Source organism: Pseudomonas sp. 5Vm1k (assembly GCF_056161485.1).
On sequence record NZ_JBSPCZ010000004.1, the window covers coordinates 461,374 to 511,258 of the forward strand.

General features: G+C 55.3%; 44 protein-coding genes, 1 tRNA gene and 1 pseudogene (1 of these 46 cut by a window edge). 27 read left to right on the forward strand and 19 right to left on the reverse strand.

Annotation, left to right across the window (positions count from 1 at the left end; all coding sequences use genetic code 11):
• The 14 genes from ACWIKB_RS11190 to ACWIKB_RS11255 all read left to right on the forward strand — a co-directional run.
• Positions 1-129 carry the final stretch of a major capsid protein gene (locus ACWIKB_RS11190; protein ID WP_475266789.1) on the forward strand. Its footprint begins 912 nt before the window's first position, so 129 of the gene's 1,041 nt are visible here — the last part of the coding sequence; its start codon lies off the left edge, out of view; the stop codon is at positions 127-129.
• 85 nt (positions 130-214) lie between these two features.
• The gene (locus ACWIKB_RS11195) at positions 215-793 is read left to right on the forward strand and encodes a hypothetical protein (RefSeq protein ID WP_475266791.1); all 579 of its coding nucleotides are present in this window, start codon (positions 215-217) and stop codon (positions 791-793) included.
• Between the two features lie 18 nt (positions 794-811).
• Positions 812-3,199, forward strand: a complete 2,388-nt coding sequence (locus ACWIKB_RS11200; protein WP_475266793.1) for a phage nozzle protein — start codon at positions 812-814, stop codon at positions 3,197-3,199.
• A gap of 64 nt (positions 3,200-3,263) precedes the next feature.
• Positions 3,264-3,701: a phage protein Gp13 family protein gene (locus tag ACWIKB_RS11205; RefSeq protein WP_475266794.1), complete on the forward strand. Its 438-nt coding sequence runs from the start codon at positions 3,264-3,266 to the stop codon at positions 3,699-3,701.
• A gap of 12 nt (positions 3,702-3,713) precedes the next feature.
• Complete coding sequence (locus ACWIKB_RS11210) at positions 3,714-4,280, forward strand: virion core protein, T7 gp14 family (RefSeq protein WP_475266795.1); 567 nt, start codon at positions 3,714-3,716, stop codon at positions 4,278-4,280.
• On the forward strand, positions 4,280-6,484 hold the full coding sequence (locus tag ACWIKB_RS11215) for a hypothetical protein (protein ID WP_475266796.1): 2,205 nt from the start codon (positions 4,280-4,282) through the stop codon (positions 6,482-6,484). Before ACWIKB_RS11210 ends, ACWIKB_RS11215 begins: the two co-directional genes overlap by 1 nt.
• A gap of 18 nt (positions 6,485-6,502) precedes the next feature.
• Positions 6,503-10,759 carry a transglycosylase SLT domain-containing protein gene (locus ACWIKB_RS11220; protein ID WP_475266798.1) on the forward strand — a complete coding sequence of 1,419 codons (4,257 nt, stop codon included), beginning with the start codon at positions 6,503-6,505 and terminating at the stop codon, positions 10,757-10,759.
• Between the two features lie 82 nt (positions 10,760-10,841).
• Positions 10,842-12,755: a phage tail fiber domain-containing protein gene (locus ACWIKB_RS11225; protein WP_475266799.1), complete on the forward strand. Its 1,914-nt coding sequence runs from the start codon at positions 10,842-10,844 to the stop codon at positions 12,753-12,755.
• 10 nt (positions 12,756-12,765) lie between these two features.
• On the forward strand, positions 12,766-13,113 hold the full coding sequence (locus tag ACWIKB_RS11230) for a hypothetical protein (protein WP_475266800.1): 348 nt from the start codon (positions 12,766-12,768) through the stop codon (positions 13,111-13,113).
• Positions 13,110-13,313 (forward strand): phage holin family protein, encoded by a 204-nt coding sequence (locus ACWIKB_RS11235; protein ID WP_475266802.1) that lies wholly within the window; start codon positions 13,110-13,112, stop codon positions 13,311-13,313. The genes ACWIKB_RS11230 and ACWIKB_RS11235 overlap by 4 nt, the downstream gene beginning before the upstream one ends.
• The gene (locus ACWIKB_RS11240) at positions 13,313-13,570 is read left to right on the forward strand and encodes a hypothetical protein (protein WP_475266803.1); all 258 of its coding nucleotides are present in this window, start codon (positions 13,313-13,315) and stop codon (positions 13,568-13,570) included. The genes ACWIKB_RS11235 and ACWIKB_RS11240 overlap by 1 nt, the downstream gene beginning before the upstream one ends.
• A 10-nt stretch (positions 13,571-13,580) precedes the next feature.
• A complete protein-coding gene (locus ACWIKB_RS11245) occupies positions 13,581-14,045 on the forward strand; it encodes a lysis system i-spanin subunit Rz (protein ID WP_475266804.1) in 465 nt (154 codons plus the stop codon).
• Positions 14,046-15,779 carry a phage terminase large subunit gene (gene terL / locus ACWIKB_RS11250; protein ID WP_475266806.1) on the forward strand — a complete coding sequence of 578 codons (1,734 nt, stop codon included), beginning with the start codon at positions 14,046-14,048 and terminating at the stop codon, positions 15,777-15,779.
• 215 nt (positions 15,780-15,994) lie between these two features.
• Positions 15,995-16,168, forward strand: a complete 174-nt coding sequence (locus ACWIKB_RS11255) for a gp19.5 family protein (protein ID WP_475266807.1) — start codon at positions 15,995-15,997, stop codon at positions 16,166-16,168.
• Between the two features lie 26 nt (positions 16,169-16,194).
• Here ACWIKB_RS11255 and ACWIKB_RS11260 read toward each other — a convergent pair whose 3' ends face one another.
• The 3 genes and pseudogenes from ACWIKB_RS11260 to ACWIKB_RS11270 all read right to left on the reverse strand — a co-directional run bounded on the left by ACWIKB_RS11260 (position 16,195) and on the right by ACWIKB_RS11270 (position 18,394).
• Positions 16,195-16,611, reverse strand: a complete 417-nt coding sequence (locus ACWIKB_RS11260; RefSeq protein ID WP_475266809.1) for a hypothetical protein — start codon at positions 16,609-16,611, stop codon at positions 16,195-16,197.
• Positions 16,583-17,723: pseudogene (locus ACWIKB_RS11265) on the reverse strand (polymorphic toxin type 44 domain-containing protein). Before ACWIKB_RS11265 ends, ACWIKB_RS11260 begins: the two are co-directional and overlap by 29 nt.
• A 119-nt stretch (positions 17,724-17,842) precedes the next feature.
• Entirely contained in the window at positions 17,843-18,394 is a 552-nt protein-coding gene (locus ACWIKB_RS11270; protein WP_475266810.1) for a hypothetical protein, read from the reverse strand.
• A 343-nt stretch (positions 18,395-18,737) separates the two neighbouring features.
• Between ACWIKB_RS11270 and pgsA the strand changes: the two genes are divergently transcribed.
• From pgsA to ACWIKB_RS11285, 3 genes are all read left to right on the forward strand, one after another.
• A complete protein-coding gene (pgsA, locus tag ACWIKB_RS11275; protein ID WP_054046593.1) occupies positions 18,738-19,298 on the forward strand; it encodes a CDP-diacylglycerol--glycerol-3-phosphate 3-phosphatidyltransferase in 561 nt (186 codons plus the stop codon).
• Between the two features lie 63 nt (positions 19,299-19,361).
• Positions 19,362-19,437 (forward strand) — tRNA-Gly (locus ACWIKB_RS11280).
• 223 nt (positions 19,438-19,660) lie between these two features.
• On the forward strand, positions 19,661-19,981 hold the full coding sequence (locus ACWIKB_RS11285; RefSeq protein ID WP_475266811.1) for an Arm DNA-binding domain-containing protein: 321 nt from the start codon (positions 19,661-19,663) through the stop codon (positions 19,979-19,981).
• On the opposite strand, the gene ACWIKB_RS11290 is transcribed toward ACWIKB_RS11285, so the two are convergent.
• Complete coding sequence (locus ACWIKB_RS11290) at positions 19,968-20,318, reverse strand: YciI family protein (RefSeq protein ID WP_475266812.1); 351 nt, start codon at positions 20,316-20,318, stop codon at positions 19,968-19,970. The two genes, ACWIKB_RS11285 and ACWIKB_RS11290, sit on opposite strands and share 14 nt — an antisense overlap.
• A 588-nt stretch (positions 20,319-20,906) precedes the next feature.
• Here ACWIKB_RS11290 and ACWIKB_RS11295 point away from each other — a divergent pair.
• From ACWIKB_RS11295 to ACWIKB_RS11315, 5 genes are all read left to right on the forward strand, one after another.
• Positions 20,907-21,293 (forward strand): ectoine synthase, encoded by a 387-nt coding sequence (locus ACWIKB_RS11295; protein ID WP_475266813.1) that lies wholly within the window; start codon positions 20,907-20,909, stop codon positions 21,291-21,293.
• A 109-nt stretch (positions 21,294-21,402) separates the two neighbouring features.
• A complete protein-coding gene (locus ACWIKB_RS11300) occupies positions 21,403-22,704 on the forward strand; it encodes an MFS transporter (protein WP_475266814.1) in 1,302 nt (433 codons plus the stop codon).
• A complete protein-coding gene (locus tag ACWIKB_RS11305) occupies positions 22,701-24,230 on the forward strand; it encodes a class I adenylate-forming enzyme family protein (protein WP_475266815.1) in 1,530 nt (509 codons plus the stop codon). Before ACWIKB_RS11300 ends, ACWIKB_RS11305 begins: the two co-directional genes overlap by 4 nt.
• Positions 24,231-24,262: 32 nt before the next feature.
• On the forward strand, positions 24,263-25,243 hold the full coding sequence (locus tag ACWIKB_RS11310; RefSeq protein ID WP_475266816.1) for a class I SAM-dependent methyltransferase: 981 nt from the start codon (positions 24,263-24,265) through the stop codon (positions 25,241-25,243).
• 26 nt (positions 25,244-25,269) lie between these two features.
• Entirely contained in the window at positions 25,270-26,451 is a 1,182-nt protein-coding gene (locus tag ACWIKB_RS11315) for an acyl-CoA dehydrogenase family protein (protein WP_475266817.1), read from the forward strand.
• 255 nt (positions 26,452-26,706) lie between these two features.
• Here ACWIKB_RS11315 and ACWIKB_RS11320 read toward each other — a convergent pair whose 3' ends face one another.
• The 8 genes from ACWIKB_RS11320 to ACWIKB_RS11355 form a co-directional block, all read right to left on the reverse strand.
• Positions 26,707-27,405 carry an outer membrane protein gene (locus tag ACWIKB_RS11320; protein WP_475266818.1) on the reverse strand — a complete coding sequence of 233 codons (699 nt, stop codon included), beginning with the start codon at positions 27,403-27,405 and terminating at the stop codon, positions 26,707-26,709.
• Between the two features lie 87 nt (positions 27,406-27,492).
• A complete protein-coding gene (locus ACWIKB_RS11325; protein WP_475266819.1) occupies positions 27,493-27,966 on the reverse strand; it encodes an SRPBCC family protein in 474 nt (157 codons plus the stop codon).
• A 59-nt stretch (positions 27,967-28,025) separates the two neighbouring features.
• Positions 28,026-31,442 carry a beta-ketoacyl synthase N-terminal-like domain-containing protein gene (locus tag ACWIKB_RS11330; RefSeq protein WP_475266820.1) on the reverse strand — a complete coding sequence of 1,139 codons (3,417 nt, stop codon included), beginning with the start codon at positions 31,440-31,442 and terminating at the stop codon, positions 28,026-28,028.
• A 75-nt stretch (positions 31,443-31,517) separates the two neighbouring features.
• Positions 31,518-32,603, reverse strand: coding sequence for an acyl carrier protein (locus ACWIKB_RS11335; RefSeq protein ID WP_475266822.1), 1,086 nt, complete (start codon positions 32,601-32,603; stop codon positions 31,518-31,520).
• A 118-nt stretch (positions 32,604-32,721) separates the two neighbouring features.
• The gene (locus tag ACWIKB_RS11340) at positions 32,722-34,482 is read right to left on the reverse strand and encodes an FAD-dependent monooxygenase (protein ID WP_475266823.1); all 1,761 of its coding nucleotides are present in this window, start codon (positions 34,480-34,482) and stop codon (positions 32,722-32,724) included.
• A 3-nt stretch (positions 34,483-34,485) separates the two neighbouring features.
• Positions 34,486-35,097, reverse strand: a complete 612-nt coding sequence (locus ACWIKB_RS11345) for an HAD-IB family hydrolase (protein WP_475266824.1) — start codon at positions 35,095-35,097, stop codon at positions 34,486-34,488.
• Positions 35,084-36,607 carry a class I adenylate-forming enzyme family protein gene (locus ACWIKB_RS11350; protein ID WP_475266825.1) on the reverse strand — a complete coding sequence of 508 codons (1,524 nt, stop codon included), beginning with the start codon at positions 36,605-36,607 and terminating at the stop codon, positions 35,084-35,086. The genes ACWIKB_RS11345 and ACWIKB_RS11350 overlap by 14 nt, the downstream gene beginning before the upstream one ends.
• 81 nt (positions 36,608-36,688) lie before the next feature.
• Positions 36,689-37,702, reverse strand: a complete 1,014-nt coding sequence (locus tag ACWIKB_RS11355; RefSeq protein ID WP_475266826.1) for an SDR family oxidoreductase — start codon at positions 37,700-37,702, stop codon at positions 36,689-36,691.
• A 242-nt stretch (positions 37,703-37,944) separates the two neighbouring features.
• On the opposite strand from ACWIKB_RS11355, the gene ACWIKB_RS11360 reads away from it, so the two are divergent.
• Both ACWIKB_RS11360 and ACWIKB_RS11365 read left to right on the forward strand, forming a co-directional pair.
• A complete protein-coding gene (locus ACWIKB_RS11360; protein WP_475266828.1) occupies positions 37,945-38,181 on the forward strand; it encodes a hypothetical protein in 237 nt (78 codons plus the stop codon).
• 133 nt (positions 38,182-38,314) lie between these two features.
• Positions 38,315-38,911 (forward strand): TetR/AcrR family transcriptional regulator, encoded by a 597-nt coding sequence (locus ACWIKB_RS11365; protein WP_475266829.1) that lies wholly within the window; start codon positions 38,315-38,317, stop codon positions 38,909-38,911.
• A 201-nt stretch (positions 38,912-39,112) separates the two neighbouring features.
• Here ACWIKB_RS11365 and ACWIKB_RS11370 read toward each other — a convergent pair whose 3' ends face one another.
• Both ACWIKB_RS11370 and ACWIKB_RS11375 read right to left on the reverse strand, forming a co-directional pair.
• Positions 39,113-39,256: a hypothetical protein gene (locus ACWIKB_RS11370; protein WP_475266830.1), complete on the reverse strand. Its 144-nt coding sequence runs from the start codon at positions 39,254-39,256 to the stop codon at positions 39,113-39,115.
• 167 nt (positions 39,257-39,423) lie between these two features.
• Entirely contained in the window at positions 39,424-41,037 is a 1,614-nt protein-coding gene (locus ACWIKB_RS11375) for a carbohydrate porin (RefSeq protein ID WP_475266831.1), read from the reverse strand.
• Between the two features lie 206 nt (positions 41,038-41,243).
• Here ACWIKB_RS11375 and ACWIKB_RS11380 point away from each other — a divergent pair, with 206 nt between their 5' ends.
• The 3 genes from ACWIKB_RS11380 to ACWIKB_RS11390 all read left to right on the forward strand — a co-directional run bounded on the left by ACWIKB_RS11380 (position 41,244) and on the right by ACWIKB_RS11390 (position 45,129).
• Positions 41,244-42,536 (forward strand): oligosaccharide MFS transporter, encoded by a 1,293-nt coding sequence (locus ACWIKB_RS11380; RefSeq protein WP_475266832.1) that lies wholly within the window; start codon positions 41,244-41,246, stop codon positions 42,534-42,536.
• Positions 42,537-42,549: 13 nt separating this feature from the next.
• Positions 42,550-44,025 carry a glycoside hydrolase family 32 protein gene (locus ACWIKB_RS11385; protein ID WP_475266834.1) on the forward strand — a complete coding sequence of 492 codons (1,476 nt, stop codon included), beginning with the start codon at positions 42,550-42,552 and terminating at the stop codon, positions 44,023-44,025.
• Between the two features lie 105 nt (positions 44,026-44,130).
• Positions 44,131-45,129, forward strand: coding sequence for a LacI family DNA-binding transcriptional regulator (locus ACWIKB_RS11390; RefSeq protein ID WP_475266836.1), 999 nt, complete (start codon positions 44,131-44,133; stop codon positions 45,127-45,129).
• A 147-nt stretch (positions 45,130-45,276) separates the two neighbouring features.
• On the opposite strand, the gene ACWIKB_RS11395 is transcribed toward ACWIKB_RS11390, so the two are convergent.
• The 5 genes from ACWIKB_RS11395 to hutU form a co-directional block, all read right to left on the reverse strand.
• Positions 45,277-46,068, reverse strand: a complete 792-nt coding sequence (locus tag ACWIKB_RS11395) for an ABC transporter ATP-binding protein (protein ID WP_475266838.1) — start codon at positions 46,066-46,068, stop codon at positions 45,277-45,279.
• Between the two features lie 18 nt (positions 46,069-46,086).
• Positions 46,087-46,824, reverse strand: coding sequence for an ABC transporter permease (locus ACWIKB_RS11400; protein ID WP_475266840.1), 738 nt, complete (start codon positions 46,822-46,824; stop codon positions 46,087-46,089).
• 21 nt (positions 46,825-46,845) lie between these two features.
• A complete protein-coding gene (locus ACWIKB_RS11405; protein WP_475266842.1) occupies positions 46,846-47,562 on the reverse strand; it encodes an ABC transporter permease in 717 nt (238 codons plus the stop codon).
• A gap of 66 nt (positions 47,563-47,628) precedes the next feature.
• Positions 47,629-48,486, reverse strand: a complete 858-nt coding sequence (locus ACWIKB_RS11410) for a transporter substrate-binding domain-containing protein (RefSeq protein WP_475266844.1) — start codon at positions 48,484-48,486, stop codon at positions 47,629-47,631.
• Between the two features lie 201 nt (positions 48,487-48,687).
• Positions 48,688-49,885: urocanate hydratase (gene hutU, locus ACWIKB_RS11415; RefSeq protein ID WP_475266846.1), on the reverse strand; the 1,198-nt coding region annotated here is incomplete at its 5' end.

Here is a 49,885-nt window from a genome sequence, read left to right on the forward strand (position 1 = left end):
CTGGAGCGTGCCCGCCGTCCTGAGTACCAAGCGGACCAGATCATCGGCAAGTACGCGATGGGTCACGGCGGTCTGCGCCCTGAAGCAGCGGGTGCCTTGGTCTTCGGTGTGATTCCGAAGTCTAAATAAGACTTAGCCCTCATTAAACCCCTCATCCATTTCTCTATGGGTCGAGGGGTTTTTTGTTTCCTAACTTCTAACTTCAGGAGGCCCAATGGCAACCTTTGAATCCAGTATTGAATCCGATGAGGAACTACAGGCTGTTAATGACATGCTTGCCTCTATTGGTGAATCACCTGTTAGTTCCCTCGAAGGGGACCCTAATGCTGATGTTGCTAACTGCCGACGTCTGCTCAATCAAGTTAATCGTGAAGTTCAGTCAAAAGGGTGGACCTTTAATATAGAGGAGGACGCCTCTTTAGTTCCCGATGCCTTTTCGGGGTTGATCAACTATCAATCGGATTACCTGAAAATCACCACGGGCACCTATTTGAATCGTGGCGGCTTTGTTTTCGATCGCACTGCGAAATCCGACGTATTCAAGCAGCCGATAACTGTAACGCTCGTAAGGCTTCGTGAATACCAAGAGATGCCTGAATGTTTTCGCGCTTATATCGTGGCGAAGGCATCACGCCGTTTCAATATCCGATTCTTCGGTGCTGGTGAAATTGAAGGCTCCCTCCAGGAACAAGAGGCTAACGCATGGGCGGACTGCCAAGAATACGAACTCGATTATGGCAACTTCAACATGCTGGATGGTGACGCATGGACTGGAGGCCGTATCTCCCGCTAATTAGACAAGGAGGGCCTAATGAGTCTTACGTCGCAATCAGTTAAAAACCTCAAAGGAGGTATTTCACAACAACCGGATATTCTGCGTTTCAGTAATCAGGGCGAACTCCAAATAAATGGATGGTCGTCGGAAACAGAAGGCTTACAGAAGCGTTCCCCCACAACGTTCGTTAAGCGCCTCGGCGGTGTCGGTATGTACGGGGCGAAGCCACTGGTCCACCTCGTCAATCGTGACTCCGTTGAGCAGTACTACATGGTGTTTACAGGCCAAGGCGTGGCCGTTGTGGACCTAAAAGGGAACAGCTACGCCGTGCGTGGTTACAACGGATATGCCAACTGCGCGAATCCACGAACGGACCTGCGCCTAATCACGGTGGCCGACTACACGTTTGTGACGAATCGCAACACGCGGACCGCCATGAAGGGCACCTTGACCCAAGCGAGTTATCCCGGCGTCACCAAGCGCTGCATTATCAACGTCCGTGGAGGCCAGTATGGCCGGACCCTTCGCATCCTCGTGAACGGCGGAGTTTTCGCTGAGCTGAAGATGCCTGTGGGGGACGCCGTGGTGACTACCCCGCCTCAGGTTGAACAGACTGACGCCGGTTACATCGCTCGGACCATGGCGGCTCAGTTGAATGCCAACTTGGGGGCATCGGGATGGTCAGCGATAGCGGGTCAGGGCTGGATTTGTTTGACGGCTCCCTATCCGGGAGCGTTAGCAACCATTGCGACCGAAGACGGCTACGCCAACCAACTGCTCAATTCCTTCATCTATCAGGTCCAGACCTTCAGCAAGCTCCCAGCGCAATGCGTCGATGGTTACCTTGTGGAAATAACAGGGGAAGCCTCCCGAACTGGTGACAACTACTGGGTCCGCTATGACGCTGCCGGTCAGGTATGGCGGGAGACAGTGAAGCCGGGAATCATCACGGGTCTGGAACCGACCTCAATGCCTCATGCGCTGGTGCGAGCGGCAGACGGGCAATTTGACTGGCTGCCTCAGACTTGGGGCGACAGGACATGTGGCGACGATGGCACGAACCCTATGCCGTCCTTCGTGGGCGATACCATCAACGACATTTTCTTCTTCAGGAATCGTCTCGGTTTTCTGTCTGGGGAAAACGTGGTCATGTCGCGGACCTCGAAGTATTTCAACTTCTTCCCGGCCTCGGTCAGTGCGATCAGCGATGACGACCCTATCGACGTGGCCATCAGTCACAACCGCGTGAGCATTCTGAAGTACGCCGTACCTTTCTCCGAACAGTTGCTTCTATGGTCCGATCAGGCTCAGTTCGTGCTGTCCTCACAGGGCATCCTTTCGAGCAAGACGATTCAGTTGGACCTGACCACAGAGTTCGATGTGAGCGATGGTGCACGGCCCTTTGGGATTGGCCGGGGCGTTTACTTTGCGGCGCCTCGGGCCAGCTATACGAGCCTCAAGCGCTACTATGCCGTGCAGGACGTGAGCGACGTGAAATCCGCTGAGGACGTATCTGCGCACGTACCGAGTTACTTGCAGAACACCATCTATCACATTCACGGTTCGGGCACGGAGAACTTCGTTTCGCTGCTTTCTGACCATGCCGAAAATCAGGTCTACATCTACAAATTCCTGTACCTGAAAGAAGAGCTGGTACAGCAGTCGTGGTCCCATTGGGAGTTCGGCCTGAATAACCGAATCCTCGCGGCGGACTGCATTGGGTCCTACATGTACCTGCTCAATGAGCGGGTGGGTGTCGGCGTGTGCCTGGAGCGCATCGAGTTCACAGCGGACACCGTGGATTACGTGCAGGAGCCTTATCGTGCCTACATGGACATGAAGAAGCTGATGGCCCCATCGAGCTACAACGAGGACCTCAATGAATCTTATGTGAGCTTGAGTGCTGTATATGGTGGCGTTCCTGACTCGGCCTCTGTGTTCTACACGCTGGACCCGCAAGGGGTCTTGGAGCGCCACGAGTCCGCTAACTGGAACGTTGACGACCGCATCAAGTTCGTCGGCAATCGGATGGGCACCACCTTCGTGATTGGCCGTGAATACGGATTCCAATACGAGTTCTCGAAGTTCCTCATCAAGCAAACCGCTGACGATGGCACCACCTCGACCGAAGACATTGGGCGCCTTCAGCTTCGGCGTGCGTGGGTTAACTACGACACGTCCGGGGCCTTTGAAGTCAACGTCAACAATGGCTCCACCGAGTACGTGTATGTGATGGCAGGTGGTCGACTGGGTACAGAGGTTGTGATGGGTGACCTGACACTTGGTACAGGCCAGTACAAGTTCCCGGTGACGGGCAACGCAAAGATGCAACGGGTCACCGTATCGTCCTTCTCTCCGGTTCCTTTGAACATCATCGGGTGTGGTTGGGAAGGTAACTACATGCGGCGTTCGAGCGGCGTGTGAGGCAGTTGGTGGGGGTTTAAAAGTCCTCACTATAACTATGGCTCACACGGAGGATTTAAACGCTATGCATCTAATCAAGGCCACGGATGCCCACTTGAAGGCTGCTGCTGACGACCTTTGCGCGTCTGATCTTCAAGAATTCCATTGTATGAAAACCGGTCGAAACCTACACGACGTTCTGACGGCTGCTCTGGATGAGAACGCACAGGCCATCGTCGTGGGTTCCTTGGTTCTGGCAGTGGGCGGGCACACAAGTCTGGGCATTTGGTTCGTCACCACCAACGTCGTCCACATGCTAACCAAGGCCGAGCGCTTTCAGTTTTACCGACTTCTCAAAGAGAACCTGGAGCAGGTCAAACGGCGTTCGCCAAGCCCCAAGACCAACTGGGTTTCGGTCGACAACCACGCGCATATCCGCCTGCTGACAAAGCTGGGTGCCTCCTTCAATGAGGGCATCTTTATGTCGCCTGCCGGATTTGCCTTTAAACAATTCTGGCTATAGGAGGAATCGCCTATGTGCGAACCCGTAAGCATCGGCATGGCAATCGTCGCCGTCGCTGGTGCAGCTATGAGTGCATCTGAAGGGGCCAAGGCCAAGGGTCAGATGACGGACAACGAGCGTAAGCAACAAAACGAGATCGTCAAGCAAGCGAACTTCGCTGAAAACGATCAGAAGCTTGCCACCGTAGATAAACAGGACGAAGCACGCCGCCAGCTCACGGAGGTGAACCTTCAGGCTATGCGAAACCAAGGGACTATCAACACGGCCATTGGCGAGTCTGGTCTTGCTGGCCACTCAATGGACCGCCTTAAGAACTCAGTCGCCAACGATGCGTCTGCCGAGAAGATGAACATCACGGATAACTACACGCGGGACTATCAAGCCATCTTCGCGAATCGCGTCGGTTCCGTAGAGAACTCCAAAGCCGCTGTGCGCGGTGCGGGCGGCAATAAATACAAGGTGAACAACATCGCGAACGCTCTGAACATCGTGTCGGCTGGTGGGAGTGCCTATGGGGCTTCTGGTGGCAAGTTCGGTAAGGGCGCCTCAACGACAGCGACAGGAGGTAAAGCACCATAATGGCAAACGAAATTGCGCAGGCACTCGGGCAGTCCGCCCAAACAACTGGAGGCCGTCAAGGCTTCCGTGCGGGGCAGGGCGCTGGCTATCAGGCTGCTCGAATCGCACGGCCCGTGATTGATAATTCCCTTGGCGACTCCATGCGGAACTTCATCAAGGCGGGTGGCGATGTATTCATGGCGAACGAGGCGGCTAATAAGTCTCGTGCGGATGAACGCTCCAACGAGATTATTCGCAAGCTGACCCCGGAACAGCGCCGCGAAGCCATTGGCAACGGGACTCTTCTCTATATGGATGACCCTGATGCCATGCAGCAGTTGCGGCTGAAATCGGGACGTAACGCCGCCTATGAGGTGGACAACGAGGTCCAGACGGAAATCCAGAAGGGCTCCTTCAGGTCTCGTAAGGAGCTTGATGAGTGGCGTCAAACGCGCATGGAACAGAAGGCTAAGAACTATGCGGAAATGGCGGGCATTGATCCGAATGACACGCTGTACCAGCAAGGTTTCAACGCGGACATCACCAAACGCAACGCTGCCGTCTACGACCTGCACTCACAGTACCTCTCGAAGAACCTTGAGACTCAGGCGGTCCTTGAGACACAAGCTGACCTTCAGCCAATGCTTGATGACCCTAAGACGCTGGGCAATCCCGCTTCGGCGGACCACTTCACGAGTTACTTCAACAACGGATTGAAGACCGGCATCTTTCCGAGTGACGGCCATGCAGTTCAAGCGCTCCAACGCGTGGCGTCTGCTGCTGTGGACAAAGAGGGCGGTGTGACCCTGCTGGACAATCTTGGAGACAAGACGCTCAACGTCTACGGCGGGCAGCGCCGGGTTGCGGACTTGCTGGGTCCCGAGATGATGGACAATCTTAAGATGAAAGCCGCGACATCGGCATACACGCGAGACTCCAAGCGCAACGAGACATTTGAACTCGGCCTGGCTAACGCCGTGAACGATGCTGACCCCGCCAGTGGCTGGCAGAAGCTTAATAAGCTCGAACAGGGCAACGACTGGATTCAGACCGGCGAACAGATGACGCCTCAGCGCCAGAAGCTCATCCAAGCGAAGGCCCAGATGATTGCCAAAGTGTCGCAGCAGTCTCAAGCGGGCCTCGTAAAGTTGCAGCAATCGGCTCAAGCAGATAACCGGCAAGCCGTGATTGACGCTGCGTACACCCGTCGCATGGCCAAGGAGAACGTCTCGGTATCTCCCAAGTTCCTGCCTGTAAACGACAGCACTGGGGAGTTCAAAGAGAGCGACATGGCGACCTATGCAGCGAACAAGCTGAATCAGATCAACGCCATGGAAATCCCTGATGCGAGCAAGTCAGAAATGAAAGCGGCTTTGCTGCGAGCTGACTACGACAAGGGACCTTTCCAGGAGAACTTCAAGGCGCTCCTCACAGATGCATCGAGGGAGTGGCAGGGGGCTTTGCTTAATCCTGAGCCAACCCAAGAAATGCCACGCCTAAAGGAGCTGCAAGCGGCCTACCAACAAGACCCCTCGACCATCGCTCAATTGTTCCCGGATCAAGCGGGTCTCCTTGAGAAACTCCGTTATTCGGCTGAATCCGGAATTGACCCGCAAATTCTGATCGATGCAGAGAAGTCCAAAAAGAACCTCAGCAAGGACGAATCCAAATACCGGGACGAGCAATGGGCCTCGGTGAAGAATGACGGCAGCTTCAAGGAATTGAAGTTTATCCCCGGCCAGTTCGAAGGGCAGGCTCGTCAGGTCTTCGATGCGGTGACTCTACGTTCTGGCGACTCCAACGAAGCAGCACGGGCAGTCTCCGACTACCTCTCAAAAACTGCCGTCTCGTTCACTGAATCAACCGGCTGGACAGGCTCCGACAGTTTCCACGGCATGGTTAGCAAGCGCGACCTCATGACTGACGTGAACGACGTCAATTCGTGGGAGACCGGCAAGTCCATCATCAACGAAACCATGCAGGGATTGAAGAAGGACGCCGACTGGGGTTCTGGAGGCCTAACGGTCACTTCGACCCAAGGCAACATCATCATCCAGTCCCTCACGGGGCGCCGGCTACGACTCAGCAAGGAAGCCCTCGGGAACCTCGCACGGGATCGCGCAGCACAGCAGCAGCAAGCGCTCTTCGACAAGAACGTGAAGTCCGCCCAAAAGAGCCAAGAAATTCACGAGCGGTACATCCTCGGAGGAACCCGCAAACAATGACTTAGACAGGAGAAATGAATGACTGATTACGCATCGGTGAAAGCCAAAGGTACGCCTTACGACAGCCTGATTCGACAGGAAGCGGACCGCCAAGGCGTTCCTTACGACTTCATGCACAAGCTGATCTTTAATGAATCCAGCTTCAACAACACCGCCAAGTCCCATACAGGTCCCTTGGGGCTCGGGCAGTTCACGGAGCTGACAGGAAAGGCTTATGGCCTGATGTCCCCGGCGGACCGCATGGACCCTGTGAAGTCCATACCAGCGATTGCCCGCCACCTCAAAGACCTCAGCGGTGCCTACAAGGGTGACTTGCTCAAAACCGCACTGGCCTACAACCAAGGGCAGGGTCGTTTGGGTTCCCCGCAGTTGTCCGCCCTGGACTCGGGCGACTTCAGCAAGATTAGCCCTGAGGGTCAGAACTACATGCGCAAGTTGCTGGACGTTTCCGGTGACTCGCCATCCCGTCAGTGGTTCGATGCGCAGGAGGTGACCAACCCCGGCATTAACCCAAAGGCTCAAGCCGTCACCTTTGAGGATGCTACTCAGGGCGTGGCGGCAAGCTCGAAGGTCCGTGTAGGTGAGAACCTGCCCCAACTGGGGAACATGAACCTTGAGGGCGGTACTGCCCCTCAGACTCAGCAGGATTACATCACGCTGTCGAATCATATCGGGAAGCCGGACAAGGGGACCTTCGAGGGTTCAGGTGCTGCTACGGCTGCCACGCTGGCAACGTCGTCGGTCGCTTCGATCTTCCGATACGCGACTCAGGAAGACCATGATCCACTGGAGTGGGTGAACCCCACAGATAACTCCCAGTGGACTGCTGAGGACTACGACATGATCCGAAAGGAAGGCGTTGATCCTCAGTACTTCAGCTTTGTGCAGGACTACGCCAAGGGCAAGCGGGCCAATCTTCCGAACGCCATTGCGATGGCCAAAGAGAATATGGAGTACGAGCGCCGTATCTATGCAACCGGCACTGGTGCTCAAATCGTTGGTGGATTTGCTGGCGCGGGCCTCGATCCAATGACCTACGTACCTCTCCCAGGAACAACAGGTCTTCGCCTCGTTTCCCGTGTTGCTCAGGGTGCAATGTACTCAGGCGCTGTCGCTGTGGCATCCGAGGGGCTCCGTGAAAACATGACGGGCATTGAAGGGCATTACGGCACAGCGCTGGTAGGTGGTGCTCTTTTCGGTGCGGGCGCTACGGCCCTTTTTGATAAGGCCCTGAGAGCGACTCCTAAAGCTTCTGCACGGCCTGAGATGGCGGACGGTGAGCTTGAGTCGATCCTTGCGCGACACGGTGAGTCCGCCTTACCAAACCGCAACGTTGATGTGGACCTTGATCTACTGGCTTCTGCCAGACCCGCCAAAGCTCCCGCTGAAATGGGCGATGCTGAAATGGAAGCCATCCTTGCCAAGCATGGAGAGCGCGGACCGCAGAATGACGGTCGCTCGTTATCCGATGAGGACTACAGCGACATCCTGTCTCGCCATGGTGATTCCTTCGATCCTAACGACTTCGCAGGTCCGAGCATCCGCTTGGAGGCCCGTGAAACTGCTCGTCAGTTGGGTGAGGAAGATCCGTCCCGTTTCCCATGGATGGCCGGAGAGGAACCAAAGGAGGCCTTCGGCGTTAACTACGTAGACCATCCTAATGAGCCGGGCGCTGTGCGATTGCAGGACGGTTCAATCCTCTCCGCCACTAATCCGTTGAATCCAAAGCTGCTGGCTGAGGCTGCTGAGGTCATGCCGGATCGAGCAGCCAAGGGCATGTCGATGGGCGGCTTTACGGAGATTGGCTACACACTCAATCGCTCCGAGAGCCCCGAAGTACTGGCAATTGGTAGCCAACTGTTCCGCTCGCCTACAGGGACCGTCAGTGGTTCTAACGGGAAGTTTGGAGCTACGGCTTCGGACATCATCGAGCGCATCCAAGGACAAGACCATGTGACCTACAACAAAATGTCGGAAGAGGTCTTGGAGGCAATTAAGGACCCGAGCTACGCGATGACCGATGGTGGCCGTCAGGCTCATATCGAGCGGGCATTCCGCCGTGTTGCCGAGGCAATTGAGGAGGTTTCAGGTAACAAGCTGACTCAACTCACAACAGGCGAGCGCAAGCTGATGGACACGGTCAAGCGTCACTACGACACCAAGGGTGACTATCTGGCCGCACCGGCTCAGTTCGGTAATCGCAAGGCCCGCCCGGTATTGCCGGAGACTCGTCACGCAGGCTCCTATATCCCCAACATCTATTCGACCGCCGCGAAGAACCTTCACCTACAGAAGTTCGGCGGTCAGGATGGGCTACAGGACGCCGTGAAAGAATCTTGGCTTGCCAGCTATGCAGCTCGGCCACATGTCAAAGCTCGCGTGGACAACTTCCTGAAAGATGCCGTGGATGCAGAGCTGAAGGCACGGATGCCTAAGCCTGTCGGGAAGAAGCCAGCGGCGCCAGTCGATGCCGTGAAGCTCCGTGAAGACATCTTGAATGAGCTGGTCGAGGATTATGCCACTCGAAAAGCATTCGGGGTCGCGAAGTCTGACGACTTTGATGCTTCGAACTTACTCGCCCTGGGTGACCATGGAAGTATCCCCGGATCGATGGGGCTGGCTTCTAATAACTTCCTTGAAGGACGCCATTTGTTCGACTCGGACATGGCCGTCCCGCTGTCAGATGGATCGCAGTTTGCCGTCAATGACCTTCGAGAGTTCGACCTGTCTCGCATCACTCCCAGCTACGACCACCGCGTAAACGGTGACATCGGAATCATGGGCGCAACAGGCAGGACCACAGCGGAACTCCTTCATGATATCTCTCGGGTTAAGACCTCAGCGGCAACCGAGCGTAAGGCTCTTGAGGAGTCCGTGAAGATTCTGACAGGCCGTGCCCGTCGTGTTCCTGAAGGCGCCTTAGCGACAGCTTCTCGTGCCCTGACTGACATGAGCTTTTTCGCGAAGAACGCCTACATGGGGGTGCAGAGCATCACTGAGGTTGCCGGTATGGTGACCAAGGGGCACACACGGATGCTATTGAAGGGCGTCCCGATCCTGAAGGACATGACGACGTGGGGTTCCAAGATCAAAGCGGACGACCTCGCTGACATGCATTCGATGGTCTTCGGGCGTGAACTGGACAACCACATTCGGCCATCCCGTCAGGACATCATTCAGCGCCTTCGCGACCATGCTGACACCAACCCGGTGCTCGCTCAGGTCATGGGGACAGTCAAGTACGGAACGCAGGAGCTGTCAGCTCGCTCGCCATTCACCAAGTTCCTAACAGAATCCTCGAACTACATCGCAGACGCAGGCCGTCAGGGTGTCCTCTCGGACTTTGTGAATCACGTAGTGAATGGCCGTACCTCGAAGCTCTTTGACCCCGAGCGCCTGAAGTCGATGTCTATCACCCCCGAGCAGTTTGGGGGAATGAAAGACCTCATCAAGTCTCACGTGAAGAAACAACCCGATGGTTCCTACAAGGTCACCGACAAGGCTGCCTTCCAGCGCGATCCCCGGACAATGGACTTGTGGCGGATGGGTGACAAAATTGCCGATGAGACCATTCTGCGACCTCACAAGCTTTCTTCGGTTGATACCGAGGCATACGGTGCGGGCGTGAAGATGGCAATGCAGTTCAAGAACTTCACGATGCGCTCCGTCAACTCCAGACTTGTCCGTGGGTTCCACGATGCGACCAAGAACGGCCGCGCTATTGATCAGACGATGCAGGCGGTCCTTTCGACTGGGCTGGCTGTATCGGGCTACGTGGCAATGAAATACAGCCAAGCAGCAGGGATGCCCAAGGATCAGCGTGAGAAGTTCCTACAGCAATCACTCGATCCCAACATGCTGGCCTATGCGGCTATGTCCCGTAGTTCCCACATAGGTGCTCCGCTGGGTTTGGCGAACATTGTCGCGGCTCCTCTGGGATTCGATCAGGCCGCAATGGTCCGCTCTTCGATTCTCCCGCGTGGCCCGAAGGCGCAACGTCCGCAAGGTGCCATGAAGTACAGCGCCACGAAGGATGATCGCACCACCGCCTTACTGGGACGCGTGGCTGAGCAAGTGCCCGCTTATGGCGTTCTCGCAAGTGCAGGACAGGTTGGCTACAACGCCTTCGGAGCGTCTGGTACTGATTCGCGCCGTGCAGACCAAGAGTACATGACAGGCGTTTTCAATGGCCTGCGTGGACTGGTGCCCAATGATCCTGTCAGTCAGAAGCTTTTGCTCATGATGATGGAAGGGCAGGGCGTGGAAATCCGATAACAGAAAACCCCTCACTATAAGCAGGACAGAAACCTTTCGGGGTCGCTGTGTCCTGCTTTCTTTTATTTGAAAGGAGGTATTAATGGCCGCACCTAAAACCGTCCTCACATATCCCCTTAATGGGGCCTTGAAGGACTTCCCAATTCCCTTTGAGTATCTCGCCAGAAAGTTCGTAGTTGTGACCTTGATCGGCGCCACCCGCAAGGTACTGACGCTCAATGCGGACTACCGCTTTTCGACTCGTAAGATGATCACGACGAATGTCGCTCAGGGGCCTGCTCAAGGGTTTGACCTTATCGAGATTCGACGTGTGACATCCGCTACGGAACGTCTCGTTGATTTCAGTGATGGTTCGATTCTTCGAGCTTACGACCTGAACACCGCGCAGGTTCAATCACTGCATATTGCCGAGGAGGCAAGGGACCTTACTGCTGACACTATTGGCGTAAACAATGAGGGAAACCTTGACGCCCGAGGGCGCCGAATTGTCAATCTCGCAGACGCTGTCAATCCGGGGGATGCGGTAACCCTGCGACAGAACCAGCAATGGGCAGGGTCTGCATTGAACCAAGCTCAAATCGCAGCTGCGAAGGCTGCTGAGTCTGCTCAATCGGCTACTAATAGCCAGAACTACTCGACCTTATCCTACAACTCAGCGGTCGCTTCTCAGACTTCTCGAATCGCTTCGGAAGCTGCTCGTGACTTGGCGCTGCAATATCAAAACGGCGCTCAGACCTACGCAACTAACTCGCAAAGTTCGGCTGCTACAGCGGCTCAGTGGGCCACACAAACTGAGGACGTAGCGGTATCCGGTGGCCTCTATTCGAGCTATCACTATTCCCGCAAGTCTGCCGGGTCTGCCAGTGCATCTGCCGGGTCTGCTGCATCTGCTGCTAATACAGTGGCTCTCGCAACGGCTCAGGCTGACCGTGCCCGCAGAGAAGCTGACCGCGCCGCCGCTGAGGCTGATGCACTCGGTAACATGAATGACCTCGCTGAGAACGTTCAGTCTTCGACGACCGGCCCCGGTAACTGGAAGGTGGTCTTTAAGGGCATCGTCGAGGCTGTCGGGAAGGTTTTCGGGAAGAGATTCGAGGCGAAGCCATACGACGAAGGCCTTGGTTTCGTAAGTCAAAAATCTACTGAGGCACCTTTCTTCGTCAAAGGGGCGACATTAGGTGCTGAAAGCGCATACCGGCCAATTATCAAAAATCGAGTAAGCGTTAACGGTGGTGCCGATGAAGCCTTGTCCTTTGGGATTCTCTCGGAAACAACGGGAGCTCAGAACGCGGTCATTCATTGGGATGGCGATGGGGTTAATCCCACTCCACTGCTCTCATTGGCTCGTAATGGTTCTCAAGCGATATTTCCCGGAGCCGTTACAGCGGGTGCCACGCTCCGCTCTAATAACGGTGTAGTGGCTGTCCAGGCATCAAGCCCAGCGGCGAACACGCACACTTGGCATTATCACTCGGATGGTTCAACCCGTGGCATCCTTTATATGGACAATGCCTGTAACTATCACGTCCAGTTAGCAGGCCGCGAACATGCCGTAATGTATGCGGCTGGTAATACAGGTTTTAACGGACATGTTACAGCCCCTTCAGCAGGCGTCTCCGGCCGCATGACTGCGAACGATTTTGTGGCGGTGGGCAACGTTTATACAGCCAGCGGAAACGCCTATCTCGCAACAGACGGCAATCTCTACGGCGGAGCTTGGGGCGGTTGGCTATCGAACTGGGTGAACAACAATTTCATCTCGCTGGGCAACTTCCGTGCTCGTTCCGCTGAATACTTTTCGGCAAACCAGATCGGCTCCTACTGTTTCCTGCAAAACGTCTCGGGCACCAACGTGGGACAGAACGGATTGCTTGGCGGTGCACAGCTACGCCTTTCATCCCATAACAACGTATCCGGCACTGCCCCCGAGGGGACATGGCGCCAATGCGGCTGGGCGAATAACCAAGGCGTGTCCGTTTGGATACGTGTCGCTTAAGGAGGACTCAATGCAATTTCCAACAACTTGGGATAACGGCCTGACGCTGCTATCCCTTGCGGAGGCCCGATGGGCTAACCGCGAACACACCATGATTAACGTGACCGCAACCTTTGAGGCTCTCGGTGACGTTCCCTTCTCGGCAAGTGCTGCTGACGTAGAAGTGCATGGCCGTGACATCTTCCACCATCTCGCTGCTGGCTCTGTGGCGCCCTGGGAGAGACCCGATGTAACTCCTGAGGACCTGCAAGTCGAGCTGGATAAGCTCATGCCGGATGTCCTCTTAGGCCTCGCTACGCCTGAGGAAATGTCCTTGGCTAAGTCCTTGCGGGTAAAGATTAAGGAGATGACTGAATGATTGAAATGAACTTCAACGAAGGGGTGATTCGAGCAACCCCTGTCGTTGCGGCGGCTGGTGCTGATGTAGCAAGTCGCTTTGCAGGCCTAACGATGTCGGACTGGTTCTATGCCGCTGCCATCATCTATTCCCTGACCCAAACTGCGCTGCTGGTCTACAAGACTGTTAAGGCGGTGCAGTCCAATAAGAAGGAGGGCTAATGTCTGAATCCGTTCTTGAAAAACTATTGGAGGCCATCGACACCGAAACTGGCAGGAACCTATTGAAGGATCTTAAAAACCCGGAGCTTCGCGGGCCTCAGCTGTACAACGCAATCGGCAAGTATCTTGATCGCCACAAATTCACCCTCGCCAAATTACGGCCTGACGCCTCACTTCTTGGGGATCTTGCAGCGGCCCTTGATGAGGTCCCCGAGCTAACCGATGACGAGCTGTACGGTCCGGTAACTCAGCACTAAGGAGAACTTAATGACACCCCTTACCAAGGGTCTCTTGGGGTTTCTGTGTGCCTGTCTGATAGCTCTTGGAATTTACTTCAAGGGTTATCACGACTCGGATACCAAGCATCTCCACGAGGCTACACAGGCCGCTTTGGCCTACAGGATGAAACAGGAGGAGGAACGTGAAGCATCCCAAAAGGCTCTGGCTGAAATTTCTCAGCAATGGCAGGCGCATCTTGAAAATAAGACGGCTGTGGCTCAGAGCACTATTGATCGGCTGCGCGCTGACGGTATCAGCCTGCGGGTCAAACTTGCCGACGCCACTGTGCGTTCAATCACAAGTCCAGGTGGACCCGTCACTGATGGTTACGCCGAACTACACCCAAGTACTTCTCGATTCCTTGTCGAGCAAGCCCAACGTGCAGACCAGCAAGTAACTGCACTTCAAAAAATCATCCGCGAGCTGAAAGGAGAAACACAAGGAGGTAAATAATTGAATCAGGGAGATAAAGACATAGCGTTAATGAAAAGGTCCTTTGTGGCCTTTCTTTTTGTCCTCTGGCGGGCGCTGAACCTGCCTAAGCCTACCAAGTGCCAAATCGACATGAGCCGCAAGCTTTCCTCAGGGGATCAGCGGCGTTTCATTCTTCAAGCGTTCCGGGGCATTGGTAAATCCTTTATCACCTGCGCCTTCGTTGTCTGGAAACTTTGGAACAACCCAGACCTCAAGTTTCTCATCGTGTCCGCCTCTAAAGAGCGCGCTGATGCGAACAGTATTTTCATCAAGCGCATCATCGACCTGCTGCCTTTTCTGCATCACATGAAGCCTCAGAACGGCCAGCGTGACAGTTCGCTTGCGTTCGATGTTGGCCCCGCCAAGCCTGACCACTCTCCCTCGGTTAAGTCGGTAGGTATCACGGGCCAGCTCACAGGTAGTCGTGCAGACATCCTTATCGCGGATGACGTGGAGGTCCCGAACAACTCGGCCACTCAAGCGGCGCGTGAACACCTCGGGGAGCTCGTTAAGGAATTCGATGCGATCCTCAAACCCAACGGGACCATCATTTATCTGGGTACACCTCAGACCGAAATGACCCTGTATCGGGAGCTGGAGAACCGTGGCTATGTGACAACCATCTGGCCCGCACGGTATCCCAAAGATCAGAAGGACCGGGAGAGCTATGGGCACCGACTTGCTCCCATGCTTGCTGGTGAACTGGATGCTGATGAGGCTCTGCATTGGCAGCCGACAGACCCTGTACGATTCGACGATGCTGACCTGCGTGAGCGGGAGTTGTCGTATGGGAAGGGCGGCTTTGCGCTGCAATTCATGCTCAACCCCAACCTTTCCGATGCCGAGAAGTACCCGCTTAAGCTACGTGACTTCATCGTGGGGCGCTTCAGCCTCGACACCGCACCTACGACTTTGCAGTGGCTGCCTAACGGCAACAACGAAGCCAAAGGGCTCCCTAACGTGGGCCTCAAAGGTGACAGGTTTCACCGCTATGAAACGGTTGGTCAGGCATCAGCGCCATACACCGCCAAGATTCTGGTCATTGACCCAAGCGGTCGCGGTAAGGACGAAACCGGCTACGCAGTCCTATACATGCTCAACGGCTACATCTTCCTGATGGACTGGGGCGGTTTCCGTGGAGGCTACGACGACAAGACCTTGCAGGCTCTCGCGGACATCGGCAAGAAGTTCAAGGTGAACGAGGTCGTTATCGAGGGCAACTTCGGTGATGGCATGTACGTGAAGCTCTTCAGCCCCGTCATGACTCGCACGCACCGCTGTGCAGTCACTGAGGTCAAGTCGAAGGGGCAGAAGGAGGTCCGCATTTGTGCAGTGCTGGAACCGGTGCTGGGCAGTCACAAGCTGGTGGTCTCCGAAGATGTCGTTGCGCGGGACTATGAGACGGCGCTGAACATCGACGGCACGACTGACATTAAGTACAGCGGCTTCTACCAGCTCACACGCATCACGAAGGAGCGGGGCTCATTGGCTCACGATGACCGTCTGGATGCCCTGGCAATCGGTGTGCAGTTCTTCACGGACGCCATGGAGAAGGACTCTGAGGTTGGCGCCTCTGAGATGCTGGAAGAGTTCTTGATGGCCCAGATGGAAAACCCACTGATCGGCTTTGACGAGCACCGGCAGATGATGATGGGTGAGGTCATGATGCAGTACGAAGACGACGGCACTACCACCAATTATATGGGTTGGTAACTGAAAGGGGACCTTAACGGGTTCCCTATTTTTTCAAAATGGCCACCTCTAAGAGGCCCGGTTTGTAAGGCCTCCAAAACCCCTCACTATAAGCAGAGGGGACTTAAGGTTTCTTAAGGGATATCCCCCCCCCCTGATTAGAGGAGTCCTTTAGAGGCTCTGTGAGAGGGTGGTTATCAACACCACCAAACCTACAGCTCAAGGAGGGCTATGCGATGACTACACGGTGGAAGACCTGTGTTGCTGTACTCCGCACTCTGGCTACCCACCGTGTCACCTACCGATTTCTTGGTTTACTCCTTGTCACTCTGGGAGTTGCTCAAGGTGGTCCTTTGGTCGAAGGCCTTGGGGATGTCGTCTGCGTTCTATTTGGTAGCTGTGATGGGTGACCTTGCTGTGGCGCTGGCAGGGCGCCTTAGGGTCGGAAAGGGTCCAGTGCACCCTCACATTGTTTCAAGCGAGCAATAACGTCAGAGGAAGTCGTGCCGGTGTCGATTCTGCCTGTTTCATCAAGGTTGATTTCTGTCGTTGCCCCCCATTTTGGCGTTATGTCGATGCACCTCTGAAACCCCTTGTCCGACCACCAATCGAACATCATGAAGAAATCCCTATCAGGGAAGATGTGGCCGATATCTGCGGTCCCCTCGCCGGGGAGCAGGCCCCCTTTGTCGATACGGTGCTGGGTGTTCCAGATATATCGCAGTTCCTCCTTTCCATCCTTGGGGTAATTGACAACTACTCTTGGCAACGTCACATACCAAAACACAAGTAATGTGAGCAGCAGAAGGAGCACTACTTTTCCCTTACTTAGCTTGCGTGCAATCGTGGACACGAACGCCTTCCCCCCAATCTTCTGGTTTAACTGCAAGAACTTTATCCATGATCATTTGGGCGACAATGCCTCCCGTCGGAAGCTCGGCGTATAGTTGGATTCCGATGCCAATCGATACTCGGTCCGCGACGTCGTCGTAAGCCTTCATCCCATCGACACCCTCGGTAGCATGCGGGCCTCGCCGTGTCTTCCAATCAAGTACCTTTCTGACGGAGTCGGATGCAATCTGCTCAACACCGGCACCGTCGGACAACGCGCTTTCAGAAAGGCCGGCCGCTCGCCCCACGTAGCCATAGTGGATGTTTGACCAAATATCATAGAAATAGTCGTACATACCTTGCTTGTGGTAATACCCACCAAACTTTGCGTGGATCTTCGGTTTGTGGTCCCAGTCGCGGCCCTGACCTACTCGTTCAGTCCAAAGCCCCATAGCGGTCGCCACGTTTGCAGCACCTATAGCTTGAGGGCTTGTTGTTCCAATTTGAGCGAACCAAGGCAGCTCCATTTTCTTGCGGGTCTCCTCCGCAACGTCATAGCTGAGCAGCTCCTTCATCTTCAAGACTGAAGGATGGTGGATGTTGCTACTCATTTCCTCCGCGATGTATCTCGCCAACTTCTCCATCATGTTTGGGTGAGTACAACCTTCAGGCCCGTCGTTCGGCACCGTGTCTGGCTGTTTAGAGGCAGCGTTGGGATCTACCAAAGCGTTCGCTGCTGTTGCTTTCTCGATGAGCTTAGGGTCGGCCAACAAGGTCGCCATCTTCTCGTCATCCACAGACCCATCGGGCCGGATTGCGCCAAGGGTCATAAAGTTGATGATGGTTGCACCACCAGCGTCCCCCATGACAAAGCCGCCACCGACATTGCCTGATCCTGTGATGATCGTCCCGCCGTGACTGGTAGGGCTCCCTAAGTGGGCCATGGGACGGCCATTCACTTGTATAGAAGGAAAGCCTGTAGTGATGACTGCACCACACCCACAGGTATCGCCAACTCGGGCAGAGCCCATAAAGTTGATGTTGGTATCAGCGGATGCAGAGGCAATAGGGGGTAGTGCCGTGGCCTGGCAATGGGCAGACGTGTTTGTCACCCAATCGAGCAGAAGAAATCATTCATCGTCCTTGCGTCTTTCATCCATGGTCATGAACCAGTCTTATGCTGGCTCGTGGAAGGCTACCGGAAAGAGAAGGGCGGGTCTGTAGGAAAAGTCCTATAAGAATAAAAGCTAAGCTTAAAGTGCCCCGTTATAGGTTATTGGCTCCCTCCCGATGCCAATATCTTCTCTGACAGTATTGAGCAGCAGAAGAGCTTTCTCGCGTACCTCAGCCCATTCATATGCAACGGTTCCATGGCTGATGCTGAGTAGGTGGTCGATGAGGCTATCTTGAGCATCCATGACTGACTGCGGTGCAAGCATGGCGAGGTATCCATATACCTTCAGTCGCTGCTCGTTAAACTCGTCGAAGCGTGCCCCGGCTTCGGCAGCTACTAACCTTCCGTCCTCGTGAGAGTCGAGGGCCGCGAGGAGCCTCGCAACTATTTCAATAACTGCTCGGTAAATCAGTATCTTGTCATTCTGGAAACGGAGGGTGTTTTCTTTGAGAATGTCGAGGTCTCGTTTGGTTGCCTCAAGCTGAGTCGCGAGTTGGTGTGTTTCGGTCAACATTATCCTGCTTGCCCAAAGTTTCCCCAGCCAAGAGGAGAGGGCCAAGATGATTAGCCCGCCGCCTCCGATTGATACGATTGCGGCGCCGATCAGCTTGAATACGTCTTCCCAGATCATGATTAACAACCTCAGCCTCAAAGCCTGAGTATGGTCCAGATTGTGCCGAGCTTCAGGGCCTTCGAGAATCTGACAGAAAAATCTGAATGACCACCTCAATCAGGGTCAGTCCTCGCGTCCCCCCGTAGGCCCTCGCGCCTGAGCCTTATCGCGCGTCCGCATGGGTCCTTACCGTGCCCGCGCAGGCCTCTGGATGTGGCGCTCTGAGATGCCACAAAGTGTTAGAACTCTGTTAGAACAGTGTTAGACATGCTCGAAGAGAAGCCCGTAGAATGGGCCAACACGCCTCATCGCATGTCCTTTTCAAGTAGAATGCCAACTCACCTCGTAGCCAGTTGTGCCGATGAATATCCCTAATCTGATTACCGTTCTACGCGTCCTGCTCATCCCGATCTTCATTTTACTGTTCTACCTGCCGTACCAATGGAGCTACCTGGCCTCCAGTTCGGTCTTCGCATTCGCCGCTGCCACTGACTGGCTCGATGGATACCTGGCTCGCCGTCTGGAACAAAGCACACCGTTCGGGGCTTTCCTCGATCCGGTGGCCGACAAGTTGATGGTCGCCGTCGCGTTGGTGCTGCTGGTGCAAGAACACGGCAACCTGTGGCTCACGCTGCCGGCGGCGGTCATTATTGGCCGCGAGATTGTCGTCTCGGCGCTGCGAGAATGGATGGCCGAACTCGGCGCCCGTGCTCACGTCGCTGTGTCGAATCTGGGCAAATGGAAAACCGCCGCGCAAATGCTGGCGTTGGTGATCCTGCTGGCCAACCCGTCGGACTTCACGTTCTGGGTCCTGGTGGGTTACGCCTTGTTGCTGGTGTCGGCAGGCCTGACATTGTGGTCCATGGTCCAATATCTGCGGGCTGCCTGGCCACATCTGAAGACCGACGTAGAAAAGAAATAAAACTTTTTTGAATCAAAGGGTTGACGGGGCTTCTGGATTCTATAGAATGCGCCACACCAAGACGCGGGAATAGCTCAGTTGGTAGAGCACGACCTTGCCAAGGTCGGGGTCGCGAGTTCGAGTCTCGTTTCCCGCTCCAAGCATTAAAAAATGGATCTCTGAAAAGAGGTCCATTTTTTTTCGTCCGAAGAAAAGTCTTTCTTTGATTCTTGCCGCATTCCCCTGAAAACACTCAGATCCAGCCCCAATGGGCGTTTTTTCCAGTAAATCAATCCGGTGCTCGGCAGGTCGGTTTTTCGTGGTGCCAGTCTCACTGCAAACCGTACAAATCTCCTCCATTCATACGAGACGCAGATTGTGCGATGGCTCTCAACAAGACCGCAGTCCGACACGCCGAACCTGGAGCCAAGGACTACACCCTCCCTGACTACAACGGCCTCGTTCTTTTCGTGAATACGAAAGGCGCCAAGTGCTGGCACTCCCGCTTTTCCTGGGCGGATAAGCAGCCCCGTATTTCTCTCGGTACCTATCCTGAAATTAGCCTACGAGATGCTCGCGCTTTGCGTGATGTTGCGAGGGCATTGGTCGCTAGAGGCATCGATCCGCGTGCCCATCGGCGACTGCAGCGTAATGCTATGCGTCTGGCCATGGAGGACACCCAAGAAGTGGTCATTCAGCATTGACGTGATTTAAAAAACGTTGAGTTTGAGGATGCGCCGGCGGTTGCCCGCTGGATTGATCAACCAGCATGCCAAAGAGAGGATCCCACTCTTCGATCGTCAGCCCGCAGATCAAGTCTTCTCGGGAGAAAGGATCGCCCTTGACCATCACTTCGACTTCCTGGCGATTCTCCGCCCGCATGATCAGGAACCCTGTACGCAGTGGCGTTCCCTTGAGTGGGCCGGAAGCCAGTAGTCGGCCCTGAGCGATCAGTTCTTTGAGATACACAACATGCTCAAGGACATGTTTGTTCCATAGGTCGCCGGCTGGGTGTTCCATCCGGACAATGTATATCGACATATCTTCTGCTCCTTTGGATGCTGTGCTACCCGCTAACCACCGGGCGTCATGCACAGTACTCCCGCGAGCGAGGTTTCAGTCGCCGTAGATATCGTGGGTGCGCCCGCAGGATTTGTCTTACTTTTTCGCGGCAAAGACAGAGTGATCTCAGCGAGTTTAAGCAGGCACGCGGATCTCGACTTTGCCATCCTTTGCACTGAGCGGGTCAAAAAAACGCGTTGACACTCATAAATTGTTACACGTAGGATCCAGGCTCTTCAGGAGCAACAATCGGGTCAAGGAATGACTGGTCTGCCGTAATGGCCTGCGTGCAACCTGCACGTCCTGCGATAAAACTTTCTGCATTTCTTGTAGGAAAGTATCCCTGTTTATCTGGTTGTGTTTTGCCCCTGAGCAGGGTGCATGGCTTCATTCGATCTCGGGAAAGACAGCGCTGTCCCGAAAATAGGGTGCTTTAAACGACCTGCCGAGCATTTGCCCTGCGCCAGCTTGCCTTTGTGTTGCCTGTTTGACGTTGACCGATACAGCCACTCCGTTTGCCTCGCACTTCTGAGTGCGATAAGTCCAAATATTCACAAGGAACTGAATATGTTTGTTCGTAGTATCTCCGACGTTGAAAGAACCGATTTTTTTGTCGAGTGGGGTTCAGGTACCAGCCACCGCCTGCTAACAGAACAGGATGGAGTCGGCTTCACCATCTGCCACACCGTGGTTCGAGCCGGTACGGAATCGCTACTTCATTATCGCAATCATCTCGAGGCCTGCTATTGCATTGGTGGCGAGGGCGAAATCGAAGACATGGACGGCACTATCCATGCAATTCGTCCGGGAGATATGTATGTACTGGACAAACATGATCGTCACTATCTGCGCGGCGGCAAGTTCACGGATCTGATCCTGGTCAGCGTTTTCAATCCTCCCCTCGCAGGCACCGAGCGTCACTCCATAAATAATCAGAGTGCCTCTTCGTATTGAGTTGCGCAGTGGACTGCCTCTTCGACGGGGCCAGTCGTTTCTAACCAACGAGTAACGAGACGACAGGGCTTCTATCAGACCTGTCGAATGATTGTGTGGAGTTGATGATATGAGATTGTTCAGGCCGTTACTTCAACGGCCCGTGGCCTTGCTGTGGGGCGGGTTGGCATTATCCTCAATCGGTGACGAACTTTTCGCCATAGCCATCGCCTGGATGGCGGTACAGATCGCTGGGACCGACGCGAGCTGGCTCAGCGCATTGCGCGGAGCTGCGGCGTTGACCGGCGCTTTGCTGGGCGGGATATGGGCGGAGCGTTGGGATCACCGCCGTACCATGATCGGCGCCGACCTGGCACGGGCCGGGCTGGCATTGATTCCGGTGATCGCCTGGGGGCTCGGCATCATGAGCCTCTGGATGCTGGCGGTGCCGCTCATGCTCATGATGATCGTCAACTCGCTCTTCGAGCCGGCGTTGCGTGCCAGTCTGCCGCGCATTGTCGCAGCGCCGGACCAGTTGCAATCGGTCAACGCGCTGTTCGACGCCATCATTCGGGTTGCCCGAGTGATTGGGCCGATGCTGGCAGCGGCGATTACGTTGCTGATCCCGATCGAACATCTTTTTACCCTGAACAGCATCACCTTCCTGATCTCGGCGTGGGCAATCATGAAGCTGAGCAAAGCGTTGCCACGCCAGCCTGTGAAAGTCACCAGCCGGCGCGCCGGTTTTACGGCCGGTTGGCGAAGCCTGGTGGGACGCTGGCGTATGCAAGCGGTGTATGTGTGTGCGGGCCTGGGCAATGTTGCCTGGAGCGTGGGGATTTCAATCGGCATGGCGCTGGCGGTCGTCAAATACGATATCCAGGGTTTTGGCGTGCAAGGTTTCGCAGCCTACGGCCTGATCATGGGTGCCTATGGCGTGGGGAACCTGATCTCCATTTTTGTCGTGGGCAACCTGCAAATCCGCCGCTTGTATCACGGCTTTACGTTCGGCTCGGTGGTCAATGGCCTAGGCATCGCAGCCATTGGCGCAGCCGTTCTGTACCTGCCACCGGAGCAGGTTCTGGCGGGGATGATGGTCGGCGCTGGTCTGGCGGCACTCGGCGGGCCACTGATCGACATCTCATTCATTCTGCTCATTCAAACCCGGTTCAAGCAAAGCGAGATCGCCGGGTTGGCCAGGCTGCGCTTTGCCGCGTTAGGCGCCTCAATTCTGATTGCCGGTGCCTGTGGTGCGGCGCTGTACGCTCATTTTGAAACGGGCCTGGTGATCGTTGGCGCTGGGATTTTCGAAGTGATCGCCGGCGCAATCGTGCTGCTGGTTCCCAAGGATAACGACGCCGTACAGGCCAACAATGAAGAAGACCGTGTGTTGTCGTCTTCACCTTTGGAAGGCAGCGAGGTGGCCAGATGAAACAGTTCCATGACTATGTAAAAGACCACGCCGAGCGAACGCCGGACAAACTCGCGCTAACCGTCAGTGGACGAGAAATCAGCTACGGCGCGTTGGACGAACTCGCCTCTATGGTTGCACAGCGGTTAGTTGCCACGGGGATGAGGGCAGGCGACCGGGTCGCACTTCATGCGCCAACGTCCATCGAAACCATAGCCTGTGCGCTGGGCGTCCTGAAAGCCGGGTTTGTGTTGGTGTTGATGCACTACGGTATTGCCGCCGAAAAACTGATCCATCAACTTGACGATATCAAGGCAACGACCTTGATCGTACCGGCAGGGGCAAGCCTCGATGAGTTGTCCAAGAAGGTGCATTTGCAGTTCGTCATGCACATGGGTGAATGGCGCACCCGCCGATACGCCGGGTTGAATGAGGTCTATCCAGCGTGCAACGGCGGACTTGATGGCAATGAAGTGCGCGTTATCTTTCACACCAGCGGTTCGACGAAAGACTCCAAAGGCGTAGCAGTCAGTAACACCAATATGGTGGCGGCCTACACAGCCGTTTCCGGTTATCTGGGAGGCTTTGAGAATGCGGCCATATTGAACTTCTCGCCCCTGCATTTTGATTATGGTTTTTACAACATCATGATGCCGTTACTTGGCGGTGGGCACTCGGTTACTGAGAGCGCTCTGCCTGAGCGGCCGGAGCACTTGCTTGACTTGATTCTGCGCTACGGAATAACCGGGATGCATATTCTGCCGCCTGCCGTTCACTACCTTTTGCAGGCCGCCCCCGAAGCGTTTCAAGCTGAAAAAATCAAATCCCTGAAGTACATCGCCAGCAGCGGCCAGGCGTTGCCGCCCAAGCATATACAGCAATTGCGAACGCTCCTTGCGGACGTTGTCGTTTACTCCATGTATGGCCTGACGGAGTGCAAACGAGTCGCGTATTTGCCACCGGATCAACTCGATCAACGCCCCGGATCGGTGGGCAAGACGATTCCCGGGGTCAGGGCGTTTCTGGTTGATCAGGCCGGACAACTGATCACCGAGCCTGATTGCGTGGGAGAACTGGTTGTCGCGGGCGACCTGGTGATGCTCGGTTACTGGAACAAGCCGGAACTGACCCGCCAAGTTATTAAAAATAATCTGTTCGGTGAGCGGCGGGTTTACTTCACCGGTGACCTGTTCAAACGGGACACAGAACAGTACCTCTACTTTGTCGGTAGAAAAGACAATGTGTTTACGCGGCGGACTTTCCAGGTGAACCCCCGGGAAATCGAGCATGTGATCGTCGCTCATGAAGCAGTGAGCGAAGCGGTGGTGATTCCCGTCCCTGACGACGTGGCCGGTCATGTTCCGAAAGCCTGCGTGGTATTGGAAAAAGGCCATGAGTTGTCGGCCGACGAGCTGATTCGGTACTGCACCGCCCAATTGGATTGGTACATGGTGCCCGCCATGGTCAGTTTTCATGAGGCGTTACCCCTCAACCTAAACGGTAAGACAACGGCAAGTCTCTTGGCGGCCGGCGCTGTAGCGATTTAATAAACATTCAACACGTAAACGGAATTACGGAAATGACCACTCATTCAAACCCTGCGTTTGTCGATTCTGCCATGAACAAACTGGCCGATTACTTTGATGATCTGGCAAACGGGAAAGTCCAGGTGCCCAGGCAGCCTGTGACAACGAGAATACGCGAGCGTATCCAGGACGATGATGTAAGGGCCTACCATGACTTGCTGGTGGCGCAGGCAGGACCGCTTTTTTCGCACTTCCTGGCCAGTGTGCCGGGGATTGTGGAAGAGCTTTCGCACGTCGGCGTAGCGCTTGATCGATATACCCGCGAGCGAAGAAAAAAAGACGACCGAAACTTTACCTTGTGGGAAATCGATGCGTTTGACGGCAGTAGTGCAAGAGCCCTGGCGAAGTATTCCAGTGGGGCAATCAGAACGCTGACCAATTCTCCGAACAAGGCCAACCAGCAACATTTCGACGCCCACGCTGACAAGGAAATATCCGGGTTTTATCCCGGGTCATTTCTTAATATCACAGACGATATCGTGGCGGGCTCCTTGGGTTTTGACGCGTCGTTTTGCGGGGTCGACTACCTCTACGAGATGGCGGCATTTCAGTTCTATGGCAGAAACCGGGACGAGCATCTGAAGTTCGTTTCCCGCTTCTTGCGAGAGGATGGCCTCGCTTTCTTTCTGGAAAAATTCAATCAGAGCGACATCGAAGAGTATGAGCGAAGGGAGAGGGTAAAGGACGAACAGCACAAGTCTCATTACTTTTGCGAAGCTCAAATTGCCTGGAAGAAGAACGCCATGCTGTCGCAGATGGAAAACGGTCAAATCCTTTTTGCTGATTTCGTCGACGCGGCATCCCGCTACTTTGCCCATATCTACGTCATCTGGAACGGAACCAATTTCTATGAGTTTGTGGCGTCCAATGACGAAAAAAGCATCAGCAGGTTTATCGAGCTATTAGGCGAACCCTTTATCCCCGTAGGGTTCTGCTTTGAGTCTCCAGTGATCAGAAAACTTTCCCGTCCCTGACACCCATTATTGAGGTAACGAAGTTCATGGACTGGATGGCGCATCTGTCATTGGAACATCATGGAGCCTGCGCTCGTGCACGAACGCTTCTGGATAAGTGGCAGGCCCGCGCCGCTGCAACCGAACAGGCGCGCTGTATTTCACCCCAGACGGTGGAGGAGCTGCTTGCCGAAGGACTGATGCAGTTGGTCGTGCCTGAACGTTATGGCGGGTTGCAGTGCGATTGGCCAACTTTGGTCGAAACTTCCAGAATTGCCGCACGGGTTTGTCCCTCGACCGGCTGGATGATCGGTCTTGTGGGTAGCCATGCGGCGATTGTCGGCAGGCTTCCTTCCATATGCCAGGAGCATGTCTTTGCGGATGGGCCGGGGCAAATCATTGCGACGGCGTCCGTGTCCAAAGATGTCTCGATCCACAAGGTCGACGGTGGCTTTCGCGTGAGTGGCACTTGGCGCTTCAGTTCGGGGATCGATCATGCCGGCTGGGTAATCGTATCAGCCAAGGACCCTCGGGAGGCATCGCTCAACCCTGTGCTGATGTTCACACTCCGCATCGATGCAGTTCGGATCGAGGATGCCTGGCATGTCACTGGAATGTGCGGCACCGGGTCAAAAGACCTTCGGCTCGATGATGTCTTTGTGTCAGATGCTTGGGTGGTCTCGCAGTCCGAGTGTTTCGGGCCCGCACCGGCAGGCACCAGACACAATCCGAACGGCTATCTGTTTGATGTGGCGTTCACTCCGTACCTGGGCAGCCTGCATATAGGTCCGGTGCTCGGCTGTGCGGAGGGCGCCTATGATGAGTGCGTCGCAGCCCTGCGCAATCGCCTGGCCACAGAGGATGGCGTAGTCGCAAAGACCCGGCCATTACAGCTGGAGCGACTTGCGGAAAGCGCGGCGCAGTTGAGTTGTGCCAGGCACCTCTACTATGCGATTGCCTTTTTACTGCATAGCGCCGGCGTGGCAGGCCGGTCGCTGTCGACGCAAGAGTTGGTGACCCTCAAGCGGGATCGAGCTTATCTGGTTCGGTTATGTGTTGAGGCCGTTCAGCGGCTGGTGCAGCAAATGGGGACAGCGGTGATTTTTGAGGCGAGCCCGGTGCAACGGCACTGGCGTGACCTTCAGGTGATGGCGTCCCATTTGGATGTGAATTGGGAGAACGCAATGCTCGCCTATGGTGATTTTGAATTGAATCACCACGAAATATGATCGTGCTACAGATAGGTGATGAGGAGGATGAGGTGTACGCCAATTGCTCGATAATGTTGTCGGCCAGTGCCGTGATTGTCCCTGCCATCGTATTGATGATTGCTTCAAGTGTTTGCCCATCCTCTCGTAAATGATGGGCAGTGCATCGATTTCTTTGGCCGAATACGTCTGTTGCACAGACTCAGATACAGGCACTTTTTACCGGCTCGTCGTAGCGACGCTTTGCCAGTTTAAGGTGCCGATCCGTTTAATCACTTAGAACCCGTAATGCAGGCCTATCATTAATGACTGGGCGCTGTAGTCAGTTCGAACATCGCCTTGGGGCAGGCCTTGAATGTCGCCGAAGTGCGCATCGCGCGTATTGATGTATCGATAATCCAGGGACGTGGACCATTGCTCGGTGAGTTCGAAACTTACCCCGGCTCCAAGTTGATAGGCCGATACGGTGTCGCGGTGAGTGTCGCCGAACTGGACTCCGCCAGCTTCCAAGCCGCTGACCGACAGGGTGGTGTAGCCCAGGCCTGCGCCAATGTAGGGGGTAAACCGACTGAAGGGAGCTGGCAGGTTCAAGAAGTCATACCATAGGTTGGCCATCAGGCTGGTGGCTTCCTCTTTTCCTTTGCCGTCGATGCTCCCGCCGCCTTCATAGACTCGGTTATTGAACTGGGTCAGGGTATTTTTGCGGTAACTGAGTTCTACTTCAGGCCGGAGCCCGACGGGGAATCGCCAGCCCAATGCCAGTCCAGTGGCGTAGCCGGAGTCTAACGGGTGGTCGAACTGCATCTCGACAAAATCGAGGTTGTTCTGGTTAAGGTTTTGCGGGGCAACCCAGTTCAGGCCGCCCAAGACACTGATGTAGGGGCCGAGCGTGTCGGCGGAACTGGACGCGGGGCTGATAAAGCCCATGCCAATGACGCCCATCACGAGATACTGAGTGCTTTTTAGTAGGTTCATGCTCGGTCCGAAGTGTGCCGTTATCGATAAGTAAGTGAAGTGTGCTCAGGCGCGAGCGCTCAACACGCCCGTGCCTGTGATGTTTCATTAGTGCTGCAAATGCGTGCCAGGCTCGTCGAGCACGAGGTTGCTCATCGCGCTCGCTCGTTGTTCCGCCAGAGTGCGCAGGTTGTCCAGTGCGGTGGTCATTGCTGCCGTCAGCATTTTTCGTAACAGCCCGCGGTATAAGAAACTTAAGGGGCCGGAGATCTTCGCGCTGTGGCTGATCTGGGTTTCATGCGGGGAAAGTCTGTGCATCTGGTGATCGAACTCGAGGTCGATCCAAAGCAGTCTTGCCGTGTTCCGATAGCTTTCATGCATCTTCACCGCTTCCAGTTTCAGTGGCATGTTCAGGCCATTCTTGAGGACACACTTGCCCCGCGTTCCAGGCTGGAACGGGCCATCGAGTTCACAATGGCGGACGTCGGTATCCCATAACGGCGCTTCTGAGAAGTTGCTCCAGATCTTCCAGATTTCAGAAGGCGGCGATTTGACTCGGACTTGCACATTTACATCGTTCACGGCGACACCTTTGTTGTGTGGGGCGCTGTCTTGCTGGGGAGTGAGATCAACTCAATACCTCACGCAGCAGGCGCGGATTGACTCAGCACTTGAGCGGTTATATTGGCTTGACCGATTTTTTCACCGCGGTTGAACAGGTCAATGTAGATACGGTTCGTTTTGAAGGGCTGATCCTGCGCGTTAAAACCGGCTTGTGGTGCCAATGACAGCGGGCTGTTCCTGGGGATTGGACGATCCAGAGTGAAACTCAAGGCCAGCAGGTTCATCGGGGTATTGAGTGGAATTCGCAGATAACTGTGGGCAATCTGCATGTAGCACTGGCGGGCAACTTCGAGGAAATAAACCATCGAATAGTGCTCGGGGTCGCCCTCCTGGAAGATGTGTTCATCCGGCAGTTTGAGCGTGTCCACGCTCAAGCCCTGGGCGATACCGCTCATTTCACTGACGATGATGTTTTCTTCTCTGGCCTTGTGCAGCAAAGCCTTGTCGCGGCAGCGAACAGCTGTGAACTCGCCGGCGGGAGATGTCTCGAACGCCGAGTTGTAGGCCATGCCAAGGATGCACGTGCACATCAGCTTTCCGGCCTGCATGACCTTGGCATTGAAGACCTGAGGGTCTTTGCCTTGTTCCAGATGAAGATCAATCGCACCCTGCTTCTGTACGTATTGCTGGAACTTGATGCTCAGGTTTTTGACATAGGCCACTCGGCCGCTCAGTGGGGGCATGGCGAGTTCAATCAGTTGCAACACGCCCTCGAGCAATAAAATGCCGGGGATGTGATCAAGAGGATGGTCGAAGAAGTAAGGGTGCGCCTCATTCACCACGAGCTGGGCGTGCAGTGACTGAGGGCCACGCTGGACGTTGGCGATCACGATATTTTCCGGGCGACGTTGCCAGTGCACGGGGCGTTGGGCCTCAGAGCCGCGGTGCAGGGCGAAAAGGCCCTCCATGGCGCGAGTTCTGACACGCAGCCCCGAGAGCAGGGTGCTGGTCAGCAAATCGCTGAGCCCCAGCACGTCGACGCCATCATGTTGCGGTTCCCTGACCAGACTGACAGGACGGGCAGGCGAGATGACCTTCTGCAATTCTTGGGGCGCCGAGTGGGCGAAACGCAACGTGAAGGGATGCTTGACGGCAGCGGCGGGTTCGGCCGCGGCCGGGCGCCACTCCTGAAGCTTTTCAGTAAATAACCACATCACTGGCTTGCCGGCCTCGCGCACCTCGATCACCGTGTGAGCCGAGGCACTCAACAGCACCGCCAACAGGGTTTCGATGCCACTGGCTTCAGCCAGGAAACCGGTCATTTCTTGCAGTGAGCTGCTTGCATGAGTTGCATCAGGCTGCAGCTCGCAGACTTCAATGTTCTGGTATTGACTCCGCGCTTTGCCCAGCAGTTGGCAAGCCTCTTCCAGCGTGTTCGCGGCATGGACCAAGACTGCCGCGCGGATCACCAGTAAAGGCTTGTCGCTGGAGCTTGGTAGATAGGGGCGCAGAGCAATTACCCCCAACCCTTCGCCTTGCAGTGTCGATGAGTGCCGGGCGCGTTCGATCTCTATTTCGCCACTGATAAAACGCCCCGCACCGAGCAAGAGCGTCGTCACACCTTCCTTGAACCATTGCTGCGATGCCAGCAAGGTTTGCCAGAACAAACCAGGGGTGCCGACCAGTGTTTGATGGAAACCTTTGAAGTCAAAAATTTTCGCCGGGTAGCCGGACAACATGTTCGGCAACATGGTTGCCACGTCCGTCACCTCCACACCCGGCGGCATGCCTTGAGCCTGGGAGTAGAACGTGTGGGCGCCGCTATACGCATTGCTGAAGCGCTCCCCACCCATGTTGCAGCACATGACCATCGCGGTGCCGGGTGAACCGGCCACACCCGGCAGGCGTTGCAGTAAATGATTGATGCGATCGGTGATCAACAGCTTGAACGGATCGACATGGGCCAGATGTTTGGGCCCCATGCCGAAACCGTCGATATCAATGACGCGATCCTGCACCAGGAATTTTCCCAGTAAAGGCTGACCCGCAGAGGCGGCGCAATCAACGAAGCGCCCATAAGGGAAACTGACTGACGGTGCTGCGGACTGATCGAGTTGTTGCTTGAGCGCCTGCAATGAGAAGTGACTGCCGATCGCCGCTTCAGCCTCGACAATGGCAAGGTCCAGCATCAGCACGCCGGGGGCGACCCGGGGGACGGCAGGGCGGTTGTCGGGAATGTATTCATCCACCACCAGATGCGCATTGGCGCCGCCAAAACCAAAGCTGGATATGCCTACCCGGATCGCCGACTGACGATCAGCGAGGGGCTGTACCTGCTCGGTGGCTAACTGCAGGCAGGTCTCATCGACTTTTGCGCTGGGGCGGTAGTCGGGCTGAGGTGGAATACCTTTGTGACGCAATATCATCAGCGCCTTGGCAAGCGAAGCGCCTCCGGCGGCAGCCAGTGGGTGACCAATGACGGATTTGATCGAACCGATCATTATCTTTTTGCCATCTGTGCGATGAGGAGCGAAGAAGCTGTTCAACGAGTCCAGCTCTGTCGCATCACCCAGCGGTGTACCGGTGCCGTGGGTCTCGATGTAGTCCACGTCGCTGGGGTCAAGACCGATATAGGCACGCTGGTAAGCCGTGCACTGAGCCTGTTTGCCAGGTGCAAACACTGAACCTTCGGCGCCGTCGGCTGAAAGTCCCAATGCCCGCAAAACACCCAATGGATGGCGCTTCGCAATCAGGGCCTGCGATACAGGCTCGACCAGAAAGGCGACCGCACATTCGCCCGGCACAATGCCGTCAGCGTCTTGGCCGAACGCCTGCATTTGGGCTCGGGAGGAAAAGGCGGTCAACTGCGAGAACCCCAGAAACAGAGCCGGCGGCAGTACGGTATTCAGGGCCATGACAATCGCGTTATCCGCCTGTCCGCTGTTGACCAGCGCTTGAGCCATATCGATTGCATAGGGGAACGAACTGCAGGCGGTGTCTACTGATAACGCAGGGCCACCCAAGGCAAAAGCCGCCGACAGTTCAGCAACTTGTTCACCCGGCGTGTAACCGCGTGGTGTATCGGCTGTTGCGCAGACTCCAGTGACGAAGTAACTCTCATCACTCCAGGACGTCGCGACCACCAACGCAGTGCGCTCCTTGATCAATACCGAGCCTTGTGCGGCAAGCTGGGTGAGGAGTGTCTGGAGTACTTTCTTGCCGATGGCGACTTGCCGTCCTTCATGGCGTGAAGGGGTCGATGCGTCATCGGCCAGGCAATAAGCACTGTCCAGGTAAGTACGATCCTTTTCCCCTTTCTTTGCTGAATAGATGGACGCCTTATCCAGCTCCCAGCGTGTCAGCATCGAATCGATGGGTGCTACCTGTCCCTGCGAGAGCAAGTGCCAAAGCGCATCCGTTGAGGGTGCCCCGGGAAACTCTCCAGCCATCGCACTGAAGCAAAAATCGCCCTCTGTCGTTACCGCGCCACTCATACCCGTTCTCCTGGTTGTCAAAATGCTGGGTGATCTTTGCGATCACCCGGATTCCATTCCATTTTTTACAGCGGCTCAGCCCAGTCTTGTCAGCAACGACATGGCGTCTTGCGGCGTACGACGCGACATCAGCGCCTCACCGGCAAATTCGCTGACAGGGCACTGTTGCGCCATTGATTGGCAGAGTGTTTCTCGGGCAAAACCGCTGAGCCCCAACTGCGCGAAAGGCGTCTCGATGTCGATCGACTTTGGGGCGTCGGGGATTAGGGGGGACAGGGTGTTTAAAAGCAGATTGCTTATCTGCTCCTGGGGGGTTGTTGTGCTGGTTGGTTGCGTTTCGCGGGGTGTTACTGAGGTCGATTCGGGGGTGGCCAGGGCGGCTTTAATCAATGCGATTGTTTCCTGTGGAAACTTGGCATTGACCAACTCAGTGCTGTTGGCCTTGAGTTGCGGCCACAAAGCGACGATCGCTTCCTGGAAGTCCAATTGCACCAAGGAGTCCAGGCCCAGGCTTTCATAGCTTTGCTTCTGGTCGATCTGGTCAACCGTAAAACCGGTGATATTCGCCAGTTGTTCAAGTACCCATGCTTCGATATCCACGGCAGGCGCCTGTGGATTGGCTTCAAGCCGTGCCAGCAAGACGGTAGGCGAGGGCGCATCAAAGAGCGACGAAGTGAGTTCTTTCTTTTCCGGGAAGTGCTGAGCCAGGGATTCGAAAATATCGACCAGCCCCAGGGAGTCGATGCCCAGACTTTCGAAACTTTGATCGAAGTCGATTTGTTCCTTTTTGAAACCAGTGACCGAACTTATTTCGGCGCGTAACCATTGCCCGTAGCTGAGCGCAGGCGTTTGTTGCGCAACGGGTGTCGATGCCAGCACTACCGGGTTCGAGTGTACGGGCTCCAGGACGGGCAGGCTTCTATTGACGGGGGCTTCAACCCCATTGGCATAAACGCCTTCCAGGACTTGTTGATGAGCGTTGAAGTAATGCGCAGTGACCGTTTCGGCCTGCTCCAGCACACGCATCAATATTGATTCTTTTTCGATATTGGAATCGCAAAGTGAATCAATGATTTTTTCTGAAAGAGAGAAATAGCTATGAGCTATTTTTCCATTGGACACGATGAATTCCTGCACAACATCGTTGAGTTGGGCGCGCATGAGGTTCTCCTAACCAAAGTCGGTATATGTTTTCTATCAACAAGAAATCAAAAGTCGTGGCCCAGGGCTGGGCCTTGTGTCACTCAATGAAGCAAACAGGCAGTAGCCATATAAAGACTTAAAGTTGGAGTTCCACTGCGTCGATCTCGGAAGATGTTGTTTTTCTGGCCCCTTTGAGCAGCCCGGATCTTACGTTCAGATAAGTGAAGAGCGTGATTGCATCCGCCCCCTGGAAAGCGATGTAGCCGTCAGGACGAATCAGCATCAATGTGCCCTCTTTGGCATGGTAGCGCTTGTGCAGCCGCCAATCGGGGTCCAACAACGTTGAGTGCCAGAAAGGCAGCCCGGCGCTACCCAAAGCATCGATAACGCAATAAGCCTTGATGCCTGGGTAATCCTTCTCCACCGACTCGACCAGCGAGTAATAGCTCGGTAGCAAAGGGGAAAACTGATCGGCTGCGCTGAAAATCAGCAGCGTGAAGGTTCCCTGGAACAAGTCGATCAAGCGTTTTGGCGGCAAACCTTGCAGTTGCCACAACTCAACATCGGGAGCCAGTTGACCTGCGCGAGGTGCAGACGTCTGGAATTCGGCTTTCTTCCCTTTTTTGTCCCAATTCATGCGCTGCTTTTTCGTCAGCGATTCTTGAATGTAATCACTTTTGCCGTAGTGGTACTGATGACCGGAAATCATCGTGGGCAACTTGCGTTGAACCTTGCGCCTGTTGCTCAGCAGTGGCAGAACATTGTCGCGCAGCCAAACGAGGGCGCGATGCCTGAGGGTTATCAGTGCGGTCAGTCGGTGCGCCGTGTTCTCGACTTCCAGGGCGACCGGATAGCGTTCTTCGTTGTAGCTTTCCAGCAGTGATTGATCCGCCAGGCCCTGATCGACATAGGCCATTTTCCACGCCAGGTTGTAGGCCTCGGAAACACCCAGGTTCATCCATTGCCCGCCGATCGGGCTACCGATATGAGCCGAATCGCCCACCAGAAACACAGAGCCTTGTTGCAGCGACTGCACGCGACGATGTTGAAAGGAGGCGATGGCGGTCGATGAAATATTGGACAGCGTCATCTTTTGCCCGCGTCCTTCGCACAACCGCTGAAAGTTCTCCAGGCTCAAGGACGGGCGCTCATCTTCTGGCGGCAGGTCGTAGGGCATCTCGATGAACAGTCGATAACGGGATTGGGCGCTGATCGGCGCGACTGCCACATATCCATTCTGCGCACCCAGGAAGAAAGCCCCTTCGTCCTTGCTTCCAGACCACTCGATATCGGCATCGGCCAGCATGAAGAAACGGTCGTAGGACGATCCTTCGAAGGTCATCTCAAGACGTTTTCTAATGTTGCTGCGAGCACCGTCGCACGCGGCCACCCACCGACTGGTAAAGGATTCGTCACTGCCATCCGCATGATGGAGCGTCATTCGCACGGATCCCGGCTGGTTTTCTATATCGACCAGTTCTGTATTCCACTCGACATCCACCCCCAACTTGTTAAGCCGCTCAAGCAGAATCTTTTCTGTCTGCGGCTGTGGCAGGCTGAGGAGCAGGGGATAGGTCGTATCCAGGTAGGAGAAGTTGTAGTTCAGCACCCGTTTGGCGTTCGACTGCACTGAAAACTTGTTGATCGTGAACCCGTCGTTGATGGCCTGATCGGCAACACCCAGATCGCGAAAGATTTCCAGGGTTCTGGAATGGATGGCCATCGCTTTGGTAGCGGTCGAGGGGCCGGCATTCTTTTCAATAATGCGAAAAGAGACGCCCCACTTTTTCAGCATGATTGCCAGGGACAGGCCAATAGGGCCAGCACCGACGATCATGACTGTCGGGGTGTTACCGGGGCCGAAGTGCTTGGGTGCCAACGTGCTCAGAGTGTTCATCTGTTAGTACCAGTTTCTATAGAAGGGAGAGTTGGCAATGCCGAGCAGGGCATCGTCACCTGATGAATCTCCGTAGGCATAAATGTAAAAGTCATCAAGGTTGCTCAAACAGCCTTTCAGCCGTGTGACTTTTTCTCTCTCAACACAGTTGGTACCTGATATCCCGCCGGTCAGTTTGTTCTTCGCAGTCGCCAGGCGGGTGCCGCATACATAGTCAAAGCCTGCTGCTTGTCCCCAGGGAATCAGATAGTTCTCCGGCGAGTTGCTGACCAGTGCCGTGATATGTCCCATGGACTGATGCCATTGCAGCCGGCGCAAGGCCTCGGGCCTGAGCCAGAGCGGTAGCTGTTCGGTAATGAAATACTTGGCATGCTCGCGCTCTTGCTCAACTGACAGACCGCCCAGGTAGCAGGCAATGAACGCCAGGCGCGCCTGCATCAACGGTGTGATGCCTAGAAGCACGCTGAGCATTTTGGGCAGCAGGGGAACGATCCTTAACCAAAACGACTTGGTCCCAACGATAAAACGCATGTAGCGCCAGAACGTATGCCTGTCGGTCAATGTGCCGTCAAAGTCGAAAACGGCCAGTACCGGTTGTGTGCTATTTGCTTGCATGGATCTCTTCCTTGAGAGAGACAATCTCGATGGTTCTGGGCAGTTTGAAGCCTGAGAGGTAGCGCGAGAGCAGGGTGGAGATAGCGCTCTGGGTCAGGTCACCGCTCCCTTCAACGCACAGGTGCAATACGTTGACCTCCTTGTTGTCAGGGACGATGTAAGCCTTTGCACGCACCACGCCAGGATGCTTCAGGGCAATGGATTCGATTTCGGTCAGGTCGACCATTTGCGCTTTAATCTTCGAGATTCGCAGGCGTTGGCAATAGAAGAACACATGTCCATCGTCGTCCCGCCAGACCAGATCCCCCGTGTGTAGCCAGCCATCACGGAAGAACCGGGCATTGGCGTCCGCTGCATCGTTATATCCGTCGATCACCATCGAACCGCGTATCAACAGTTCGCCGATGCGCCCAGGTGCGACGTCTTGACCCTGAGCATCGACGACCCGCAGTTCTACGTTGCGAATCGGTTGCCCCATTGCACCGCGATGGACCTTGCCAATCGAACTCTGGACGATCACTGGCATGCTCTCGGTCAATCCATAGCCTTGCAGCACCGGATTGCACCCCAGCAACCTTCCCAGTTTCTCGGCTTCGTCCGCCGGTAGATGGCTGCCACCTGAATAAATCATCAGTTGTGGGTGCATCGGCAACTGCGCGCCTTTGCGTTTGGTCAATCGCGTATTGAAGTAGCGAATGACGTCGGGTACCAGGCAGGCAAAGGTGACCTGATTCTGGGACAAGATTTCCGCCAGATCCCTATTGAGCAGGGTGTTGGTCATTAACAGAGTAGCGCCCACGCTCAATGGAAAGACCATCATCACGGACAGTCCGAAGATGGCATACAGCGGTAGCGTCACCAGATGAACGGATCCGACGCCTTGAAGATGAAACTGCTCATGCAGCCCATCGCTCGATTGCGTCAGGTCAAGGTAGCGGTGAGAAACGGCCAGAGGTTTACCGGTGCCCCTATACGTGAACTGTACCGAGACGATCGGATTGCCTTCGGGCAGTAACAAAGGTTCGGCCTGTCGAGGAAGCTGTGAATCGGCCGTTGCGTTGTCGGGCAGGGGAGAGGGTAGCTCGCTTGCGGTGTTCAACACCAAGGAGTGATGAACGCCGTAGGCAGGCTGAAATGTCTCGCTATGTTGCTCGAATAGCGTTTCGGTCGTCACGACCAGCGTCGGCCGGGCAATACTGATGACGCTGCTCATTTCGAATGGCGTCAGTTTGTAGTTGAGGATTACCGGAGTCGCCCCACGCCCGATGATCGCCAGATAGTAAGCGATGAACTCCACCCCATTGGGTAGAACAACCGCCACTTTGTCGCCTGGTAATACACCTAGATTTTTGAGTGCACCGTTGCACTCTTCCGCCTTTACTCGCAACTCACGATAGGTGACGGTCTCTTCTTCCGCGTCCAGGTTCCTGATAGCAACGTGGTCTGGGAAAGATTCTGAAAAACCGACGAACCGATGCAGAAAACCTTCTTTATATGAAAGGCTTTTCATTTACCAACCCCTCTCAATCCTTGAAGTAATGGTTAGACAAAAAAAGTAATACAGAGGCAGGCTATATATAAATTATTTCAATTACGCATCTATGTAGTTGTTTTTCCGATACCAGTCCAGGGTGTCGATCAATGTTTCAGTTACGGGGCGAAACTTGCACTCCAGCTCTTTTAGGCTTTTGTTATGGCTGAAATTAGTGCGCCCTTGCTCTTGCTCTATAAGTTTGACGGTTGAGGTGCTGATGAGTACCGGCTTTTTCGTGACTCGAAAATAGGCTTCATACATCAAGGCAATTATTCGCAGCATGAACAGTGGAATTTTTCGCTCCGGGGCTTTTACGCCGCTGACACTGGAGAGTGCCTGGAAAATGCTTTTCATGTTCATATGATTGCCGGCTGCCAGATAACGTTCTCCGGATCTGCCGCGTGTGATTGCTGCGAGTTGATGTTCCGCCACATCCCTGGCGTCTACTACGGAAAAACTTCCAGGCAGTACGCCAGGCAATTTCATTCCGACAAAGTCGAGAAGGAACTGTCCTGATGAGGTCGGGCCGATATCCCCAGGGCCAAACATCCAGCCCGGTAATACCATGGCGATGAACATGTCCGGATGTTGCAATAAAAACCCCTGAATTTTTTGCTCGGACAGTATTTTACTCAAATAGTAATCGTCAGCATCCGATTCACTGCGAGACATCGTCTCATCGATCAGTTGGTCTTTGTTGCCCTTCAATACGGCAATGGATGAAGTATGGATTGCACGACGAATGCCGGCGGCGTAAGCGGCTTGCAATAATCGCTCGGTCCCGGTGACATTGGTGTCATACAGTTTCTGCCAATGTTTTCCACCTTTATAGCTGTCGCGGAAGTAAGCAGCCGTATGAAACAAGGCATCACAGCCTTGCAGAGCGTGGCTGAAGGCATCGACATTGAGCATGTCGCCTTCAACAAATTCGACAGGCAAATTGCCGAACTGCTTCCTGGCTTTTTCTATGGAACGAACCAGTGCTTTTACTTTGATATTTCGCTTTAAAAGCGCATGAACCAAATTATTACCGAGCAGGCCAGTAGCGCCTGTAACAAAGGCATATTCCATTAAAATCGAGCTCCTGTGGGTAACCTGCTGCCGCATTGAGATTGATGTCACTGGTCTCGATGCGCTGATCAGGTGTTGGCTGAACCAACGGCGCAAGTAAAAACCATTCGGTATCTGAAAATCAAGTGGTATTTCGTTGTGCGCGCAAGAGTAATGTCGCTGAACAGGGCTTAAAGCTATTAAAATCAGCGTCTTAGCGATCGATCCACAGTGGGTATTTCACCTGGGGCAGGAGGATTAAGGTGGAAAGAAATTTTTCGCCGCTCGCCGTCTGCCTCTTGGGGGAGCCACAAGACAACCTTGCCGATACGATCGATCGAGTGGGGCGCGCGTCTGGCTGGATACCGAAGTGCCCGAGCGTGCTGGAGCTGACACCTCTTTGTGAGTTGCAAGCGCTTGCAATGCCGGCGCTGCATGTCGATGCAGTGCATCTCGCCGCCTCCGTTTCCATACATGGCATTTACATGGCACTTTTTTAGAGCTTAAATGTAAATTGATTAAGATGGTCTAGTATAAGGTATAGTAGTTAAATTCGTATTTTGTAGTGAATAGCACGCTTGTTGCATTCAGTTACAAGTAGATATTTTTAATTTGGTTAGAGGAGCCGAAGGTGTGATTAAGAAGAGAATGGGTCGTGAAGAAAGTCAGCAAGTAACAAGAGATAAATTGTTCGATACAGCCACTGATCTTATGGTTAGAAAAGGCTTTCACGCCGCCAGTGTAAATTCCATATCTGAGGAAGCCGGTTTTTCAAAGGGAGCATTTTTTTCAAACTTTATAAGCAAGTCAGACTTGCTTCTACAATTAACCCAGAGATTCAAGCGAGTTGAAATCGATCGATTGGGTGTTACTCTGGCTTCAGGATATTCATCAGAAGAATTGGCTCATGGATTGAATTCTTATATTGATACGCTAAAAGATAATGCCAGCTGTGCGATTCTTGATGCTGAGCTGCAACTGATTGCCTTGCGCGATGAAGAGTTTTCAACGCATTACTACTCTCTGCATCAGGAAAATAGTGAAGCCTTGGGCAAGTTGATTACGATTATATTCAGTCATGCCGGCAAGAAGCCTCCTTTGGAATGTGCCATTCTTGCAAAGACATTCACCGCTCTTTCGGAAGGTTTGATACTGCAAGGGCATAAAGATCCGGGTTCTGAAATAAAATTGGTATTGAACTCGCTTATTCAGACAGCGGAGCCCTTGTAGAGTATTTGCCAGTCTTGTGGCATATGCATTATTCACATGTCCGAGGCTCAGATCTCGGACAGAATGTGAGTGGTTCCCCTCTGTATTCCAACAATTTCGGTGCTGTTTCTCTAGCTAGAAGCCTCCATTTATTGTCGTGGTGCGTGGCTGCTTTATACCTCAAGAAATAAATACAAGAACGCTCAGTGAAACACCGAGCGGTCACTCCGGGCAACGGCTCATCACTTCTGAACGAATGCCGTGGATGAATATTTTGTCTTGAGCTCGATCGTGCTGGAGCAGCAAGCTTTTCGCAACGTTAGTGCTGCCAATGGTGGTGTCGATCAGGCTTTTTAGCTTGATCATGAGCTGGTCGGCGCGGCGCCCGACACCCACGAAGCCGTGTATTCGAGCATCGAGTCGCTGAGTTAGCAATCATTAGCCAGGACAGTCTAAGGTAACTCAGGCAGGGCTTTGGTCGCGCAGCAACTAACTATCAGTTCACGTATAAGTTGCTGCCCGACCTAATACTTCTAGAACCATGTCTCCATTTGCACACCCAATTGCCACTCTCCGCCGGACTTGAAGCCTTTCTGACCAAAATCGTCTGTTGCGCTGAAGTTATCCAAGTCCCTGGACCAGTTCATGTAGGTGGCGAATAGACGCAGTTCCGGGCGAATGAAAAAGTCACCGGTCTGGGCCTTGAAGGTCGGGGCGAAGGTGAGTTTCCAATAGTCGCCCTTAGCTGCCTGGCGGCCATCGTAGCCCAGTGCATTGAGGTTCATGGTCTGCCAGCTCAGCTCATATTGCATTTCGAAGTTACTGGTCAGTTCGTTGGCCAGGCGCACGTTGAGCGTCGTGTAGCGATAGTCGTCGCCGGGGACGTAACGATTCTTGCTCTGCTCGGCTATCAAGGCCGGTGCGATGCGCCAGTCCTGATTCAGGCGAGTATGGCCATAGAGCGCCAGGCGCAATGTCTGAGCCTGGTCCAGCAAGTCGCCGTCGGCACCAATGCTGTTGACCTCCGCCCCTAGCCCTTGGCCATACAGCAGCGCCGCCTTGAAGTAGCCTTCTTGACCAAAAAAATCGGGTCGGTGGTAGGCGAGCATGCCATGGCCGCCACTCGTAGCAGGGCTGAATCCGGACTTGTTCACCCGAGTATCCCTGGCGAGTTCCTGCCTGCTCTTGTCGTTCAGGCTGGCATCGTTCTGCCCTGAAGAAATGCCATTGAGCATGACCTGCCAGCGGCCCTCGTCGAAAAATTGATTGAGGGTCGCGACATAACTGCGAATGTCCTTGTTTTCCTCGGTGCCGAAGTCACCGTAGGAACGGCTCATCAACGATGCATTGATGCGCCAGTCTTCGGTCAGGTGCACGTCGTAGATACCCCCGCCAGTCCCGGCCAGGAACACTATCCCCCTGTCGAGCCAATGGATATCGTAATTGTCCCGATCAAAGCGCTTGCCCGCCCACAGAGTGGCATCGCGCAGCAGGGGGCTGTCTTGAAAGGATGCAAGGTGACCAAGTTCGGCGTAGGCCTGGCGCACATTGAGCGCACTTTGCGCCGCGGTCCAGTCGTTGGGCGTCTCCAGACCGTCGGCGAGCATCAGCGTGTACTTGGAGCGTGTTCCGTTGGCGGCCTGGTTCTCCTTGGTGAACTTGGCTTCCATGTAGGTATCGACTTCATTGCCCAAACGGCCAACCGCGCCACCTACGGAGCCGGCGGGGGTCACGTAAGGGCCGCCGCGACCGGCACCTGATTTGTTGCTCATGATCCCGGAGCGGGCATAGCCGCCGAAGGTGAAGCCATCGCTCAAGTGCTCGGTCGGAGTAGCCGCAGAGTTGGTCGCCGGAGGAGGGCTTTGGAGGGACTGTTGATTGGCTTCTACCCGCGCAACGCGTTGGTCGAGGGCAGTTTGTGCAGGCGTCGGCAGCCTGCCGGTGATTTGCTGGTTGAGGTGTTCGACTTCCTCGCGCAATCGCGCTGCGTCGGCTTCGGCCATCGAGGCTCTGGCTTCGGCGGAGGAGGTCCTGGCTTCAAGTCTGGCAAGACGCTCTTCGATGCTTTGCGCCGGCGCGGCGAACAGTTGCGTGGAAAGAACCAGCAAAGAAAAGCCAGCCAAAGGCCGGCAAACTTCAGAACGCATAAATAACCCTCTTGTTTTTGTATTCGGGTACCGCAAACACCTTTCGAACGTATCCCGGGCTCCAGTCGGGCTGGGGCTTCTGCTGGATCGTCCAGCGCGATATCTACGCCTTTTGCATTGCGCTCCACTTGACAGAGAACCGTTTGGGGATGCGTAATACGGCGTGATGTTAACGTTAACTTAAATAAAAACAAGAGGGTCGTCACATGCAGCTTGCCGTCAAACGTGAGTACTGGCTTATCAGTGGTTTGTTGTTTTTCTTCTTCTTTTCGTGGTCGTCCAGCTATTCGCTGTTCTCGATCTGGCTTCATCGAGTCATCGGCCTGAATGGCACGCAAACCGGATTTATTTTCGCAGCCAACGCTATTGCGGCACTGCTGATTCAACCGTTCTATGGCGCGCTTCAAGACCGACTTGGGCTGTCCAAAAAACTTCTGGTGTGGATTGGCATCCTGCTCTGTGCCGCCGCCCCGTTTGCGATTTATGTATATGCCAGTCTGCTGGCGCAGAACGTGGTGTTGGGCGCCGTGGTCGGCGCGGCTTTCCTGGCGCTTGCAATGCTCGCGGGAGTGGGCGTGATCGAGTCATATACGGAGAGGTTGTCACGTCATGCGGGCTTTGAGTTCGGGACTACCAGAATGTGGGGTTCGCTGGGCTGGGCCAGCGCGACGGGCGTCGTTGGCGTGGTTTTCAACATTGACCCGGACATCGCGTTCTACATGAGCAGCGCAGCCGGCGTCGTGTTCTTGCTAATCCTGTTTCGACTGGATTTGAGCAGGTTCAATCAATCCGGCGTGCAAACCGGCGAGGAAGCAGCGCCACCCGTGCGCCTACACGATCTTTGGACATTACTGACACTGCCGCGTTTCTGGGCATTCAGCTTGTATCTGACCGGTGTGTGTGGGATCTACATGATCTACGAACAACAGTTCCCCGTGTATTTCTCCTCTTTTTTCCCGACCCCGGAGGAGGGCACCCGAGCCTATGGCTACCTGAATTCATCCCAGGTACTCGTCGAGGCGGTATTGATGCTATTCGCCCCCTGGGTGGTCAGCCGCACGGGTGCCAAATACGGATTGATCCTGGCCGGCAGCATCATGTTCGTGCGTATTCTTGGCTCCGGGCTGGCAACGGAGGCCTGGACCATCGCTGCCTGCAAGATGTTGCACGCTTTGGAAGTGCCAATCCTGCTGGTCTCGATATTCAAATACATTTCGTTCAACTTCGATTCCAGGTTGTCCGCCTCTATCTATCTGGTGGGATTCCAATTCGCCCAGCAATTGACCGCGATGCTGCTGTCGCCGCTCGTGGGCTACGGTTACGACCATTTCGGTTTCTCAAGCGTTTACGTGCTGATGGCTGGCCTGGTCGGTGGTTGCCTGCTGCTGTCATGGAAGCTGTTGCGCACGGACCCCGTCCGAAAACCCTCCCAATCCAAGGTTGCCGAATCGCTGGAACTCCCTGCCATTGCTCAATCTGCCACTCGTTACGAACCCTAGAAAGGATCAAGCCATGCACGCTGCACTGCTGGACGAAGCGCATCGCGCCATCGAAACAACGCTACCCGGACGCGGTAACGACTATCGTCTCGGTTATCACCTGTCACCGCCGGCGGGCTGGATGAATGACCCGAATGGACTGGTCTTTTTTCGTGGTGAATACCATGTGTTCTACCAGCATCATCCTTACTCTGCGCAGTGGGGGCCGATGTACTGGGGGCATGCCAAGAGCCGCGACCTGGTGCATTGGGAGCATCTGCCCATAGCACTGGCCCCCAGCGATTCCTATGACCGTGACGGGTGTTTTTCAGGATCGGCGGTGGTCGCGGACGATACGCTTTATCTGATCTATACCGGGCACACCTGGTTGGGGAAACCGGGCGATGACCAGAACATTCACCAGGTCCAATGCTTGGCCAGCAGTACGGATGGCATTACTTTTACCAAGCACGGGCCGGTGATCGAAACACCGCCCGATCCGGAGATCATGCATTTTCGCGACCCAAAAGTCTGGCAGCGAGGCGGGCAGTGGTGGATGGCGCTTGGCGCTCGTCAAGGCGACGCCCCGCAACTCCTGCTCTATCGCTCCGAGGACCTGTATCACTGGGAGTATCTGAGCTGTGCCCTGCAAGGTCAGCGTGAGCCGGACGGCTACATGTGGGAATGCCCGGATCTGTTCGAACTGGATAGCTGCGACGTTTTTCTCCATTCACCACAAGGCCTGAAACCCAGTGGCTACGACAACTGGAACAAGTTCCAGAACAGCTATCGAATGGGCCTACTAGACGACACCGGATGCTTCAGTGAATGCGGTAAGCTGCGCGAACTTGATCACGGTCACGATTTTTATGCCGCGCAAACCCTGCTGGCGCCGGACGGGCGCCGCCTGTTGTGGGCGTGGATGGATATGTGGGACAGCCCGATGCCGAGTCAGGCGCAACACTGGTGTGGCGCGCTGTCGTTGCCCCGCGAGCTGAGCCGCGACGGCGAATGGCTGCGCATGCGTCCGGCCCGGGAGTTGGCAGCGCTAAGGACGTCACGACGGACACTGCAGATCGGTGCGGTCGAGTCCCGGAGCCATACACTTGATGTACGTGGTGCCCTGCTAGAGTTTGAGCTTGAACTGGATCTGGCCGGCAGCAACGCTGAGCGCTTTGGCTTGGCGCTGCGCTGCAGCGAAGACCAGCAGGAGCGGACATTGTTGTATTTCGATGCCATGGCCCGCCGACTGGTTCTCGACCGGCAAAACTCGGGAGCGGGCGTGAGCGGTGTTCGCAGCGTCCCGGTGACTGTGGAGCAAACGCGGATAGCCCTGCGGATTTTTCTCGATCGCTCCTCCATCGAGGTGTTCGTCGACGACGGCGCCTACAGCCTTACCAGCCGGATTTATCCACGGCCCGAAAGCGTCCAGGTCAGCGCTTTCGCAGTCAATGGGGTAGGGGTGTTCGGGGAAACTTCTGTCTGGAACCTCGCCGATCTCCAACTCTGAATACACCTGAAGTGCCATTCATGCAGTCTGCTGCCAGGCATCGTGTTGTCATGCTTTTATCAAGCATGACATGATGCCCGGCCAGACAAGCAAGGGCACCCGCGAATGGCTTCAGTTAAAGATGTCGCACGGCTGGCGGGGGTTTCCTTCATGACCGTTTCCAGGGCACTCAACACTCCGGAAAAGCTGAACCAGGAAACCCTGGCGAAAGTTCGTCAAGCGGTCGAGGCCTTGGGCTATGTCCCCAGCCTTTCTGCTCGCAAGATCCGTGGCGGTCACTCCAGTGGCAAGACCATTGGCGTCTTCGCGCTGGATACCGCGACAACCCCCTTCGCCGTGGAAATGCTCCTTTCAATGGAGCGCACGGCACGAGAAAACGGCTGGAACGTTTTCATCCTCAACGTGTTCGAAGCGCCGCCGAGTCAGCAGACCATCGACCTGATGCTGTCCCATCAACCCGACGGGATCATTTTCAGCGCCATGCAGTTACGCACTGTGGAGATCCCTGCGGTGCTGCGCACCCTGCCGCTGGTGCTGAGTAATTGCGTGAGTTCAGAACCCGGTGTGGCCTGTTACGTGCCCGACGACGCGGACGGTCAGTATCAGGCCGTGCGACAGGTGCTGAAACGAGGCTATCGGCATCCGTTGTGCATCAACTTGCCGCAAACCAGCCTGGCCTGGGAGCAGCGCCAGCTGGGATTGCGTCGTGCCCTCACAGAGGCCGGGATGTCCGCGGACGATGTTCCTCAATACAACCTGTCGACTGATGACGCCTATCAGGAAACGATTGGAGTGCTGGAGAACCAATTGCGGGGGTTAGAAGGAAGACCGGGATTCGATCTGCTTATTTGTGGTAACGACCGCATCGCTTTGGTCGCCTATCAATTTTTACTCAGTCGCGGCTTGCGTATTCCGGCCGAGGTGGCGGTTCTGGGGTACGACAATATGATCGGTGTTGCCGAGTTGTTCTATCCACCGCTGAGTACGGTGCAATTGCCGTATTACGAGATGGGGCGTCGCGCTGCCGAGTATGTGATTGAAGGCAGGAACGAAACCACGATTCACAGGGTTGCATGCCCCCTGGTTGAGCGTGAGTCCTGTTAACGACGATGTTGCATGGCTTCTTCGCAATAGATGCGCGCTCCAGACGATGGCCCGCACAATTCGGTAGTCGTCCGAGCGCCTTCACTCCTCACCCGATCTGTAGCGGACCGACAAAGTGCACGCCCAAACGCGCACCTTGATCAGTACTTACTCGACACTTCTGTCGTTATGGCTAGAGACGAATTGCCGAAAGCGTTCGGTTGGCAGGCCTTCGAACAGTTCTGCTGGCGTACCCTGGGCGTCGATCAGGCCACCGTGCATGAACACCACCCGATTTGATACGTGCCGGGCAAAGCCCATCTCGTGCGTGACTACAAGCATGGTGCGGCCTTCTTCGGCCAGAGAGCGCATCACCCGCAACACCTCTCCAACGAGTTCAGGGTCAAGTGCCGAGGTCGGTTCGTCGAACAACATGACTTGTGGATTCATCGCCAGTGCGCGCGCTATCGCTACGCGCTGCTGCTGTCCGCCGGACAAGTGCGCGGGGTAATAGTCGCGGCGATCGTACAGGCCGACCTTGTGCAACAGGGCGTCAGCTTCCTCGATACATTCGGCACGGGAGCGTTTGAGAACCCGCATCGGGCCCTCAATGATATTTTGCAGCACCGTCATGTGCGACCAGAGGTTGAAGCTTTGGAATACCATTCCCAGGCAGCTACGCATGCGTTCAACCTGGCGGCCGTTGCTCGGGGTCTGGCGGCCGTCGGCATGCTGCTTCATTTCGATCACTTCACCATTGACGCTAATGATGCCTTGATCGGGCGTTTCCAGAAGGTTGATGCAACGCAGGAAGGTACTTTTTCCGGATCCACTGGCGCCGAGGATCGAGATCACATCGCCCTTGTGGGCTTCCAGGGAAATGCCCTTGAGGACATGTGCGCTGCCGAAGGACTTCTGAATGTTAGTTACCGACAAGGCTGAAGCGGGCTGAGTGCTCATGGCATGCTCCGTATCAAATCAAGAATGGGTAGGCAGCGAAGGGCTGGCTTTTTTGATGGCGTCGACTGGCCGCTCACGCAAGTGCGGCGAGAGGCGATACTCGAGCCAGGCGACAGCACGTACGACCAGGAAATTCAGCACCAGGTAGATCAAGGCCGCGCAAATGAAAACTTCCATCGTGCGATAGGTGCGCTGGATGATCTGTTGCGCGACGCCAGTGACGTCCCAGACAGTCACCAGGCTGGCCAGCGCCGTAGACTTGACCAGCAAAATGGCCTCGGTGGAGTAGGCCGGCAAGGCCTGGCGCAGGGTAACCGGCGCAATGATCCGGCGTAGCAGTTCCCAGGGCGACATGCCCACGGCCTTGCCCGCCTCAATCTGCCCCTGAGGCACGCTGAGCAGCCCGCCGCGAATGATTTCGGCGGTGTAACCGGCGGTACACAAGGCCAGTGAAACCACCGCGCAGCCATAAGGCGACCGAAGCAGTACCCAGGCGAAGCTGTCGCGAATGGCCGGGAACTGGCCCAGCCCGTAGTAAATCAGGAACATTTGAATCAGCAGCGGCGTACCGCGAAACAACATGATGTAGAACCGCGCTGGGTAGCTGAAAAACCACCAGCGGCTGACCCGCAGGCTGACAATGCCGACAGACAAGGTCAGGCCGATCACCAATGAGCTGAAAAACAGCGTCAGCGTGGTGGGCAGTGCGGCCAGCAGCTTGAGCATGGTGTCCGCGAGGAACGGAAAATCGATCATAAGTGTCGCTCCCGACTCGAACTAGACTGGGCTGCGCTGCCGCGTACGGCGCACACGAGCTTCAGCTATATGGAAAAGCCGACCGGACAGGCCAGTGAGAATGAGGTACACAGCACCCCCGATAATGTAGAACGTGAAATATTGACGAGTGGATCCGGCCGCGACCTGACTGGCACGCATCAACTCCACCAAACCGATGACTGAAATCAGTGCGGAGTCTTTCAGGCTCATTTGCCAGACGTTGCCCAGTCCGGGCAGCGCGAATCGCAGTACCTGAGGTACCAGAATCCGTTTGAAGCGCATCGCTCGGGTCATGCCGATGGCCAGCCCTGCTTCCAGTTCGCCTTTGGACACTGCGAGAAAAGCACCTCGGTAGACTTCGGCTTGATAGGAGCCGGAAATCAGCCCGACCGCCAACGCCCCGACCAGAAAAGGCGGCACGTCGATATAGCCTTCACCGCCGAACCAGTGGCCAACCGCTGTTACCACACTGGCTCCACCAAAGTAGAACAGGTAGATCACCAGCAACTCGGGGATCCCCCTGAACAGTATCGAATACAGATCCCCCAGCCAGCGCAAACCGCGCTGACGGGATAGCTTGGCAGCAGCGACCAGGCTGCCAAATACCGCCCCCACCAGCAGGGCTGCCAGGGTCAATATCACGGTCATGCCCGCTGCCTTGAGCAGCGCCATTCCCCAGCCTGAGTCACCGAAACTGAGTAGCTGCAAGAGGTTCATAGAGGGTCCCACTTATGAAAAGGGTTAAGCAGCCCGGCAACCTTCACGGTGCCGGGCCATTCAGAATCATTGCTTAGGGGTAAGGTCTGCCTTGAACCACTTCTCGCTCAGTGTCTTGATCGTACCGTCAGCCATGGCTTCCTTGAGGGCTGCGTCGAACTTGGCTTTCAGATCAGTGTCTTTCTGACGGAAGCCCAGCGCTTCGCCTTCACCCCAGATCGGGCCTTTGATGACCGGACCGGTGAAGACCAGCGGTTTGTTCTCAGGCTTGTCCATGACCGAGTTGAAGAAGGTCACGTCATCGAACGCTACGTCGATACGGCCGGCAAGCAAATCAAGAATGGCTTCGGCTGAGCTGCCGTACTCACGAATGGTCGCCACATCCTTGAAGTTCTGATCAATGAATGAGGTGTAAATCGTGCCCGAGGCGATACCAATGGTTTTACCCTTGAGTGCCTTGCGCTGCTCTTCAACGCCGGCGCGTACTTCCTTGGCATCGGTGCCCAGGGTGATGGCGGCGTCGGCACCAGTTTTGCCCGGCAACAGATCGGCTTTGAGCGCGACGAAACTGGCCGGTGTCTGGGCGTAAGGCGTCGAGAAGGCCATGACCTTCTGGCGTTCCTCGTTGATGACAATGGCGTCCATCAGCACGTCGAATTTACCGGCATTGAGACTGGCGATCATCCCGTCCCAGTTCTGTACGACGATGTTGCACTTGAGCTTCATGCGCGGACAGATGACATCCATCAGCTCCGGTTCGAAGCCGCCGATTTTTCCACCTGGGAGCGTCAGGTTCCAGGGTTCATAGGCGCCCTCGGTCGCAATATTCACCGAGGTCCATTCTTTGGCCTGCAGTGCCGGAGCACAGGCCAGAACCGTTGCACTGAGCACTACAGAACCCAACCAGCTTGATTTCTTCGACATCTTGATACTTCCTGCCTAATCAATGGAGTGTTGCGAACTGATCCGGCTCAGGCCGAATCTCCAATGCTTGTCCGCACAATGGTTCTTGTGCGGACAAGACAAAACCATAAAAGCCAACCGTCATTTAAGCCGGTTAATTCGCACCCATAATGGTTTCAGCCTGAACAGCTGTCCCAGCTCCATGTGCCCCTGGTCGACCGATCAACCGGTGATCATCGGCAGGTTCAGGCCCTGTTCCTTGGCGCAGTCGATCGCGATCTGGTAACCCGCATCGGCGTGACGCATAACACCGGTCGCCGGGTCGTTGTGCAGGACGCGAGCGATACGTTCGGCCGCTTCGTCCGTACCGTCGCAGACAATCACCATGCCCGAGTGCTGGGAGAAGCCCATGCCGACGCCGCCGCCGTGGTGCAGGGAAACCCAGGTCGCGCCGCTCGCGGTGTTGAGCAGGGCGTTGAGCAGTGGCCAGTCGGACACAGCGTCGGAACCGTCCTGCATCGACTCGGTTTCGCGGTTCGGGCTGGCGACCGAACCGGAGTCCAGGTGGTCGCGACCGATCACGATTGGCGCGGACAATTCACCGCTGCGCACCATTTCGTTGAACGCCAGGCCGAGCTTGGCGCGCAGACCCAGGCCAACCCAGCAGATACGTGCCGGCAGACCCTGGAAGCTGATGCGCTCGCGGGCCATGTCCAGCCAGTTGTGCAGGTGGGCGTCGTCCGGGATCAGCTCTTTGACTTTGGCGTCGGTCTTGTAGATATCTTCAGCGTTACCCGACAGTGCAGCCCAACGGAATGGACCGATGCCACGGCAGAACAGCGGACGGATGTAAGCCGGTACGAAGCCTGGGAAATCGAATGCGTTTTCCACGCCTTCTTCCTGGGCCATCTGACGGATGTTGTTGCCGTAGTCGAAAGTCGGAATGCCCATCTTCTGGAATTCGAGCATCGCTTTAACGTGCACGGCCATGGATTGCTTGGCGGCTTTGACGACAGCAGCAGGCTCGGTCTTGGCGCGAGCGCGGTACTCTTCCCAGGTCCAGCCGGCCGGCAGGTAACCGTTGAGCGGGTCGTGGGCGCTGGTCTGGTCGGTGACCATGTCCGGGCGTACGCCGCGCTTGACCAGTTCCGGCAGGATTTCCGCCGCGTTGCCCAGCAGGGCGATGGAGATTGCCTTGCCTTCTTTAGTGTATTTCTCGATGCGGGCCAGGGCGTCGTCGAGGTCGGTGGCTTGCTCATCGACATAACGGCTGTTCAGGCGGAAATCGATGCTCACCTGCTGGCATTCGATGTTCAGCGAGCAAGCGCCGGCCAATGTAGCGGCCAGAGGCTGAGCGCCGCCCATGCCGCCGAGGCCGGCGGTCAGAACCCAACGACCTTTGAGGTCATCGTTGTAGTGT

Bases quoted from the DNA above. Each gene is read 5' to 3' on its own strand.
- ACWIKB_RS11195 (WP_475266791.1), top strand. From the start codon at position 215: ATGGCAACCTTTGAATCCAGTATTGAATCCGATGAGGAACTACAGGCT.
- ACWIKB_RS11200 (WP_475266793.1), top strand. From the start codon at position 812: ATGAGTCTTACGTCGCAATCAGTTAAAAACCTCAAAGGAGGTATTTCA.
- ACWIKB_RS11205 (WP_475266794.1), top strand. From the start codon at position 3,264: ATGCATCTAATCAAGGCCACGGATGCCCACTTGAAGGCTGCTGCTGAC.
- ACWIKB_RS11210 (WP_475266795.1), top strand. From the start codon at position 3,714: ATGTGCGAACCCGTAAGCATCGGCATGGCAATCGTCGCCGTCGCTGGT.
- ACWIKB_RS11215 (WP_475266796.1), top strand. From the start codon at position 4,280: ATGGCAAACGAAATTGCGCAGGCACTCGGGCAGTCCGCCCAAACAACT.
- ACWIKB_RS11220 (WP_475266798.1), top strand. From the start codon at position 6,503: ATGACTGATTACGCATCGGTGAAAGCCAAAGGTACGCCTTACGACAGC.
- ACWIKB_RS11225 (WP_475266799.1), top strand. From the start codon at position 10,842: ATGGCCGCACCTAAAACCGTCCTCACATATCCCCTTAATGGGGCCTTG.
- ACWIKB_RS11230 (WP_475266800.1), top strand. From the start codon at position 12,766: ATGCAATTTCCAACAACTTGGGATAACGGCCTGACGCTGCTATCCCTT.
- ACWIKB_RS11235 (WP_475266802.1), top strand. From the start codon at position 13,110: ATGATTGAAATGAACTTCAACGAAGGGGTGATTCGAGCAACCCCTGTC.
- ACWIKB_RS11240 (WP_475266803.1), top strand. From the start codon at position 13,313: ATGTCTGAATCCGTTCTTGAAAAACTATTGGAGGCCATCGACACCGAA.
- ACWIKB_RS11245 (WP_475266804.1), top strand. From the start codon at position 13,581: ATGACACCCCTTACCAAGGGTCTCTTGGGGTTTCTGTGTGCCTGTCTG.
- ACWIKB_RS11255 (WP_475266807.1), top strand. From the start codon at position 15,995: ATGACTACACGGTGGAAGACCTGTGTTGCTGTACTCCGCACTCTGGCT.
- ACWIKB_RS11270 (WP_475266810.1), bottom strand. From the start codon at position 18,394: ATGATCTGGGAAGACGTATTCAAGCTGATCGGCGCCGCAATCGTATCA.
- pgsA (WP_054046593.1), top strand. From the start codon at position 18,738: ATGAATATCCCTAATCTGATTACCGTTCTACGCGTCCTGCTCATCCCG.
- ACWIKB_RS11285 (WP_475266811.1), top strand. From the start codon at position 19,661: ATGGCTCTCAACAAGACCGCAGTCCGACACGCCGAACCTGGAGCCAAG.
- ACWIKB_RS11290 (WP_475266812.1), bottom strand. From the start codon at position 20,318: ATGTCGATATACATTGTCCGGATGGAACACCCAGCCGGCGACCTATGG.
- ACWIKB_RS11295 (WP_475266813.1), top strand. From the start codon at position 20,907: ATGTTTGTTCGTAGTATCTCCGACGTTGAAAGAACCGATTTTTTTGTC.
- ACWIKB_RS11300 (WP_475266814.1), top strand. From the start codon at position 21,403: ATGAGATTGTTCAGGCCGTTACTTCAACGGCCCGTGGCCTTGCTGTGG.
- ACWIKB_RS11305 (WP_475266815.1), top strand. From the start codon at position 22,701: ATGAAACAGTTCCATGACTATGTAAAAGACCACGCCGAGCGAACGCCG.
- ACWIKB_RS11310 (WP_475266816.1), top strand. From the start codon at position 24,263: ATGACCACTCATTCAAACCCTGCGTTTGTCGATTCTGCCATGAACAAA.
- ACWIKB_RS11315 (WP_475266817.1), top strand. From the start codon at position 25,270: ATGGACTGGATGGCGCATCTGTCATTGGAACATCATGGAGCCTGCGCT.
- ACWIKB_RS11320 (WP_475266818.1), bottom strand. From the start codon at position 27,405: ATGAACCTACTAAAAAGCACTCAGTATCTCGTGATGGGCGTCATTGGC.
- ACWIKB_RS11330 (WP_475266820.1), bottom strand. From the start codon at position 31,442: ATGAGTGGCGCGGTAACGACAGAGGGCGATTTTTGCTTCAGTGCGATG.
- ACWIKB_RS11335 (WP_475266822.1), bottom strand. From the start codon at position 32,603: ATGCGCGCCCAACTCAACGATGTTGTGCAGGAATTCATCGTGTCCAAT.
- ACWIKB_RS11340 (WP_475266823.1), bottom strand. From the start codon at position 34,482: ATGAACACTCTGAGCACGTTGGCACCCAAGCACTTCGGCCCCGGTAAC.
- ACWIKB_RS11345 (WP_475266824.1), bottom strand. From the start codon at position 35,097: ATGCAAGCAAATAGCACACAACCGGTACTGGCCGTTTTCGACTTTGAC.
- ACWIKB_RS11350 (WP_475266825.1), bottom strand. From the start codon at position 36,607: ATGAAAAGCCTTTCATATAAAGAAGGTTTTCTGCATCGGTTCGTCGGT.
- ACWIKB_RS11355 (WP_475266826.1), bottom strand. From the start codon at position 37,702: ATGGAATATGCCTTTGTTACAGGCGCTACTGGCCTGCTCGGTAATAAT.
- ACWIKB_RS11370 (WP_475266830.1), bottom strand. From the start codon at position 39,256: ATGATCAAGCTAAAAAGCCTGATCGACACCACCATTGGCAGCACTAAC.
- ACWIKB_RS11375 (WP_475266831.1), bottom strand. From the start codon at position 41,037: ATGCGTTCTGAAGTTTGCCGGCCTTTGGCTGGCTTTTCTTTGCTGGTT.
- ACWIKB_RS11380 (WP_475266832.1), top strand. From the start codon at position 41,244: ATGCAGCTTGCCGTCAAACGTGAGTACTGGCTTATCAGTGGTTTGTTG.
- ACWIKB_RS11385 (WP_475266834.1), top strand. From the start codon at position 42,550: ATGCACGCTGCACTGCTGGACGAAGCGCATCGCGCCATCGAAACAACG.
- ACWIKB_RS11390 (WP_475266836.1), top strand. From the start codon at position 44,131: ATGGCTTCAGTTAAAGATGTCGCACGGCTGGCGGGGGTTTCCTTCATG.
- ACWIKB_RS11395 (WP_475266838.1), bottom strand. From the start codon at position 46,068: ATGAGCACTCAGCCCGCTTCAGCCTTGTCGGTAACTAACATTCAGAAG.
- ACWIKB_RS11400 (WP_475266840.1), bottom strand. From the start codon at position 46,824: ATGATCGATTTTCCGTTCCTCGCGGACACCATGCTCAAGCTGCTGGCC.
- ACWIKB_RS11405 (WP_475266842.1), bottom strand. From the start codon at position 47,562: ATGAACCTCTTGCAGCTACTCAGTTTCGGTGACTCAGGCTGGGGAATG.
- ACWIKB_RS11410 (WP_475266844.1), bottom strand. From the start codon at position 48,486: ATGTCGAAGAAATCAAGCTGGTTGGGTTCTGTAGTGCTCAGTGCAACG.